Source organism: Streptomyces roseicoloratus (assembly GCF_004117935.1).
GTDB lineage: Bacteria > Actinomycetota > Actinomycetes > Streptomycetales > Streptomycetaceae > Streptomyces > Streptomyces roseicoloratus.
The window spans coordinates 1-55,916 of record NZ_SDOY01000143.1; the positions used below are offsets into that span (position 1 = coordinate 1).

Sequence of the window (55,916 nt, forward strand, 5' to 3'; positions counted from 1 at the left end):
GGCGGTTTCTAGGGGTCGTCGCAACACGTGGTCGTGTTGGTCAGGCCGCGAGTAGTTTATGCAGGCGCTCGGCCGGGGTTTCCCAGCCGAGCGTTTTGCGTGGGCGGCGGTTGAGCTGGTCGGCGACGGCGGCCAGGTGCTCGGGGTCGTGGACGGACAGGTCGGTGCCTTTGGGGAAGTACTGCCGCAGCAGGCCGTTGGTGTTCTCGTTCGAGCCGCGCTGCCAGGGGCTGGCGGGGTCGCAGAAGTAGACCGGGATGTCGGTGGCGAGGGTGAACTGCGCGTGGCGGGCCATCTCGCTGCCCTGGTCCCAGGTCAGGGACCGCATCAGCTGGGCGGGCAGGGTCTGGACGGTGGCGGTCAGGGCAGTCAGGACGGCCTCGGCTCCGTGGTCGCCGGGCAGGTGCAGGAGCATGACGTAGCGGGTGGCGCGTTCGACCAGGGTGCCGATCGCGGACCTGCCGTCCTTGCCGATGATCAGGTCGCCCTCCCAGTGGCCGGGAACGGCCCGGTCCTCCACCTCGGCGGGCCGTTCGCTGATCATCACCATCGGGGTGGTGAAACGCGGCTGGCGGCAGTTCGCCTGCCGCTGGGGTCTGCGGCGGGCCCGCCCGGAGCGCAGGGCGCCGGCCAGCTCGCGCCGCAGCTGACCCCTGCCCTGGACATAAAGTGCCTGATAGACGGTCTCGTGGACCACGTGCATCTCCGGCCGCTGGGGGAACTGTGTCCGCAGAGCGTGGCATATCTGCTCCGGGCTCCACTTCTCGTCCAGCATCGTCTGGACGGCGTCCCGCAGCTCGGGGTTCCGGAGGATCTTGCGGGGCTTGGGGCGGGGACGGCGGGCGTCGGCGCGGGCCTGGGCGGCGTGCGGGCGGTAGTGCCACTGGCCGCGTGTGCCGTCGGTGCGGTTGCGGCGGATCTCCCGGCTGACCGTGGACGGACTTCGGCCCAGCTCCGCGGCGATCGCCCGTACCGTGGCCTTCTCCCGCAGCCGGTCCGCGATGTGGATCCGCTCGTCCTCGCTCAGGTATCGGGACGGACCGGAAGCCGGCACCACCAGATTGATCGGTGGTACCGGCTTCCGGTTGCGTTCCCCGGAGCGGCCGTTGCGCCACTTCCGACCGGTCCGCTCATCGATGCCGACAATCCGGCACGCTTCGGTGTTGCTGTATCCCTGCCGCACGAGCCGGGAGTATGCCTCCCGCTCCCGGGACAACTTCTTACGCCCCTGCGGTGTCCGGTCCGCTCGGATCTGGAAGTCCATCGCACCCCTTGAACTGGGGTGTTGCGACAACCACTAGAACCAACGCGAGCGGGGCGGCCCTTGCGCGTGCGTCCGCGCGGACGCGGTCGGACGCGGGGGAAACGGCTCCGGCATGACGCTTACGGCATGACCGGTTACGCCATGACCGGCTACGGCTACGCCAGCGGGCCGGTGACCGGCTCGACGGCGGCGACCAGCCGGCCCTCGCGGACGAAGGCGTCGGCAGCGGCCAGGTCGGGCGCGAGGAAACGATCCGGCCCGGGACCCTCGACACCGGCCGCGCGCAGCGCCTCGATGGCGGCGGCGGAGGCGGGCGCCGGGCTGAGGCCGTGGCGCAGCTCGATGGCGCGGGTGGCGGCGTAGAGCTCGACGGCGATGATCCGGTTGAGGTTGCCGATCGCGGTGCGCAGCTTGCGGGCGGCGGACCAGCCCATGGAGACGTGGTCCTCCTGCATCGCCGAGGACGGGATGGAGTCGGCGGAGGCCGGGACGGCGAGCCGCTTCATCTCGCTGACCAGGGCGGCCTGCGTGTACTGGGCGATCATCAGGCCGGAGTCGACGCCGGCGTCGTCGGCGAGGAACGGCGGCAGGCCGTGCGAGCGGTTCTTGTCGAGGAGCCGGTCGGTGCGGCGCTCGGCGATGGAGCCGAGGTCGGCGGCGGCGATCGCGAGGAAGTCGAGGACGTACGCGACGGGGGCGCCGTGGAAGTTGCCGTTGGAGCGGACCTGGCCGTCGGCGAGGACGACCGGGTTGTCGACGGCGGCGGCCAGCTCGCGCTCGGCGACGAGCCGGGCGTGGGCCATGGTGTCGCGGCCGGCGCCGGCGACCTGGGGGGCGCAGCGGACGGAGTAGGCGTCCTGGACCCGGGGGGCCTCGCCGCTCTGGTAGTGGCCGGTGAGCTCGGAGCCCTTGAGCACGGCCAGCATGTTGGCGGCGGAGGCGGCCTGGCCGGGGTGCGGGCGGATGGCGTGCAGCTCGGGCTCGAGGACCTTCTCGGTGCCGAGGAGGGCTTCGAGGGAGAGCGCGGCGGTGACGTCGGCCGACTTGTAGAGGGTGTCGAGGTCGGCGAGGGCCATGATCAGCATGCCGAGCATGCCGTCGGTGCCGTTGAGGAGGGCGAGGCCCTCCTTCTCGCGCAGCTCGACGGGCTCGATGCCGGCGGCGGCGAGCAGCTCGCCGGCGGGCTTCACCTCGCCGTCGGGCCCCTCGGCGTCCCCCTCCCCCATCAGCGTGAGGGCGCAGTGGGAGAGCGGTGCGAGGTCGCCGGAGCAGCCGAGCGAGCCGTACTCGTGGACGACGGGCGTGATGCCCGCGTTGAGCAGGTCGGCCATGGTCCGGGCGACCTCGGGCCGGACGCCGGTGTGGCCGGAGGCGACGGTCTTGAGCCGCAGGAACATCAGCGCGCGGACGACCTCGCGCTCGACCCGCGGGCCCATGCCGGCGGCGTGCGAGCGCACGATGTTCCGCTGGAGCTGGGTGCGCAGGTCGTGGCCGATGTGGCGGGTGGCGAGCGCGCCGAAGCCGGTGGAGACGCCGTACACCGGCTCGGGCTTGGCGGCGAGCGCGTCCACGGTGGCGCGGGCGGCGGCGAGCGCCTGGACGGCTTCGGACGACAGCTCGACGCGGGCGCCGTGGCGGGCTACGTCGATGACGTCCTGCGGGGTGGTGCCGGACGTCCCAAGGACGACAGTCTGCATATCCATATTCAGCACCCTACGGACTGAAGAGCGACCTGTCACTAGACGGCAGGCGTGAGGCTCCCGTTCCCGGCCGAACGGGCCGGCCCGAGCAGCCCCGCCCAGTCCTGCCCCGCCGCCCAGTCGGCGAAGGAGTGCCAGCCGACCTCGGGGTACGCGCGGCGCAGCCCGGCCACGTCGACGGCGAGGCCGGGGCCGGCGAAGTACGCGAACATGGCCGCCAGGTCTGCGGAGTGGCGCCGGACCACGCCGAGCGGCACCTCGTGGTGGGCGACCGGCCGGCCGGCGGCGGAGGCGAGGACGGCCGCCATCTCGCCGGAGGTGCGCTCGTCGGAGGCGATGTCGACGCGGCGGCCGGTGAACCCGTCGCGGCGCCGGAGGGCGAGCGCGGCGAAGGCGCCGATGTCGGCGGCGGGAATGAGCGTGAGCGGCGTGCCGGCCGGCAGGGGCCAGGCGAAGGAGCCCTCGCGCAGCCCTTCCAGGGTCCAGCCGTGGGCGAAGTTGTCCATGAAGGCGGCCGGCCCGATCACCGTCCACGGCAGGCCGGAGGCGTACAGGTGCTGCTCGACGGCCCACTTGCTCTCGTAGTGCGGCACGCCGGTGGCACGGTCCGCGTGGGCGGCGGAGGTGAACACGACGTGCCCGACGCGGGCGGCCGCGGCGGCGTCGACGAGCCGCCTGCCCTGGCGCGCCTCGGTGGCGACGTCGGCACCGAAGGGCGTGGTGACGGCGAAGAGCGAGTCCGCGCCGGCGAGGGCCGCGTCCAGCGAGACGCGGTCGTCGAAGTCGGCGCGGCGGACGTCGGCGCCGAGGGCGGCCAGGGCGCGGGCGGCGGGCGAACCGGGGTCACGGGTGAGGGCGCGGACGCGGCACCCGGCGGAGAGCAGGGCACGGGCGGTGGCCCCGCCCTGGGCGCCGGTGGCACCGGTGACGGCGACGGTGAGCATGCATCCTCCAGGGAGTATTCTTCTGCGTGACGCAATCTTTGCGCCACGCAGAGGTTAACCCATTCGTCTGCGTCGCACAGATCTTTTCGGGCGGCAGCCATCGGCGGCCCTGTCGGGTGGGCTGTCGGGTTGCCTGTCGGATGGCCTGCCGGATGGCCTGCCGGGTGGCCTGAAATCGATCGACTCGCGCGTGCCCCCTCGCGCATCCTCACGGGATGGAATTCCTCGTCTATCACCGCGACCGGCCCGGCTCCCTGCCGCTGCGCCGGGACCTGCTGGAAGCGCACTGGTCGTACATGGACCGGTTCGAGAAGGAGATGATCGCCCGCGGGCCGGCGTTCGACGTGGCCGACGGCGAACGGCTCGTGGGCAGCGTGCACATCGTCGACCTGCCGGGCCCCGAGGCGGCGCGGGCGTTCGCGTTCGGCGAGCCGGCCTACCAGGCCGGCGCCATCCGGGACGTGCTGATCCGCCGGTGGCGCAACGCGCTGGGGCGCACGATGGGGGACTTCCCGGGCGGCCGGTCCGGAGGCGACCGCTTCCTGGTGCTCGGGCTCGGCCAGGGCGAGCCGGTCGACCTGGAGGTGCCGCGGGACCGGGACGAGCTCATCGCGTACGGCCCTCTGCTGTCCGACGACGGCTCCGCCTGGCTCGGCACCGCGGCGCTGGTCCGCGCGCCGGACGCGGAGTCGGCGCGTGCGCTGCTGACGGTGGAGCGGTACGCCGATGTCGAGGTGTACGCCTGGGAGTTCGGCGGACGCCGTTAGCGGACGGACGGCCCACGGCCTCGACGCCGGTGCCGGTGCCGGTGCTGACGTCGGTGCCGGTGCTGGCGTCGGTGCCGGCCCCGGCGTCGGTCCCGGTCCCAGCGTCGGTGCTGGTGCCAGCGTCGAGGCCGGTCCCGCCCTACTGCGGCGGTGCGTCGCGGAAGCGGCGCCTGTCCCTGGCTCCCGGTGGGGCGTCGGCCAGGCGGATGACGGCGCCGTCGCGGCCCGCGACCACCGGCTTCGCCGAGCGGGCCGCCTTGGCCTGGTACTGGGCCGCGTCGGCCAGGCGGAAGAGGCGGCGGGCCGACTTCAGCGGGCCGATCGGGTCGCCGGTCGAGGCGACCCCGCACGCGACGCCCTCGCCCAGCTCCAGCTCCGCCGCCCTGACGCACAGCTCCTCGGCGACCGCCACCACCTCGTCCGCCGTGGGCCCCACCGTCAGCAGGCAGAACTCGTCGCCGCCGAGCCGCGCGGCCAGCGCGCCCGGAAGCATCGCCCCGCACCGTGACAGAACGGAGCCGAACCGTTCCAGCAGACGGTCGCCGACGGCGTGGCCGTGGGTGTCGTTGACCCGCTTGAGCCCGTTGAGGTCGCAGACCAGCAGGCTCACCACCGACCCGTCCACCCGATAGCGCTCGATCGCCTGGTCGAGCCGGGTGTCGACGGCCCGGCGGTTGGCGAGGCCCGTCAGCGGATCCGTGAAGGCGAGCTTGCGGACCTCTTCCAGGCGCTCGGCCTGGGCGATCCCGGACGCCACCACCGCCGCGAGCACGGTCGCGAAGTCGGAGTCGTCCCGGTCGAACGGCACCGCCCCGGCCGGCCTCGCCACGTACAGCTCGCCCCAGGCCCGCCCGTGCAGCACGATCGGCGCGACCACGCAGCAGCCGCGGCCGCGCCGGCGCAGGCCGGTGACCCGGCCGGTCGGCACGCGGTCGTCGGCGGTCTCCACCCACGCGTCGGGCTCGCCGCCGCCCGCCCACTGCTCGTGCAGGAACTCCGTGATCTCCGGGAACTGGTAGACCGGATAGGTCTCGGCGTCCGGGAACTCCTCCTCGCCCACCGCCCGCTCCCCGGCGTTCACCAGGACCTTCAGCCGGCCGTGGTCCCGCTCCCAGACGGAGAGCGCGGCGAAACTGCCGCCGAGCGCGTCCCGTGCGCCCAGCGCGGCCGCCCGCCAGAACTCGCGCGGAGTGTGCGCCGCCGCCATCGCCTGAGCCAGCGCCACCACGGCCCGCAGCCGAACGTCCTCTCCCATTCCTCCAGCTTAGGGACGTTTGATCCGTTTTCCCTTCCGAGACGTCACGGAAAGTGACATTTAGTGCAAATCGCGACCACTCGCCGTCCGGGCGGGCTGCCGCCGGCTCACTCGCCCGGCCACTCCGGGCGGCGCTTCTCGTTGAACGCCGCCACGCCCTCCGCCCGGTCCCCGGAGAAGGCCACCGAACGCCAGGCCGCGTCCTCGACCTCCAGGCCCGCCCGCAGGTCGAGGCCCTGACCGAGGCGCATGGCCTTCTTGGCCGCGCGCAGGCCGACCGGCGAGTTCGCCGCGATGCGCCCGGCGAGCTCGAGGGCGGCGGTACGGGCGTCCTCCGCCAGGACGTCCACCAGACCCAGTTCGCGCGCCTCGGCCGCCTCGACCCGGCGCGCCGTGAAGACCAGCTCGGCGGCGCGGGCGGCGCCCACCCGGCGCGGCAGGAGCTGCGTGCCGCCGCCGCCGGGGATCACGCCCACCGACACTTCCGGCAGTCCGACCACGGTGGTCGCGTCGGCCACGATCAGGTCGCAGGACAGCGCGAGCTCGAAACCGCCGCCGAGGGCGAAGCCGTGCACGGCGGCCACGGTCGGCATCGGCAGCTCCAGGACACCGGTGTACGCGGCGCGGGCGACGGGCCGCTGGCGGACCAGGTCGGCGTCGCTGAAGGAGTTGCGCTCCTTGAGGTCGGCTCCCACGCAGAAGGCCCGGTCGTGGGAGGAGGTCAGGACGGTGACGCGGACCGCGGGGTCGTCGGCGAGCGCGGCGCAGGCGGCGCCGATGGAGCGGGCCATCTCGGAGGAGACGGCGTTCATCGCCTTGGGCCGGTCGAGGACGAGCTCGGCGACGTGCCCGGGCCCGTCCTTCCGTACGGCGACGAACTCACCGAAACGCTGCTCGGACTGCACCGAGCCCTGCTCGGAACGCTGCTCGGACTGCTGGGACATCCTCGGCCCTCCCGGTCACGCGGTCAACGGGTGTTAACGGCTGTTCACCGGGAGATCCTAGGGCCTGGCCCTGACGGCTCCCAGGGCCAGGGCCCCGGGGCAAGGTCCGGAGGGGGCGCCGCCGGCCGGCCGGGGCCCGGAAGGACGCGGCTCAGGTCGGACGGCGGCTCAGGTCGGACGGCGGCTCAGGTCGGACGGCGGCTCAGCAGCCAGGGCTCCACGACGCCCAGTCCGCGGACCGGCCGCTGCCACATCGGCTGGAGCGCGAAGCGGTACGCGGGCGGGTGGTCGCCCTCCTTCTCGGCGCGGGCCGTCTCCTCCGCCGCCTGGGTCTCGGAGACGGGTGCGTCGCCGGTCCTGGTGAGCTCCTCGGCGAGGGCGCTGTCGACCAGGACGGCGTCCTTCGGGGCTATCGAGGTGAGGCGGCTGGCGAGGTTCACGGTGGTGCCGAAGACGTCGCCCATCCGGGTCGTCACGGTGCCGAAGGCGAGGCCGACCCGCAGGGCGGGCATGGTCTCGTCGTGGCCCAGGGTCTCGATCAGCCGCAGGCCGATCTCGGCGGCCGTGCCGGCGTCGTCGGCCGCGTACAGGACCTCGTCGCCGAGCGTCTTGATGAGCCGGCCGCCGTGCGCGGCGACCAGGTCGGCGCAGGTGGTCTCGAAGGCCTCGACGAGCTCGCCGAGCTCCTCCTCCTCCAGGCGCCGGGTGAGCCGGGTGAAGCCGACGAGGTCGGCGAAGCCGACGGCGAGCCGGCGGTCGACCATCTCCTCGTCGTCGGCCGCCTGCACGACCCGGCCGGTGGCGGCGGCGAGCTGGCGCCGCCACACGTAGATCAGGAACTCCTCCAGCTCGGGCAGGAGCAGTTCGACCAGCGGGTACGTGACCTCGGTGCGGGTCATGCCGGGCTCGGGCGGCTCGGTGAGGCCCTCCAGGAAGGAGTCGATCTGCCATTCGGCGAGCCGGGCCGTGGTCTGGCCGGTGGAACGGGCGACCTGCACGGCCATCGGCTCGCTGAGCAGTCCGGCCTCGACGAGACCGGCGAGGCGGCGCAGCGCGAGGACGTCGGCCTCGGTGAGCGCCTTGGCCTGGCCGATGTCGGCGAAGCCCATGGCGCGCCAGAAGCGGGAGGCGAGCTCCATGGAGACGCCGGCGGTGCGGGCGGCCTGGAACGGCGTGTAACGGCGGTCGGCGCCGAGGATGAGCTGTTCGAGGCGGATCGCCAGGGGGTCGTCGGTCGGCTCGGCCGTGTGGTCGACGACATGGTGGGGCGTGGGATAGGTCGGAGGTTCAGCTGGTTCGGCCGCGCCGCCGTTGTTCGCGTCGTCGACGGTCACCGGCCGCCTCCTGCCCGTTCCCTGCCCACTGTCCTGCCGTTCTGTCGCGTGGATGACGCGTCACGCGTCGCGGTCCACGAATCGCGCTCCACGATACGACAGGTGTGTGCTGGCTCACGCCCGAACCGGCCGCGCACCGCCCGCGGCGGGCGGGAACGGCCGGTCCGTACGAGTGAGATCCGGCCCCGGCGGCCCGGCGAGGACGACAGCAGCCCGGCCCAGGCGGCCCGGCGAGGACCACGGGCCGCGGCCTCCCTGCGCCGCGGTCCGGCCTCCCGGCGCCGCGCCCCCGCGCCGCCCGCCACCGGACGACGTCGCCCGCCGCCCGGCGCCGCCGGTCCGGCCCGTCAGTCCGTCGCCCGCAGGTGGACGATGTCGCCCGCCGCCACCGCCTCGGTGCCGCCGCCCTCCGTGGCGACGACGAGGCGGCCGTCGCCGTCGACGGCGACGGCGTCGCCCTCGAGCATGCGCTCGCCGGGCAGGTCGGCGCGGACGCGGCGGCCGAGGGTGGCGCAGGCGGTCGCGTAGGCCTCCTGGAGGCCGGAGGCGGCCGGGTCGCCGTCCGCGCGGACCCAGTCGCCGTACCACTGCTCCACGGAGCGCAGCACGGCGCGCAGCAGGGTGTCGCGGTCCGTGGAGACGGCGTCGGCGAGGAGCAGGGAGCCGGCGGCCGGCACGGGGAGCTCGTCCTCGCGGAGGCCGACGTTGATGCCGAGGCCGATGACGACGCCGTCGGCGCCGGCCCGCTCGGCGAGGATGCCGCCCGTCTTGCGCTCCTCGCCCCGCACGCGGACGAGGAGGTCGTTGGGCCACTTGAGGGAAAGTTCGGCGCCGGCGGCCTTGGCGAGGCCGCTCGCGGCGGCCACGCCGGTGAGCAGCGGCAGCCAGCCCCAGCGGTGCACGGGCACGGCCGGCTTGAGCAGGACGGAGAGGAAGAGGCCGGAGCGCGCGGGGGCGGTCCAGCTGCGGTCGAGCCGGCCTCGCCCCGAGGTCTGCTCCTCGGCGACGAGCACCGCGCCCTCGGCGAGTTCGTCGGCGCGGGCGGCGAGGTCGGAGTTGGTGGAGCCGGTGGACTCGACCACGTCGAGGGAGGTCCACAGGCCGTCGGGGAGCACGAGCGCGCGGCGCAGGGCGGGGGCGTTGAGGGGGGGCCGGTCGAGGTCGGACCAGCGTCCCGCTGAGCCTTGGGAGGACGTCATGCAAGCCAGCGTAGGTGTGGCAAACGCCGCACTGCCGAACCGTATCGACGCCGATACGCTACGGGTCAGTAGCAGGGCAGTAGCCCATTCGTAGTCAACGAACCCCCCGTGACCAGGCAGGGAGCCGCATCCCGATGTCCGAGCCGGCAGAGCACGACGAGATCGACATTCACACGACCGCGGGCAAGATCGCGGATCTGCAGCGCCGGATCGGCGAGGCCACGCACGCCGGTTCCGAACGGGCCGTCGAGAAGCAGCACGCGAAGGGGAAGCTGACCGCGCGCGAGCGCATCGCACTCCTGCTCGACGAGGATTCGTTCGTGGAGCTGGACGAGCTGGCCCGGCACCGCTCGACCAACTTCGGCCTGGAGAAGAACCGCCCGTACGGCGACGGCGTGGTGACCGGCTACGGCACCGTCGACGGCCGCCCGGTCGCCGTGTTCTCGCAGGACTTCACCGTCTTCGGCGGCGCGCTGGGCGAGACGTTCGGCCAGAAGATCATCAAGGTGATGGACTTCGCCCTGAAGACCGGCTGCCCGGTCATCGGCATCAACGACTCCGGCGGCGCCCGCATCCAGGAGGGTGTGAGCGCGCTCGGCATGTACGGCGAGATCTTCCGCCGCAACACCCACGCCTCCGGTGTGATCCCGCAGATCTCGCTGGTCGTCGGTCCCTGCGCGGGCGGCGCGGTGTACTCGCCCGCGATCACCGACTTCACGGTGATGGTCGACCAGACCTCGCACATGTTCATCACCGGCCCCGACGTCATCAAGACGGTCACCGGCGAGGACGTCGGCTTCGAGGAGCTGGGCGGCGCCCGCACCCACAACACCACGTCGGGCGTGGCCCACCACATGGCGGGCGACGAGAAGGACGCGATCGAGTACGTCAAGTCCCTTCTGTCGTACCTGCCGTCGAACAACCTCTCCGAGCCGCCGGCCTTCCCCGAGGTCGCCGAGACCGAGACGACGGACGAGGACCGCGAGCTCGACACGCTGATCCCGGACTCCGCGAACCAGCCGTACGACATGCACACCGTGCTCGAGCACGTCCTCGACGACGGCGAGTTCCTGGAGACCCAGGCGCTGTTCGCGCCGAACATCGTCACCGGCTTCGGCCGCGTGGAGGGCTTCCCGGTCGGCATCGTCGCCAACCAGCCGATGCAGTTCGCCGGTTGCCTCGACATCAACGCGAGCGAGAAGGCGGCGCGCTTCGTCCGCACCTGCGACGCCTTCAACGTCCCGGTGCTGACCTTCGTCGACGTCCCCGGCTTCCTGCCGGGCGTGGACCAGGAGTACGGCGGCATCATCCGCCGCGGCGCGAAGCTGATCTACGCGTACGCCGAGGCGACGGTCCCGCTGATCACGGTCATCACCCGCAAGGCCTTCGGCGGCGCGTACGACGTCATGGGCTCCAAGCACCTGGGCGCCGACATCAACCTGGCCTGGCCGACCGCGCAGATCGCCGTCATGGGCGCGCAGGGCGCGGTCAACATCCTGCACCGGCGCACGCTCGCCGAGGCGGAGGCGAACGGCGAGGACGTCGAGGCGGTGCGCACCCGGCTCATCCAGGAGTACGAGGACACCCTGCTCAACCCGTACGTCGCGGCCGAGCGCGGTTACATCGACGGCGTGATCATGCCGTCCGACACCCGCGCGCAGATCGTGAAGGGCCTGCGTCAGCTGCGGACGAAGCGGGAATCCCTGCCTCCGAAGAAGCACGGCAACATCCCGCTCTAGGCCCCGGAAGGAGCTGCTGCTGTGATCAAGGTCGTACGAGGAAACCCGACCCCGGAGGAGCTGGCCGCCGCACTGGCGGTGGTCCAGGCCCGGGCCGCCGCGACGGCGGCGGCTGCCGCCGCGGGCGGCGGCCCGAGGGTGCCGGAGGGCTGGTCGGACCCGGCCCGCATCGCCCGCGGCGTCCGCCCCAGCCCGGGGCCGCGCTCCTGGGCGCGGTCGTTCTGGCCGGCGTAGCACCGGTCCCGCGGACCAGGCCCCAGGGGCCTGCCGCCGTCGACACGCTCGTCCGCCGGAGGCCGGGCCCCTTGTGCGGGGGGTCCGGCCTTCGGCGTGCCCGGGTGCGGGCGGCGGGGAGGTCCTCCCCGATCCCGCCTATCGCGCGTCCTGCCGACGCGTCCGGCCGCGCGGCCGGCGCAGGAAGAGTGCCGAGGCCGCGGCGGCCGCCACGACCACGGCCGCGTTGACGGCGACGGCGCGGGCGATGCCGCCGGGGAGCGTGGCGGCGGTGACGACGACGGCGCTCATCACCGGGGTGCCGAGGGTGATGCCGACCTGCTGGGTCATGGTGGCGATGCCGGTGGCCATGCCCTGCTCGGCGTCGGGCAGCCCCGAGGTCGCGGTGACCATGAACCCGACGATGGCGAGCATGTTGCCGACGCCGCCCGCGAAGGTGGCGGCGAGCAGCAGTCCGTACATGCTCCGCTCGTCCCCGAGCGCGACGAGCGGGAGCGTGGCCGCGGCCTGGAGCAGCCCGCCGGCGACGAGCGCGGTACGGGCGGAGAAGCGGCCGATGAAGCGGGGCGCGAGCAGGCCGCCGAGTACGGTGCCGGCGCCCAGGACGCCGAAGGAGAGTCCGGCGGCGAGCGGGGAGAAGCCGAGCACGTCCTGGAGGTGCAGCGTCATCAGGAAGACCAGCGAGGTCTCGGTGGCGAAGGCGACGAGCCCGGCCAGATTGCCCCAGACGACGGTGCGGCGCCGCAGGACGCGGACGGGGACGAGGGGCGCGGCGGAGCGCCGTTCGACCAGCGGGAAGACGGCGAGCAGCGCGGCGGCCGCGGCGAGGGGGACGAGGACGGCGGGGTGGCTCCAGCCGTGCTCGCCCGCGGCGGTGAGGCCGTAGACCAGGGCGAGCAGGCCGCCGGTGACGGTGACGGCGCCGGGCACGTCGAGGCGGGGCCGCTCGGCGGGCCGGCTCTCCTTGATGACGGCGGGGGCGACGAGGAGGACGGCGAGGGCGACGGGCACGTTGACGAAGAAGGCCCAGCGCCAGGACAGCAGGTCGGTGAGGACGCCGCCGAGCACGGCCCCGGTGGTGAAGCCCGCCGACATGAGGGCGCCGTTGAGACCGAGCGCCCGGTCGCGCAGCGGGCCCTCGGGGAACGCGGAGGTCAGCAGCGAGAGCCCGGCGGGCGTGACGGCGGCGGTGGCGAGTCCCTGGGCGACGCGCGCGGCCATGAGGACCTCGGGACCGGTGGCGAGCCCGCCGGCGAGGGAGGCGGCGCCGAGGACGGCCATGCCGCCGAGGAAGATCCGGCGGCGGCCGACGAGGTCCGCGATCCGCCCGAAGAGCAGGGTGAAGCCGGCGGCGGCGAGGGCGAAGGAGGTGGCGATCCACTGGAGGCCGCCGAGGCTGAAGCCGAGTCCCTGGCCGATGACGGGCAGGGCCACGTTCAGGATGGAGAAGTCGACGGCGAGCATGAACTGGGCGACGAGGAGGACGACGAGGACGAGCCGCATCCGTCCGTCCATCCGCGGTCCCGCCGCCGGGACGGCCGAAGCGGAAGCCGAAGCGGAAGCCGGAACGGAAGCGGGCGCTGGAGCGGGGGCGGGGGCGGGGGCATCGAGAGCAACCATGACGGGACCCCTTAATGGGAGGCTGATTCCGTTAAGATGAACGAGACGGTAGCAGAGTGGACCGCCTTAACGGAACAGGAGACCCATTTGAGCGAGAGCCCGTCGGCCGTGCCCGGCACCCAGCGCCCCGGAGGCCGCACCGCCAAGGTGCGCCGGGCGGTCCTCGACGCCACCGAGGACGCCCTCGCGGCCTCCGGCTTCCACACCCTGAACATGGATCAGATCGCCGCGGCGGCCGGAGTCGGCAAGACCACCGTCTACCGCCGCTGGGGCTCCCCCGTCGGCCTGGTCGCCGACCTCCTCCACGACATGGCCGAGCAGTCCCTTCCGGCCGCCGACACCGGCAGCCTCGCGGGCGACCTGCGCGCCAACGCCGCGCTCGTCCACCGCACCCTCACCGACCCGCGCATGGGCGCCGTCTTCCGCGCCGTGATCGCGGCGGCGGCCTGCGACGAGCAGTGCGCGCGGGCCCTCCACGGCTTCTACCGCACCCGCCTGGAGGAATGGGCCCCGGTCGCCGCCCGCGCACAGGCCCGCGGCGAACTCCCCGCCGGCACCGACGGCCTCGAACTCCTGCGGGCGGTCTCGGCCCCGCTCTACTACCGATTCGCCGTCACCCGCGAGGAGTTCACCGCCGCCGACGCCGAACGCGCCGTCACCGCGGCCCTCGCCGCCGCGGCGGCCGGCGCGTTCCGCACGGACAGGGCGCGCGACGCGACGGACGGGCGAGGGACGGCGTGACGGACAGGGCGGACGACGCGACGGACGGGGCGGCGGACGACGTGCCGGCAGGAGCAACGGACGGGGCGGACGACGTGCCGGACGGGGCCGCGGACGACGCTCCGGTCAGCGCGCCGGACCGGCCCTCCGCCACCGACTAGTTCTTTGTCACCGGGGCGGTTGAGTACCCGTACTCAGGCGTCCCGGCGGCCGGCGCCGCACGATCGGGAGCATGCTGTGGTCCGACCCCGAGAACGAGCCGCCGAAGGACATGCGCGAGATGCAGGTGATGCTGCAGCGCGCGGGCGTCCTCATCGGTCTGGCGTTAACGGTGTGGATGGTCGTGGCCGGAGCGCGGTGACCGGCGGCCGGGGCACGCCGACGGGCTGAGGACCCGGCCCGGGCTCGCTACGCTGCCCCCATGACTGCTGATCGCCGCCGCCTCGTGCTCGCCTCCGCCTCCCCCGCCCGGCTCGGACTGCTCCGGCAGGCCGGACTCGCGCCGGAGGTCATCGTGAGCGGCGTCGACGAGGACAAGGTGCACGCCCCGACCCCGGCCGAGCTGGCGCTCGCGCTCGCCGAGGCCAAGGCCGCGCACGTCGCCGCCCGGCCGGAGGCGTCCGGCGCCCTGGTCATCGGCTGCGACTCGGTCCTGGAGCTGGACAAGCAGGCCCTCGGCAAGCCCGCCGACGCCGAGGAGGCGACCGCCCGCTGGAAGTCGATGCGCGGGCGGGTCGGCATCCTCCAGACAGGCCACTGCGTGTACGACACGACGGCCAAGCGGTACGAGTCCGCCACCGCCTCCACCGTGGTCCGCTTCGGCGAGCCCACGGACGCCGAGATCGCCGCCTACGTCGCCAGCGGCGAACCCCTCCACGTGGCGGGGGCCTTCACCCTCGACGGCCGCTCGGCCCCGTTCATCGAGGGCATCGACGGCGACCACGGCAACGTGATCGGCCTGTCCCTGCCGCTGCTGCGCACGCTGCTGGGCAAGCTGGGCGTCTCGATCACCGACCTCTGGGTCTGACGGGACCCGCCGCACGCGGCGACCGCCGCCGCTCGCCCGTACGGCCGCGCCGCGCGGGGTCAGGCGGCGGCCGGCGCCTCCTCGCCGTCGGCGGCCCGGACCTCGTCGCGGGGCTCGCCGTACGCCACGAGCGTGAGCACGATCAGGCCCACCACGACCATCAGGAAGGCGAACGCCCCCCAGCCCAGCAGCCCGACCGCGACGGCGCCGAGGACTCCGTGGACGACCGCGCAGCCGATGAGCAGGACGCGGCCCGCGCGGCCGGGGCGGCGGTCCCGGATCGCCGCGATCAGCGGGACGAGCGCGCACAGCACGAGCAGGGCCCCGGAGCCGATGCCCAGGGCCCAGGTGCCGGTGTACATGACCTCGGGGTCGAGTCCGTCGAGGGACATCGACTGGGCCTTCACGAACCGGGCCATGACGGCGTTGATCGCCACGATGCCGGGCGCTTCGAGCAGGAGCACCGCCGCCGTCACGAGTGCTATCGGTCTGCGGGCCACCTCGGCCACCCCCTGATACGGCTGTTACCTCCGGTACGAACGACAGGGCGAAGGCTACTGGCCGGTAAATCCCCGGACAAGAGTTCGCACCGGGAAGCGGGAGGGCCGCGCGAGCGGGACGGGAACGCGCGCGGAACGGGAGCGGAACGGCCGCGGGGGGACGGCGCGCGGGCGGCGCGGGGTCGGCGTACGGGCGGCGTGCGGGCAAAGAATCATTGAGCCATTCGTAGGGACTCCACAAAGAAACCCGTTTGGCCACTGGTCCCGGGAACAGAGACCTGCGCCACACCTCGGAGCTACTGTGCCGTAAAGAATCCCTGCGTACCGTGGTGCGACAAGGGATTTCACGACCCGAGCGAGCCTCGATTCACGCTCCGTGTGGGCAAGCTCACCATTGGGGACGGGTCGAAGTGCCGTGTCGGCAGTCCCTAAACTCAGCTTGTTTCAAGGAGGGAGCCATCGTGCGCAAGGTGCTCATCGCCAACCGTGGCGAAATCGCTGTCCGCGTCGCCCGGGCCTGCCGGGACGCCGGGATCGCCAGCGTAGCCGTCTACGCCGATCCGGACCGGGACGCTCTGCACGTCCGCGCGGCCGACGAGGCGTTCGCCCTGGGCGGTGACACTCCGGCCACCAGTTACCTGGACATGGCCAAGGTGCTCCAGGCCGCCGCCGACTCCGGCGCGGACGCGGTCCACCCGGGCTACGGCTTCCTTTCCGAGAACGCCGAGTTCGCCCAGGCCGTGCTCGACGCCGGTCTCATCTGGATCGGCCCGCCGCCGCAGGCCATCCGTGACCTCGGTGACAAGGTCGCCGCCCGTCACATCGCGCAGCGCGCCGGCGCGCCGCTGGTCGCCGGCACCCCGGACCCGGTCTCCGGGGCCGACGAGGTCGTCGCGTTCGCCGAGGAGCACGGCCTGCCGATCGCGATCAAGGCCGCCTTCGGCGGCGGTGGTCGCGGCCTGAAGGTCGCCCGCACCCTCGAAGAGGTGCCCGAGCTCTACGACTCCGCGGTCCGCGAGGCCGTCGCCGCCTTCGGCCGCGGCGAGTGCTTCGTCGAGCGCTACCTCGACAAGCCGCGTCACGTCGAGACCCAGTGCCTCGCCGACCAGCACGGCAACGTGGTCGTCGTCTCCACCCGTGACTGCTCGCTCCAGCGCCGCCACCAGAAGCTGGTCGAGGAGGCCCCGGCGCCGTTCCTGACGGACGAGCAGAACGCGGAGCTGTACCGCGCGTCGAAGGCCATCCTGAAGGAGGCCGGCTACGTCGGCGCCGGCACCGTCGAGTTCCTCGTCGGCACCGACGGCACGATCTCCTTCCTGGAGGTCAACACCCGTCTCCAGGTCGAGCACCCGGTCACCGAGGAGGTCACCGGCATCGACCTGGTCCGCGAGATGTTCCGCATCGCCGACGGCGAGGAGCTCGGTTACGGCGACCCGGAGATCCGGGGTCACTCGTTCGAGTTCCGCATCAACGGCGAGGACCCGGGCCGCAACTTCCTCCCGGCGCCCGGCACCGTCACCACCTTCGCACCGCCGACCGGCCCCGGTGTCCGCCTGGACGCGGGCGTCGAGTCCGGCTCGGTCATCGGCCCGGCCTGGGACTCGCTGCTCGCGAAGCTGATCGTCACCGGCGCGACCCGTGAGCAGGCGCTGCAGCGCGCCGCCCGCGCGCTGGCGGAGTTCAAGGTCGAGGGCATGGCCACCGCCATCCCGTTCCACCAGGCCGTCGTGGTCGACCCGGCGTTCACCGCCGACCCGTTCCGGGTCCACACCCGGTGGATCGAGACCGAGTTCGTCAACGAGATCAAGCCCTTCGCCCCGGCGGGCGCCGAGGCCGAGGAGGACGAGTCCGGTCGCGAGACCATCGTCGTCGAGGTCGGCGGCAAGCGCCTGGAGGTCTCGCTCCCGTCCTCGCTGGGCATGACCCTCGCCCGTACGGGTCTGGCGGCCGGCGCCAAGCCGAAGCGCCGCGCCGCCAAGAAGTCCGGCCCGACCGCCTCCGGCGACACGCTCGCCTCCCCGATGCAGGGCACCATCGTCAAGGTGGCCGTCGAGGAGGGCGCGGAGGTCAAGGAGGGCGATCTGATCGTCGTCCTGGAGGCCATGAAGATGGAGCAGCCGCTCAACGCGCACAAGGCCGGCACCATCAAGGGCCTGTCCGCCGAGGTCGGCGCCTCCGTCACCTCGGGCGCCGCGATCTGCGAGATCAAGGACTGAACCGGCCCCCGGCCACCGGGGTACGGTACGAAGGGTCCGCGGACAACCGTCCGCGGGCCCTTCGCCCGTCCGGGAGACGTCCGCGCGACCCAGATCCGCACGGGCCGGGCCTCGCTCCCCCCACAGGCGGCTCTCGCCCCCGTACGGGCGGGACGGAATCCACGCAGGAAGGACCGCGCATGCGTGCCGACGCGCGCCGCAACCGTGAGCGGCTGCTCGCCGAGGCCCGCGCCGCCTTCGCCGCGCAGGGCACCGACGCGTCACTGGAGGACATCGCCCGCCGCGCCGGCGTCGGGATCGGCACCCTCTACCGCCACTTCCCGACCCGGGAGGAACTGCTCGGCGCCGTCTTCCGCGAAGGACTCGCGGAACTGCTCGACCACTCGGCGGAACTCGCCGGGGCGAGCGACCCGTGCGCCGCGCTTGCCGGCTGGCTGCGCACCCTGATCGCCCACGCGGGCGAGTACCGCGGGCTGTCGGTGGCGCTCATGTCCGCGTCGTACGGCCGGAGTTCGGCACTCACCGAGTGCAGCGAGCCGCTGCGGGCGGCGGGCGAACGCCTGCTCGCCCGCGCCCGTGAGGCGGGCACGGTGCGGGCCGACGTGTCGATCGGCGACCTGATGAAGCTCACCAACGCCATCGCCCTGGCCGCCGAACGCTCCCCGGAGGACCCGGAGTTGGCGGACCGCCTGCTCGACCTGACGCTACGGGGCCTGCGGGCGTGAGGAGTTGCCCCCGGGGCTCGGGGGCCCGACGGCGCGACCGGGGAGGGCTCGCGGAGCCCGCCGCCCGCAGCGGCTCGCCGCACTCGGCGAGCGCCGGTGCGGCGGCCCGGTGCGGGGAGGGTCGCCGGGGCCGTGGCGGTCAGCGGCGGCGCATGTCCGCCACGCGTACCGCCGGGCGGTCGGGCGCCAGCACGTCGTTCGCGAGCGGGCCGCCCGGGCCGCCGGGGCCGCCGCGGAACTGCCCGCCCGGGAGCCGGCCGCGCTGGCCCGGCAGCGGCAGCTCACGACGCGGGCGGGCGCCCGGAGGGTGCTGCTCGCTCCCGTGGCCCGGGGCGCCGGTGCCCGCCACCGCGATCTGCACGCCCTGGTCGGCCAGGGCCTGCAACTCGGTGGCGGCCCGCTCGTCGTGGACCGGCGGCTCGTCCGTGACCAGGCGGGTGATGACGTCGGTCGGCACCGTCTGGAACATGGTGTCGGTGCCGAGTTTGGTGTGGTCCGCGAGGACCACGACCTCCGCCGCCGCCTGCACGAGGGCCCGGTCCACGCTCGCGGAGAGCATGTTGGAGGTGGACAGACCGCGCTCGGCGGTCAGTCCGCTGCCGGACAGGAAGGCCCGGGAGACCCGCAGGCCCTGGAGCGACTGCTCGGCCCCGCTGCCCACCAGCGCGTAGTTGGAGCCGCGCAGGGTGCCTCCGGTCATGACGACCTCGACCCGGTTGGCGTGGGCGAGGGCCTGGGCGACGAGCAGCGAGTTGGTGACGACCGTGAGCCCGGGCACCCGGGCGAGCCGGCGGGCCAGCTCCTGCGTGGTGGTGCCCGCGCCGACGACGATGGCCTCGCCCTCTTCGACGAGGCTCGCGGCGGCGTCGGCGATGGCGGTCTTCTCGGCGGTCGCGAGATGGGATTTCTGGGGGAAGCCGGACTCTCTCGTGAATCCGCCCGGCAGTACCGCACCGCCGTGCCGGCGGTCGAGGAGTCCTTCTGCCTCCAGGGCCCGCACGTCTCGCCGTACGGTCACTTCTGAGGTCTGGACGACGCGGGCGAGCTCGCGGAGCGACACGGCTCCATTGGCGCGCACCATTTCGAGGATCAACTGGCGACGTTCTGCAGCGAACACGAAACTGACAGTAACGTGACCGGACGATGCTTTTCAGCACTATGGGCCGAATTGCAGAAGATGCACACAGGCGGGGCCCCCAAGTGATATGGGAGTCCCCGCCGTTGATCGGACGACCGTCAGGGCTATGCCCCGCCTTGCCGGGGGTTGTCCGGGTCGGCGAACCGTTCCCGCAGGCCGGGACGGCCGCCGGCCCGCGCCGGCCGGGCGACTAGGCCTCGGCCGCGGTCTTTCGGGTGTGCAACTGCCGTGCCACTTCCGCGATCGAGCCCGACAGGGAGGGGTACACGGTGAAAGCATTTGCGATCTGTTCGACCGTCAGATTGTTGTCGACCGCGATCGAGATCGGATGGATGAGCTCGCTCGCGCGCGGCGCGACGACCACGCCGCCGACCACGATGCCGGTGCCGGGGCGGCAGAAGATCTTGACGAAGCCGTCCCGGATGCCCTGCATCTTGGCGCGCGGGTTGCGCAGCAGCGGCAGCTTGACGACCCGGGCCTCGATCTTGCCGCCGTCCACGTCGGCCTGGGTGTAGCCGACGGTGGCGATCTCCGGGTCCGTGAAGACGTTGGAGGAGACGGTCTTCAGGTTGAGCGGGGTCACCGCGTCGCCGAGGAAGTGGTACATGGCGATGCGGCCCTGCATGGCCGCCACCGAGGCGAGCGCGAACACGCCGGTGACGTCGCCGGCCGCGTAGACGCCGGGCGCGGAGGTGCGGGAGACCTTGTCGGTCCAGATGTGCCCGGAGTCCTTGAGCCGTACGCCGGCCTCCTCCAGCCCCATGCCCGCGGTGTTCGGGATGGCGCCGACGGCCATCAGGCAGTGGGTGCCGGAGATGACCCGGCCGTCGGAGAGGGTGACCTCGACGCGGTCGCCGACCCGCTTGGCGGACTCGGCGCGGGAGCGGGCCATGACGTTCATGCCGCGGCGCCGGAAGACGTCCTCGAGGACGGCGGCGGCGTCCGGGTCCTCGCCGGGCAGCACGCGGTCGCGGGAGGAGACGAGGGTGACGCGCGAGCCGAGTGCCTGGTAGGCGCCGGCGAACTCGGCACCGGTGACACCGGAACCGACCACGATGAGCTCCTCGGGGAGCTCCTTGAGGTCGTAGACCTGGGTCCAGTTGAGGATCCGCTCGCCGTCCGGCTTGGCGTCCGGCAGCTCGCGCGGGTGACCGCCGGTGGCGATGAGGACCGCGTCGGCGGTGATGGTCTCCTCGCTGCCGTCGACGGCGGTGACGACCACCTGGCGGGAGCCGTCGAGTGCCTGCCGCCCGGAGAGCCGGCCGCGGCCGCGCAGCACGCGGGCGCCCGCGCGGGTGACGGAGGCGGTGATGTCGTGGGACTGGGCCAGGGCGAGCCGCTTCACACGGCGGTTGACCTTGCCGAGGTCCACGCCGACGACGCGGGCCGCCTGCTCGAGGTGCGGGGTGTCGTCCGCGACGATGATGCCCAGTTCCTCGTAGGACGAGTCGAAGGTGGTCATCACCTCCGCGGTGGCGATGAGGGTCTTGGAGGGAACACAGTCCGTCAGGACCGACGCGCCGCCGAGGCCGTCGCAGTCGACGACGGTCACCTCCGCGCCGAGTTGGGCGCCCACCAGGGCCGCCTCGTATCCGCCGGGTCCGCCGCCGATGATCACGATCCGGGTCACTGGGATCTACGCCTCGCGCTCTCGTTCTGCCGGGGGGTGCGGCCCCCGCTGGGCTGCAGTGCGTACGCCATTGTCCCGCACGCTTCAAAGTGCGTACCCCATTGTCCCGCACGGACGAACGACCCACGCGCCGGGGCCGCCCGGTGGGGTGGAGAGGGGCGGGCGGGCCGGTGGCGAGGCCGGGTCGAGGTCGCGCCCGGGTGCTACCGGCGGGTCACCTCCCCCCGCCGTACGGGCGTCACCGCGGGCCCCGTCACGCACCCCGTGCCCTCCCGTACCCTCGACCCCATGTCGCTCTACGCCGCGTACGCCGGCAACCTCGACGCGCGGCTCATGACCCGCCGCGCACCGCACTCGCCGCTGCGCGGCACCGGCTGGCTGAACGGCTGGCGGCTGACCTTCGGCGGCGAGCAGATGGGCTGGGAGGGGGCGCTGGCCACGATCGTGGAGGCCCCACGGTCCCAGGTGTTCGTCGCCCTGTACGACATCGCGCCGATGGACGAGGAGTCCATGGACCGCTGGGAGGGCGTCGGCCTCGACATCTACCGCCGGATGCGGGTCCGGGTGCACACGCTGGAGGGCGACGAGCCGGCGTGGGTGTACGTGCTGAACGCGTACGAGGGCGGGCTGCCCTCCGCCCGCTACCTGGGCGAGGTCGCGGACGCGGCCGAGTCGGCGGGCGCCCCGCACGACTACGTGATGGAACTCCGCAAACGCCCCTGCTGAGCCCGGGCCGGAGGCGGTCCGGGAGGGGTGGGAAGGACGGGCCGAAGGCGGTTCCGGGAGGGTGGGGAAGGACGGGGCCGGAGGCGGGTCCGGGAGGGTGGGGAAGGACGGGGCCGGAGGCGGTCCGGACACGGTCCGGAGGCCGTCCGGAGGCGGAACCGCCGCTTTCGTCGGAAACGACAAGACAACGATCGCAGCTCCGTGCGCAGCGTCATCTACGCGCGTAGGGTTTCTCGGGCTAGGCTGCTGGGCGTATCAAATCCGTCCGGGGCTCCCCTCGGACCCCCCCTCCCCGAGGCGAGAGAGTCAGTGAACGCTACTGCCACCCCGTACGAGGCCGCCGAGGCCGCCGCCGCGCGTCTCCGCGAGCTGACCGGCGTCGAGAACCACGACGTCGCCCTGGTCATGGGCTCCGGCTGGGCCCCTGCCGTCGACGCCCTTGGCGCTCCGGAGGCCGAGTTCCCGGTCACCGAGCTGCCCGGCTTCCCGCCGCCGGCCGTGGAGGGCCACGGCGGCAAGATCCGCTCGTACAAGATCGGCGACAAGCGCGCCCTGGTCTTCCTCGGCCGCACCCACTACTACGAGGGCCGCGGCGTCGCCGCCGTCGCCCACGGCGTGCGCACCGCCGTCGCCGCCGGCTGCAAGACGATCGTCCTGACGAACGGCTGCGGCGGCCTGCGCGAGGGCATGCGCCCCGGCCAGCCGGTCCTGATCAGCGACCACCTCAACCTGACGGGCGCGTCGCCGATCGTCGGCGCGAACTTCGTGGACCTCACCGACCTGTACTCGCCGCGGCTGCGCGCGCTGTGCAAGGAGGTCGACGAGACGCTGGAGGAGGGCGTGTACGTCCAGTTCCCCGGCCCGCACTACGAGACCCCGGCCGAGATCAACATGGTCCGCGTCATGGGCGGCGACCTGGTCGGCATGTCCACGGTCCTGGAGGCCATCGCGGCCCGTGAGGCCGGCGCCGAGGTCCTGGGCATCTCGCTGGTCACGAACCTCGCCGCCGGTCTCTCGGGCGAGCCGCTGAACCACGAGGAGGTCCTGCAGGCGGGCCGCGACTCGGCGGCCCGCATGGGCGAGCTCCTCACCCGGGTGCTGGACCGCATCTGACGCACCCGGCCGGGACCGCGCCCCGGAGATCCCGCCCCGCCCCGTCGGTGAGGCGGGGCTTCCGTCGGCGGGGGCCCGCGCCGAACGCGCGGGGGCCGGGGTACGGCCGCGGGCCGTACCCGTACGGGGGCCGGGGGCCCGGCCCCGGTTCGGGAAGGGGCGGGACGGGGAAGGGCTCCGCGCAGCGGCACCCGGCACCCCACGCGTCCGCACGCACCCCACGGCACCGCACGCGACCCCCGCACCACGGGCGGCCCCGCACGCGACCCCCGCACCACCGCGACACCACCGCACGCACCGCGGCGGCCACCGCGCGGCACCGCGTCCCGCCCCCGCTCCCACCCGCCCGCACCACCCCGAAAGGCACACCACCGTGACGCAGGACGACCTCCTCGCCCGGGCCCAGGCGTGGCTCGCCGAGGACCCCGATCCGGAGACCCGTGAGGAGCTCGGCGCGCTCCTCGACCGCGGCGAGGCCGCGCGTGACGAGCTCGCCGACCGCTTCGCCGGCACCCTGCAGTTCGGCACCGCCGGACTCCGCGGCGAGCTGGGCGCGGGTCCGATGCGGATGAACCGCGCCGTGGTCATCCGCGCGGCCGCCGGCCTCGCCGCGTACCTGAAGGCGAAGGGCCACGACGGCGGCCTCGTCGTCATCGGCTACGACGCCCGCTACAAGTCCGCCGACTTCGCCCGCGACACCGCCGCCGTGATGACCGGCGCCGGCCTGCGCGCCGCGCTGCTGCCGCGCCCGCTGCCGACGCCCGTCCTGGCGTACGCCATAAGGCACCTGGGCGCCGTCGCCGGCGTCGAGGTGACCGCGAGCCACAACCCGCCGCGGGACAACGGCTACAAGGTGTACCTGGGCGACGGCTCGCAGATCGTCCCGCCCGCCGACGCGGAGATCGCCGCCGAGATCGCCGCGGTCCGCTCGCTGAACGACGTGCCGCGCCGCGACTCCGGCTGGGAGACCCTCGGCGACGAGGTCCTGGAGGCCTACCTGACCCGTACGGACGCCGTCCTGACGCCCGGGTCCCCGCGCACCGTGCGGACCGTCTACACGGCCATGCACGGCGTCGGCAAGGAGGTCCTGACGGCCGCCTTCGCCCGGCACGGCTTCCCTCCCCCGGCGCTCGTCGCCGAGCAGGCGGACCCGGACCCGGCGTTCCCGACCGTCGCGTTCCCCAACCCGGAGGAGCCCGGCGCCATGGACCTCGCCTTCGAGGCGGCCCGCGCCGTGGACCCGGACATCGTGATCGCCAACGACCCGGACGCCGACCGCTGCGCGGTGGCCGTGCCGGACGCCTCCGCCGACGGCGGCTGGCGGATGCTGCGCGGTGACGAGGTCGGCGCGCTGCTGGCCGCGCACCTGGTGCACAAGGGCGCGCGGGGCGTGTTCGCGGAGTCGATCGTGTCGTCGTCCCTCCTCGGCCGGATCGCCGAGGCGGCGGGCGTCGGCTACGAGGAGACGCTGACCGGCTTCAAGTGGATCGCCCGGGTCGAGGGCCTGCGTTACGGCTACGAGGAGGCGCTCGGCTACTGCGTCGACCCCGAGGGCGTCCGCGACAAGGACGGCATCACGGCGGCGCTGCTCGTCGCCGAGCTGGCCTCCGAGCTCAAGGAGCAGGACCGCACGCTGACGGACCTGCTGGACGACCTGGCGGTGGCGCACGGTCTGCACGCCACGGACCAGCTGTCGGTGCGCGTGGAGGACCTGGGCGTCATCGCGAACGCGATGGCCGCGCTGCGCGAGAAGCCGCCGGTGCGCCTCGCGGGCCTCACGGTCGTCTCGGCCGAGGACCTGGCGAAGGGCACGGAGTCGCTGCCGCCGACCGACGGCCTGCGCTACCACCTGGAGGGCGACTACAAGGCCCGGGTGATCGTCCGCCCGTCCGGCACCGAGCCCAAGCTCAAGTGCTACCTGGAGGTCGTGGTCCCGGTCGCCGACGCGAGCGGGCTGGGGACGGCGCGCGCGAAGGGCACCGAGGTGCTGAACGCGATCAAGAAGGACCTGGCCGAGGCCGCCGGCCTCTGAGCACCGCACGGCGTCGCCGTCGGCGCCGCCCGTGCGGTGCCGACGGCGACGCGGTGCGGCCGAGGCGGAGGCGGAGGGCCCGTACGGAATCGTTTCCGTTCGGGCCCTCGCCCTTTCGGGTGATTCGGGCGCGACAGGGCGTGCGACGCGCTGGCCGCGTCCGGGCGGCCGGGGCAGGGTGGCCCGGTGCCTCCCGTGCCGTCGCAGCCGACCCGCCGCCGCCCCGCACCCGGGGCCGACGGGGCCGTCCTCGTCGCCCCCGCCGGGACGGACCCCGAGCGGCCCCCTGCGGGCGCCGCCCCGCGGCCGGGCCGCGCGGCCCCGGTGCGGGCCGCCCTGCGCCACGCCGCGCCCGCCCTGCTCGGCTATCTCGCCGTACGGCTGCTCGGCCTCGTCGTCCTCGCCCAGTGGGCGCACGTCCAGGGGCACGGCGTGTGGCCGGTGCTCGCGCGGTCGTGGGACTCCAACTGGTACCTGGACGTCGCCGATCACGGCTACACCCACGAGCACCGTGACCGCCTCACCGACCCGCCGCGCAGCCTGGCCTTCTTCCCGCTCTATCCGGCGCTGGTGAAGGCGTTCGCGGCCGTCACGCCCGGGTCCCGGGCGTCCGTGGGCCTGGTGCTGGCCGTGCTGTGCTCGTTCGCCGCCGCCTGGGGCGTCTTCGCGGTCGGCGACCGGCTGCGCGGGCGCCGCACGGGCACGCTGCTCGCCGTGCTGTGGGGCGCGACGCCGGTCGCGGTCGTGCAGTGGATGGGCTACACGGAGTCGCTGTTCACGGCGCTCACGGCCTGGGCGCTGTACGCGGTCCTGACGGGGCGCTGGGCCTGGGCGGCGGGGCTCACGGTGGCGGCGGGGCTGACCCGGCCGACCGGGATCGCGCTGGTGGCGGCCGTCAGCGTGGCGGGGCTGCTCGCCGCGCGCCGTCGCGGGGGCGCCGCGCCCCTGCTGGCCGCCCTCGCGGCGCCGCTGGGCTGGCTGGCGTACGTGGGCTGGGTGGGCGTACGGGTGGGCCGCTGGGACGGCTACTTCGCGGTGCAGCGGGTGTGGGGCAACGTCTGGGACGGCGGCAGGGTGACGGCCGTCCGGCTGCGCGGCCACCTGGCGTACGACGCCGACCCGCAGCTCTTCCTGGTCGTGGTGTCGGTGGTCCTGATCGTGTCGGCGGGCCTGTACCTGCTGTGCCTGGCCGACCGCCAGCCGCTGCCGCTGCTGGTCTTCTGCGGGGTGCTGCTCCTGGTCGTCATCGGCAGCGGCGGCGTCTACTTCCCGCGCGCCCGCTTCCTGGTCCCCGGTTTCCCGCTGCTGCTCCCGCCGGCGACGGCCCTGGCCCGCGCCCGGGTCCCGGCGAGGGTCCTGGCCCTGACCGGCGCGGCCCTCTCCTCGGCGTGGCTGGGCGCGTACATGCTCCTGGTCTGGCAGGGCCCGCCGTGACCGGGCCGGTGGCGGCGCGTCAGCCGGTCGCCGAGAGGATCACCAGGAGCACCAGGCCCGCGACCGCCGGTGCGATGACCTCGTAGGCCCAGCGGACCCGCGGCTCGCCCTGGCACTCCGGCAGGCCGCCGCGGCGCTCGGCGAGCTCGCGCAGTTCGGCCACGGCCTGGTCGGCGGGCGCGGTGCGGGCCTTGGAGTCGCGGACGTCGGCGGTCACCGACGTACGGCGGTGCGGGTCGTCCTGGGAGGCCCGGGCGGCCTGGCGGGCGGCGCGCTTGCGCTGGCGCAGCGAGACCGGGATCGCCCACAGCTGGTAGGTGCGGCCCTCCTGCGTGAGGGCCTCGCTGGAGTAGCCGGCCCGGACGTCGGCGACGGCGCCCCAGGGCAGCGTGACGGTGCGGAACGGGTTGCGGATGCGCAGCCGCTCGGTGCCCGCGAAGACGGCGGGCCGGATGGTGAACGCGACGACGACCGGGATCACCATGAGCAGCGCGGCCAGCGCCAGCCAGGGCGTGCGGCCGTGGCCGCGCAGGATCGAGTCGCCGCCGATGACCACGGCGAGGGCGAGCAGGAACACGCCGCCCGCGATGCCCATGGGCGAGCGGAAGGCACGGTCCTGGACGGGCTCGGAGGGCTGCGGGGCGGGCGGCTCGGGGGTCGTCATGGCCCGATTCTGCCTCAGCCGTCACGCGGCCGCGGCGACGAGGTCGGCGTACACGACGATGTTGTCGGGCCGGTGGCCGCCGACGAGCTCGCCGCCGCAGGTGATCAGCCGGAGCTCGGGCCGCGCGGTGTCGCCGTACACCTTCTTCGTCGGGAACGCCTTCTTGTCGACCTGCTCCAGCTCCCGCACCCGGAACACGGCGTCGGTGCCGTCGGCGCGGGTCACGGTGATCCGGTCGCCGACGTGGATCCGGCCGACGTTCCGCAGGACGGCGGGGCCCTCGGCCGTGTCGTAGTGGCCGATCAGCACGGCGGGCCCGGTCTCGCCGGGCGTGACGCCCTTGTCGTACCAGCCGATCTTCCCGGCCTGCGCGACGCTCGGCACCCGCACGGTGCCGTCGCCGTTGAGTCCCAGCCGGAGCACCGGTCCGGTGTCGACCCCGGCCGCCGGGATCCGTACCCGTACGGGCTCCGAGCGGGCCAGCGGCGTGGTGGCGAGCTGCTCGGCGGGCGCGGGCGCGGCGGTCACGGTGACCTTCGGCGCGGGGACGGCGGCCGCGGGCCGGGGAGCGGACGCGGACTCGGGCGCGGGCGCGGCGCAGCCCGTGAGGGCGAGGGCGAGCGCGGCTCCGGCCAGGGCCGGCAGCGGCAGGCGGGGGCGGGGGCGGGTCATGGGCGTGCTCCGGGAAAGGCTGCGGCGGGCCGCCGAGGAGAGGCGGCCCGCCGGGTGGACTGCGGCGCGAGAGGGGTGTTCGCCGCGTGGAGGGATCTCGGGTCGGAGGGTCAGCCGCGGGCGGTGGGGGCGGCGGCGCGGCGGCGCAGCACCGTGAAGCCGAGCCCGGCGGCCACGACCGCGGCGGCGCCCCCGGCGGAGGCGTACAGGGCCGTGTCGTTGGCCTGCTCCGTGCTGCCGAACTCCGCACCGGCGGCGACGCCGCCCTTGGGCACGACGCTCGTCTGCCCGCCCTGGGTGCGGGTGCCGGTGCCGGCCGCCGAGCCGGTGGCCGTGCCGGTGCCCGTGGCCGGCGTGGAGGTGGGAGCGGTGGTGGGCGCCGTGGTGCAGCTCTTGGGCAGCTTCGGGAAGTCGGTCCAGCGGTACGGCGCGGTGTCGCCGCCGTTGGTGTGGTGCCCGTAGCGCGGGGTGGCGGTGTCCGCGCCCACGATCTTCTGGCCGAGACCGGTCGGGCCGGGGTGGGCGCGGTCGACCGTCTCCCGGACCGTGCCCTTCTCGTCCTTGAGGACGGCCTTCGGGCCCTTCTTCACGTCGTTGGTGAGCGTGACCGTCCAGTACGGGTAGACGGAGGCGATCTTCTCGGTGACGGTGCAGCCGTTCGCCGTGGGACCGGAGAGCACGGTGCCGGGGCGGGGCGCGGGCTTCTGGTCGTCACGGGGGCCGAGGTAGAGCGGTGCGGCCTGCCGGGCGGCTCCCTCGACGTAGGCGGCGAACCCACCGTCGTGCTCCAGGACGACGACGGCCTTGCCGTACCGGAGGACCCGGCGGTTCTCGACGCCGTTGACCGCGTAGGTGAAGCCGCGGCCCGCGCCGTTCTCGACGAGCTGGAGGCCGGCCTTGGTGGCCTGCCGGTCCAGCTCGAGGACCGTGCCGTCGACCAGGCGGTAGAGGCCGGAGGTGCCGGTCTGGGCGGCGTTGCCGCGCCAGGCGAGGGTGCGGCCGTCCTCGAAGAGGACGAGGTAGTCGCCGTTGTCGTTGCCCGCCGCGGGGCGGCCGTTGGCCTCGACGGAGCCGATCGGCTGGGTGCCGTGCTTGAAGCTGTCGGCGCGGTACCAGGTGGGGCCGAGCTTGTAGACCTTGACGACGGTGCCGTGGGAGAGCGTCTCGGTACGGACGAGAGTGCCGGTGGCGGGGTTCTCCGCGGTCGCGGCCGGGCCGTCGGCCGCGAAGGCGGTGCCCGCGGCGAGGGCCGCCGGGGCCGTCGCGAGGCCCGCGAGGAGGGCGGTGACGACGGCGGTGCGAAGGGCGGTGCGCATAACGACTCCTGGGCAATCAGGTGGTGGTCGGAGGAAGTCGCATGCCGCTGACATCTCGTTCGGTTGGGGCCGGTGAGTTCTGGCTGGCTTGCGGAAGAAACGTTACGGATCTTGAGTTCTGGAGCTGTCCACTCCGTGTCACGGGCGTGTGACAGGACTCACCCGCCCCTCCCGTCCCGCCCCGCCACCTGCGCTTTCGCCCGCTCGGACGAGCAGCCCCCTGTACACGCCGCTACGCGCGTAGATATGCTCGACTGGTGACCATGCCCACCACTGCATCCGCAGCACACGCTTTCGCCGACGTGACCACGTCCGAGAGCACGCTGCGCCGCTTCCTCCACGGGCTGCCCGGCGTCGACGCCGTCGGCCTGGAGGCGCGCGCCGCGTCCCTCGGCACCCGCTCGATCAAGACCACGGCCAAGGCCTACGCCATCGACCTGGCCATCTCCATGATCGACCTGACGACGCTCGAAGGCGCGGACACCCCGGGCAAGGTCCGGGCGCTCGCCGCCAAGGCCGTCAACCCCGATCCGACCGACCGCACCACCCCGACGACCGCCGCCGTGTGCGTCTACCCCGACATGGTGACCACCGCCAAGGCCGCCCTGGCGGGCTCCGGCGTCAAGGTCGCCTCGGTCGCCACGGCCTTCCCGGCGGGCCGCGCCGCCCTCCCCGTCAAGCTCGCCGACACGGCCGACGCCATCGCCGCCGGCGCCGACGAGATCGACATGGTCATCGACCGTGGCGCCTTCCTCGCCGGCCGCTACCTGGAGGTCTACGAGCAGATCGCCGCGATCAAGGCCGAGTGCGGCGACCGCGCCCGGCTCAAGGTGATCTTCGAGACCGGCGAGCTGTCCACGTACGACAACATCCGCCGCGCCTCCTGGCTCGGCATGATCGCCGGCGCGGACTTCATCAAGACCTCGACCGGCAAGGTCGCGGTCAACGCCACCCCCGCCAACACCCTCCTGATGCTGGAGGCCGTTCGCGACTTCCGCGCGCAGACCGGCATCCAGATCGGCGTGAAGCCCGCGGGCGGCATCCGCAACACCAAGGAAGCCATCAAGTTCCTGGTCCTGGTCAACGAGACCGCCGGCGCGGACTGGCTGGACAACCACTGGTTCCGCTTCGGTGCCTCCAGCCTGCTCAACGACCTGCTCATGCAGCGTCAGAAGCTGGCGACCGGCCACTACTCCGGCCCCGACTACGTGACGGTGGACTGATCGACATGACCTCCCCCTTCGAGTACGCCCCCGCGCCCGAGTCGCGCTCGGTCGTCGACATCGCACCGAGCTACGGCCTGTTCATCGACGGCGAGTTCACCGACGCGGCCGACGGCAAGGTCTTCAAGACCGTCTCCCCCTCCACCGAGGAGGTGCTCTCCGAGGTCGCCCAGGCGGGCGCCGAGGACGTGGACCGCGCGGTGAAGGCCGCCCGCAAGGCCTTCGAGAAGTGGTCGGCGCTGCCCGGCTCCGAGCGCGCCAAGTACCTCTTCCGCATCGCCCGGATCATCCAGGAGCGCAGCCGCGAGCTGGCCGTCCTGGAGACCCTGGACAACGGCAAGCCGATCAAGGAGACCCGCGACGCGGACCTCCCGCTGGTCGCCGCGCACTTCTTCTACTACGCGGGCTGGGCCGACAAGCTCGACCACGCCGGCTTCGGCGCGAACCCGCGCCCGCTGGGCGTGGCCGGCCAGGTCATCCCGTGGAACTTCCCGCTGCTGATGCTGGCGTGGAAGATCGCCCCGGCGCTCGCGACCGGCAACACGGTCGTCCTGAAGCCGGCCGAGACGACCCCGCTCTCCGCCCTGTTCTTCGCGGACATCTGCCGCCAGGCCGGGCTGCCCAAGGGCGTCGTCAACATCCTCCCCGGCTACGGCGACACCGGCGCCGCGCTCGTCGCGCACCCCGACGTGAACAAGGTCGCCTTCACCGGCTCGACCGCCGTCGGCCGCGCCATCGCCAAGACCGTGGCCGGCACGGACAAGAAGCTCACCCTGGAGCTCGGTGGCAAGGGCGCCAACATCGTCTTCGACGACGCGCCGATCGACCAGGCCGTCGAGGGCATCGTCAACGGCATCTTCTTCAACCAGGGCCAGGTCTGCTGCGCGGGCTCCCGCCTGCTGGTCCAGGAGTCGGTCCACGACGAGCTGCTCGACTCCCTCAAGCGCCGCCTGTCGACGCTGCGCCTCGGCGACCCGCTCGACAAGAACACCGACATCGGCGCCATCAACTCCGAGGAGCAGCTGACCCGGATCACCTCGCTCGTCGAGCAGGGCGAGGCCGAGGGCGCCGAGCGCTGGTCCGCCGCCTGCGAGATCCCGGCCGCCGGCTACTGGTTCGCCCCGACGCTCTTCACGAACGTCACCCAGGCGCACACCGTCGCCCGCGACGAGATCTTCGGCCCCGTCCTGTCGGTGCTGACCTTCCGCACGCCGGACGAGGCCGTCGCGAAGGCCAACAACAGCCAGTACGGCCTGTCGGCGGGCATCTGGACGGAGAAGGGCTCCCGCATCCTCGCGGTCGCCGACAAGCTCCGCGCGGGCGTCGTCTGGGCCAACACCTTCAACAAGTTCGACCCGACCTCGCCGTTCGGCGGCTACAAGGAGTCGGGCTTCGGCCGCGAGGGCGGCCGCCACGGTCTGGAGGCCTACCTCGATGTCTGAGAAGTCCGAGCAGAACCGCCTGAGCGTCTTCAAGACCTACAAGCTGTACGTCGGGGGCAAGTTCCCCCGCTCCGAGAGCGGCCGGGTGTACGAAGTGACGGACTCGAAGGGCAAGTGGCTGGCCAACGCGCCCCTCTCCTCCCGCAAGGACGCGCGTGACGCCGTCGTGGCCGCCCGCAAGGCCTTCGGCGGCTGGTCGGGCGCGACCGCGTACAACCGCGGCCAGATCCTCTACCGCGTCGCCGAGATGCTGGAGGGCCGCAAGGGCCAGTTCGTGCACGAGGTCGCGGACGCCGAGGGCCTGTCGAAGAACAAGGCGGCCGCGGTCGTCGAGGCCGCGATCGACCGCTGGGTCTGGTACGCGGGCTGGACCGACAAGATCGCCCAGGTCGTCGGCGGCGCCAACCCGGTGGCGGGCCCGTACTTCAACCTCTCCACCCCGGAGCCGACCGGTGTCGTCACCGTCGTCGCGCCCCAGGAGTCGTCCTTCCTGGGCCTGGTGTCGGTGATCGCCCCGGTCATCGCGACCGGCAACACGGCGGTCGTCATCGCCTCCGAGAAGGCCCCGCTGCCGGCCCTGTCCCTGGGCGAGGTCCTCGCCACCTCGGACCTCCCGGGCGGCGTGGTCAACATCCTGTCCGGCAAGGCGTCCGAGATGGGCCCGCACCTCGCGGCCCACCTCGACGTCAACGCGATCGACCTCACGGGCGCGGACGCCGACCTGGCCCGCGAGCTGGAGATCGCCGCGGCGGACAACCTCAAGCGCGTGCTGCGCCCGCGCACCGAGGACTTCGCCGGGGCCCCCGGCACGGACCGCATGACCGCGTTCCTGGAGACCAAGACGGTCTGGCACCCCACGGGCAGCCTGGGCGCCTCCGGCTCCTCGTACTGACCGCCGCTCCTCCGAGCGGCCCGTCACAGCGACCGTACGGGCGTCCCGTCCGGCGCCCGTACGGCGAAACGGCCCCCGGCCACCGGAACGCGAGTCCCGGTGGCCGGGGGCCGTTCGACGCGCCCCGCGAAGGCGCCCCGCGCCGCCCTACGGCAGCAGCGACTGGGCCAGCGGCCCCGCCACCGGCAGGTCGGCCAGGGCGCCGCCCTTCGTGACGTGGTCGGTGACCAGGTTCGTGCCGACCGGCTTGAAGTCGGCGACCTGCGTGCCGAGCCCGTTGTCGAGCGGGTCGACGCCCGTGTTGGCCAGCGGGTCGAGCTGGAGCCGGGTCAGCGGCGCCACGCCGTGGCCGAGCCCCTCCAGGGCCGCGGCGCCGTCCACCCGGGTCAGGGAGTCCGGCGGCAGCGGCACGCCGACGCCCTCGGCGGCCTGGGCGCCGGCTCCGGCGCCGAACACGGCGGCTCCCGCCGCGGTGACGGTGAGTCCGGCCTTCAGCAGGGCACTGCGACGGGAGGTTCGGGGAGCGGCGTGACTCGCCATGGGGAGAAGTCCTTCCAGAGGGTGCTCGAGCGGGCACCGACAGTAGTGGAGGTGTGACGCTCGATACCAACGGGCCGCCTCGGGGGTCCCCTGCACGGGGGAATGCCTCACACTGGTGTCCCGTGAGTTCCCAACCGATCCCGACCCGGGTCGTCCTGATCGCGGGCCCCTCCGGCTCCGGCAAGTCGTCCCTCGCCGCCCGCACCGGTCTGCCGGTCCTGCGCCTCGACGACTTCTACAAGGAGGGCGACGACCCCTCCCTGCCCCTCGTCGACGGCAGCACGGACATCGACTGGGACTCCCCGCTGTCGTGGGACGCGGACACCGCCGTCACCGCGATCACCGAGCTGTGCCGTACGGGCCGGACCGACGTCCCCGTGTACGACATCGCCACCAGCTCCCGCACCGGCCACGAGGTCCTCGACATCGGGCGGACGCCGCTGTTCGTGGCGGAGGGCATCTTCGCCGCCGACATCGTGGCGCGCTGCCGTGAGCTCGGCGTGCTCGCCGACGCGCTGTGCCTGCGCGGCCGGCCCTCCACGACCTTCCGCCGCCGGCTGCTGCGGGACCTCAAGGAGGGCCGCAAGTCGGTGCCGTTCCTGCTGCGCCGCGGCTGGCGCCTGATGCGGGCCGAGCGGTCGATCGTCGCCCGCCAGACCGCGCTCGGCGCCCACCCGTGCGCCAGGGACGAGGCCCTGAGCCGCCTCACCGCCGCCGCGGCGGCCCGCGCCCGCGTCCCCGCGACGCCCGCGTAGGCGCCCGCGTAGGCGCCCGCCCCTTCGACCCGCCCGGAGAACGCCCGCATCCCGGACACGCCGAGGGCCGGGCAGGATCCCCCGATCCTGTCCGGCCCTCGCCTGTTACCCGTACCCCCGTACGGTCCCCCGTGTCTTCCCCCGTGCCCCCGTGTTCCCCCGTATCCCTCAGGCGACGAGCTCGCCGAAGGACTCCTCCTCGTCACGGCCGAAGCTCAGCACCTCGTCCTCGCGCAGTCGCCGCAGCGAGCGCCAGATGCTCGACTTCACCGTGCCGACACTGATGTCCAGGATCTCCGCGATCTCCGGGTCGGTCCGGCCCTCGTAGTAGCGCAGCACCAGCATCGTGCGCTGGAGCTCGGGCAGACGGGCCAGCGCCTGCCAGAGGACCGCGCGCAGTTCGGTGCCGCGCATCGCGTCCGTCTCGCCCACCGTCTCCGGGAGCTCCTCGGTCGGGTACTCGTTGAGCTTGCGCCGCCGCCAGGCGCTGATGTGCAGGTTCGTCATCGTGCGGCGCAGGTAGCCGCCGACCGCGGCCTTGTCGCTGATCCGGTCCCAGGCGCGGTACGTGGAGAACAGCGCGCTCTGGAGCAGGTCCTCGGCCTCGAAACGGTCACCGGTCAGGTGGTAGGCGGTGGCGTACAGGGAGGCCCGGCGCTCCTGGACGTAAGCGGTGAACTCCGCTTCCGACCGGCTGGAGCGCTCCCCCGTGGCCTCCCCGTACACCGCTCCCCCGTCAGCCACGGCGACCATGTACGGCGCCTTGTGCTGACGCCCGACGCCGCGAACGCACCCCCGTCCGTTCAATGCCGCGCCGGACTTCTCGGTGCTCCGCGTGACGTCGTGGAGACGCGTGACAACTGCGCTGGAGGTGGTGCTGTGCAGTGCGTTCATCTCGCGCCCCCCGTCGGTTGGAGTCCGTAGGTCCTTGATGTCGAAAAGCCTGCCCGGCCGACTTCATGGCGGTGTCCGCCGACTGTCACAGGCGTGTCACAGGCGGGGGCGGCACGGAGACGTGACCGGACGGTCGAACTCGGACGGCCGCATGGGACAGAATGAGGCCGTGCCTTTCCTGTTGCTGATCGAGGACGACGACGCCATCCGCACGGCCCTCGAGCTGTCCCTGTCACGCCAGGGCCACCGTGTGGCCACCGCGGCGACGGGCGAGGACGGCCTGAAGCTGCTCAAGGAACAGCGGCCCGACCTGGTCGTCCTCGACGTCATGCTGCCCGGCATCGACGGCTTCGAGGTGTGCCGCCGGATCCGGCGTACGGACCAGCTGCCGATCATCCTGCTCACCGCGCGCAGCGACGACATCGACGTCGTGGTGGGCCTGGAGTCCGGCGCCGACGACTACGTGGTGAAGCCGGTGCAGGGCCGGGTGCTCGACGCCCGGATCCGCGCGGTGCTGCGCCGCGGCGAGCGGGAGTCCACCGACTCCGCCACCTTCGGCTCCCTCGTCATCGACCGCTCCGCGATGACGGTGACGAAGAACGGGGAGGACCTGCAGCTCACGCCGACCGAGCTGCGGCTGCTCCTGGAGCTGAGCCGGCGGCCCGGACAGGCGCTGTCGCGCCAGCAGTTGCTGCGGCTCGTGTGGGAGCACGACTACCTGGGCGACTCGCGCCTGGTCGACGCCTGTGTGCAGCGGCTGCGCGCCAAGGTCGAGGACGTGCCCTCCTCGCCGACCCTGATCCGCACCGTACGGGGCGTGGGCTACCGGCTGGACGTTCCTGCGTGAGCAGAGGGATCGTCTCGATGCTGAGGTTCACCAGCCTCCGGCTCCGCCTCGTCGTCGTCTTCGCCCTGGTCGCGCTCACCGCGGCGGTCTCGGCCTCCGGCATCGCGTACTGGCTCAACCGCGAGGCCGTGCTCAAGCGCACCCAGGACAGCGCGCTCAACGACTTCCGGCAGGAGATGCAGAACCGGGCGGCGACGCTGCCGGCGCGGCCCACCGAGGAGGAGCTGCGGCACACCGCCGAGCAGATGGCGGGCGGCAGCGCCGGCTACAGCGTGCTGCTCATCGGCGAGCGGGCCGCGGGCAAGCCGATCGTGGGCGCCTCGAACCCGGACGTGTTCACGCTCGCGGACGTGCCGCGTTCGCTGCAGACCGCCGTGACCACCGAGCGTCCGGTGTCGGAGGCCAACCCGTACCCGTACCACCTGTTCTGGCAGCGCACCCAGCGCGGCTCGACGCCGTACCTGGTGGGCGGCACGAAGATCGACGGCGGCGGGCCGACCGGCTACATGTTCAAGTCGCTCGCCGCGGAGAAGGCCGACCTCAACTCGCTGTCCTGGTCGCTGGGCATCGCCACCGGCCTCGCCGTGATCGGTTCGGTGCTGCTCGCGCAGGTCGCGGCGACGACCGTGCTGCGCCCGGTGCACCGGCTCGGCGAGGCGGCCCGGCGGCTCGGCGAGGGCAAGCTGGACACCCGGCTGCGGGTCTCCGGCAACGACGAACTGGCCGACCTCTCCCGTACGTTCAACAGCGCCGCCGAGTCGCTGCAGAAGAAGGTCGCGGACATGAGCGCGCGGGAGGAGGCCAGCGCCCGCTTCGTCGCCGACATGTCGCACGAACTGCGCACGCCGCTGACCGCGCTGACCGCCGTGACGGAGGTCCTGGAGGACGAGCAGGACGCGCTCGACCCGATGATCGCGCCCGCCGTCGCCCTCGTGGTCAGCGAGACCCGCCGGCTCAACGACCTGGTGGAGAACCTGATGGAGGTGACCCGTTTCGACGCGGGCACCGCGCGGCTCGTCCTGGACGACGTCGACATCGCCGACCAGATCACCGCCTGCATCGACGCGCGGGCCTGGCTGGACGCCGTGGACCTGGACGCCGAGCGCGGGATCGTCGCGCGGCTCGACCCGCGCCGGCTCGACGTGGTCCTGGCCAACCTGATCGGCAACGCGCTCAAGCACGGCGGCTCGCCGGTGCGGGTGTCGGTGCGGACGGAGGAGACGGAGGACGGCGAGGAGCTGGTGATCGCGGTGCGCGACCACGGGCCCGGCATCCCGGTGGAGGTCCTGCCGCACGTCTTCGACCGCTTCTACAAGGCGAGCGCGTCCCGCCCGCGTTCGGACGGCAGCGGTCTGGGTCTGTCGATCGCGATGGAGAACGCCCTGATCCACGGCGGTTCGATCACCGCCTCCAACTCCACCGACGACGACGGCCGGGTGGACGGCGCGGTGTTCGTGCTGCGGCTGCCCCGGGACGCCTCGGGGATCGCGCGCGAGCTGCGGACCCGCAGCAGCCAGGGCGAGGTGGAGGAGAGTTGAGACTGCGCCGTACGCCGGGGCGGGGCCCCGCGCGGGGACTTCGCCCGGCCCGGGCCCTTCGCCGTACGGGGCTCGCCGCCCTGGGGGCCGCCCTCGTCCTGTCGGGCTGCGGCATCCGTACGACCTCGGTTCCGGTCGACGCCGGCGCGGCGCCCACCCGGGTGCCGTGCAGCGTGCCGGGTGACCGGGTCGTGACGGGCGCGCCGAGCCGGGCGCCGCTGCGCGTGTACCTGGTGTGCGGTGCCCAGCTGGAGGCCGTCGAGCGCAGGTCGCCGCTGCCGGAGGAGAAGGCGGCCGGCGCCCCGGTGCGCACGGCCTCGGCGCTGCTGGCCCAGCTGGAGGGCGAGCCGTCGGAGGAGGAGCGCCGGGCCGGTTTCGCCACGGCGGTGAAGGGCCCGCTGGTGGTGAGCGCGGCCCGGGCGGGCGATCCGAAGGGCACGCTGCGGCTCAGCCGCCAGCCGGAGGACCTGCCGCCGACGGCCCTTGCGCAGATCGTCTGCACCTTCGCGGAGAGCACGGCCGGTGAGCCGGGCGGCTCCGGCACCACGGCCGACTCCGTCGTCCTCGGCGGCCCCGGCCCCTACGGGCCGCGCCGCTACACCTGCACGACCGAGCTGAAGGAACGCCCGGAGTCGGCGGTCCCGTCGTCCCCGGCCAAGTCCTGAGGGACGCCGCGGGCGTCGCCGGGCGGCAGGGCGTCGGGTGCGTCGGGCCACAGAGCCGGGACGCCGGGCGGCGGGACGCCGGGCGGCGGGACGCCGGGCGGCGGGACGCCGGGCGGCGGGACGCCGGGCGGCGGGACGCCGGGCGGCGGGGCGCGGGGGTGACGGGGCGCGGGGTGACGGGCTCCGGGGCTCGGGGGCGCCGGAGCGGGTGGTCGTCGCGGTGGTCGCGTGCGTGACGCTGTCGCTGTTCCACGCTTGTGACGGTCCCGGCGGAACCGATTCCGCCGGGGGGGACGTCTTGGGGGGCGTGCAACGTCAAGGTTCGGATGGGTCGGGCAGTGCAGGCGACTCTGTCGCCGTGGTCGTACGCGTGGCGGGGTTCGCCCTCCTCCTCGCCCATCTGCTGCTCGTGGCCTGGGTGACGCTCCGCCCGCGCGACGTGGCGTGGGTGACCGCGCCGAATCTCACCCCGCTGGCCGGCATCGAGGGCGATCTGGCGCTCGGTCCGGCCGAGGCCGCGCGGCGGATCGTCTGCGGACTGCTGCTCCTGGCCCCGCTCGGGGTGCTCCTTCCGATGGCCGACGGGCGGCTCACGGTGTCGCCGTGGGCGTCCCTGGCCCGTACGACGGCGGCCGGTGCGCTGGTCTCGCTGGCGGTGGAGCTGCTGCAGACGGCGGTGCCCGGACAGGTCGTGGACGTCGACTCGGTGCTCCTGAACACGGCCGGGGTGGCGCTCGCGCACGTGCTGTTCGTCCCGGCGGGACGGGCGCGGCTGCGCCGCGGTCCGCGCGGGACCCGGTCCTCCTCCCGGCCCGGCGGGCCCTCCTCCTCCGGGAGGACGGCGGAGCGGGCTTCCCAGCGGACTTCTCAGGGGCCGACCCCGACGATTCCCAGGGTCGGGATCGCCCCGTAGAGGGACGCTTTGTCCGCGGTCCGGCGGCACGATGGAGTCATCGGACATTCCGAGCACCCGGACTGAAGGAGCCCACCATGGCCGCACTTTCCCGCCCCCGTGACGGACGCGTGATCGGCGGAGTGTGCGCTGCGCTGGCACGGCGCTTCGGCATCTCCGCCTGGACGATGCGCACGATATTCCTGGTCTCGTGCCTGCTGCCGGGTCCGCAGTTCCTGCTGTACCTGGCGCTGTGGGTGCTGCTGCCCGCGGAGAAGACGACGAGCACGGCCTGGTAGGTCCCGGGCCCGCCGCGCCCGGCGCGGCCGCTCGCCGACACGCCGAAGGGGCGCTCACCCGGTGGTCCGGGTGGGCGCCCCTTCGGCGTACGGGAGGCGTACGGGGAACGTACGGAGGGCCGACCGCACGGGGGGCGTGCGGCAGGCGGGCGCGGGGCGTCAGACGCCGAGGCCGCCCAGCGGCAGACCGTTCACCGGCAGGCCGCCGAGGAGGCCGGTGGCCGCGCCGAGCGGGGTGGAGCCGAGGCCGGCCGTGGCGCCGTCCAGCGGCAGGTTCTGCGCCTGCTTCTGCACCTCGCCCGGGAGGTTCTGGGCCTGGTCGACCGCGCCCGGCAGGGTCTTGGCGGCCTCCTGGGCACCGGTCCCGAGGGCACCCTGGCCGCCGGACAGGGCCTCGGCCGCACCCGCCGGGAGCTCCGTGAGGTCCTCGCCGAGCGGCACGGCGCTGGTGACCGTGCCGAGCGCGTCGGAGCCGACGACCGGCAGCGCGGCGGCGGAGGCCGTTCCGGCGGCGGCAGCGGCGAAGGCGGCACCGAGGGCGGCGACACCGAGCGTCTTGGCGGCAGACTGCTTCATCAGAAAATCTTCCTCAGGATTCTCGGGTGCGTCTCGGGGCGGCGGGGAAGAAGGCCCTGAGAGCAGGGGGAATTTCGGGGAATGCGGAGTGGCTACGCAAACTAACCATCGAAAGTCCCGGCCGCAAACACCGGACGGCGGCCGGGCGTGGTGTGCCCGGCCGCCGTCCGCTCCGTCCCGAGGGCGGCGATCAGTCCGCCTGGAGGGAAGATTCGCTGGTCGCGGCGGTCTGCTGGAACAGCCATTCGGATTTCAGCTCGGCGTAACCGGGCTTGATCACGTCATTGATCATGGCGAGTCGTTCATCGAAAGGAATGAACGCTGATTTCATCGCATTGACCGTGAACCACTGCATGTCGTCGAGCGTGTAACCGAAGGCGTCGACCAGGAATTCGAATTCCCGGCTCATGCTGGTGCCGCTCATCAGCCGGTTGTCGGTGTTGACCGTCGCGCGGAAGTGCAGCTTGCGCAGCAGCCCGATGGGGTGCTGCTGGTACGACTCGGCGGCGCCGGTCTGCAGGTTGGAGGTGGGGCACATCTCCAGCGGGATGCGCTTGTCGCGCACGTACGCGGCGAGCCGGCCGAGGGTCACCGTGCCGTCGTCGGCGACCTCGATGTCGTCGATGATCCGCACGCCGTGGCCGAGCCGGTCGGCGCCGCACCACTGGAGGGCCTGCCAGATCGACGGCAGGCCGAAGGCCTCGCCCGCGTGGATCGTGAAGTGGTTGTTCTCCCGCTTCAGGTACTCGAAGGCGTCGAGGTGCCGGGTGGGCGGGAAGCCGGCCTCGGCGCCCGCGATGTCGAAGCCGACGACGCCGGAATCGCGGTAGCGGTTGGCGAGTTCGGCGATCTCCAGGGCGCGGGCCGCGTGCCGCATCGCGGTGAGCAGCGCGCCCACCCGGATCCGGTGGCCGTTGGCCCTGGCCTGCCGTTCGCCTTCGCGGAAGCCCTCGTTGACCGCCTCGACGACCTCTTCGAGGGTGAGGCCGCCCTCCAGGTGCTGCTCGGGCGCGTAGCGGACCTCCGCGTAGACGACGCCGTCCTCGGCGAGGTCGACGGCGCACTCGGCGGCGACCCGGACCAGGGCCTCGCGGGTCTGCATGACGGCGCAGGTGTGCGCGAAGGTCTCGAGGTAGCGCTCCAGGGAGCCGGAGTCCGCGGCCTCCCGGAACCAGATGCCGAGCTTGTCGGGCTCGGTCTCGGGGAGGCTGGTGTAGCCCTGGGCCCGGGCGAGTTCGATGATCGTGCCGGGGCGCAGGCCGCCGTCGAGGTGGTCGTGCAGCAGGACCTTCGGGGCACGGCGGATCTGATCCGCCGAGGGGGTGCTGGGGATCTGGCTCGTCATTGCCGCACTCTAGCGCCTACGCGCGTAGAGCGCGCCTGTTCGGCACCGTCTCGTTCCGCCCGTTTCCCCGGACGCCGCTCCGCCCGCAACTCCGGTGCGGCCGTGTCCGGCGACGCCTAACCTGCCGGTATGACGACCACCGCCGCCCACGCTGCCGAACTGCGCCGGATCCACGGCTTCCTGGCCTCCACCGGCCGTCGGCAGGCCGAGCGGACGATCGACTTCCCCGGCGGGTTCGCCGCGCTCGACGACACGTACGCGCTGTCCCATGGCGACAACTACGTGCTGGTGGACGGGCCCACCGACCCCGAGGCCCTGCCGGGCCGGGTCGACGAGCTGATGGCGCACCTGCCGTTCCGCAACGTGTACGTCCCCGACGCGGCCGTCGCGGAGGCCTGCGCCGGGCCCCTGGCGAGGGCCGGCTACACGTGCTCCGAGGTCGTCACGATGCTGCACACCGGGCCCGTGCCGGAGCTCGGCGGGGCCCGCGAGGTCGACCTGCCCGCACTGCGCGGCCCCGTCGCCGAGAGCTGGCGGCGTTTCCTGCCGGACGCCGGGGACGACGTCGTCCACACCCTGGTGGAGCGCCGCGCGGTCCGGCGCCGGCGCGCCGACGACGTCCGTTTCCTCGCCTCGCACGACGAGTTCGGCGAGGTCGCGTCCTGGGCCGACCTGTACCTCGACACGGACTCGGGCATCGCCCAGATCGAGGACCTGGTCACCGCCGGGACGCACCTCCGGCAGGGCCACGCCGGGGTCGTCGTCGACACCGCCCTGCGGATGGCCCACGCCGCCGGCTGCACCACCGTCTTCCTGACGGCCCTCGCCACCGACTGGCCCCGCCACTGGTACGGGCGCCGCGGCTTCGTCCCGGTGGGCGCTCTGGCCTGCTTCGAGCGGGAATGAGCCACAAGGGCGTTCGCTCAGCGGACGGTTCGTAACAGAGACCGCGCGTACCCCTCGCGTACGCCCCGGCTTCTGAGACCGTGCCGTCATGGCGCACAACGCACTCGTGGGAACGGCCGGCTCCCGGGCACCCCGGCTCGGCCGTCCCGTCGCGGCGCCGGCCGCGGTCACCGAAGCGGGCGGGGTCGTGCTGCTGCTGCCGGACGGCGAGGTCACGTCCGGGCGGCGGCACTCCGTACGGGCCCATGCCGCCGTCCTGCCGCTGGGACGGCGGCTCGTGCGGGCCGGGCGGGCCGACGGGCTCGTCGCGCACGTGGTCCGCTACCGGGGACGGGGCTGGAACGGGACGGAGGCCCGGCAGGCGGCGGACGCCCGGTGGGCGGTGTCGGAGGCGGTACGGCGCTACGGCGACGTGCCGGTCTGCCTGGTCGGGCGCGGCATGGGCGCGCGGGCGGCGCTGGCCGCCGGAGGGCACTCGGCGGTGACGGCCGTCCTGGCACTCGCCCCCTGGCTGCCGGAGGACGACCGTGCGGCCGAGCCGGAGCCGGTGCGGCAGCTCGTGGGGCGGCGGGTGCTGATCGTGCACGGCACCAACGACGCCCGTACGGACCCGGAGTTGAGCTACCGGCTGGCCGAGCGGGCGAAGAAGTCCAACCGGGACACCTGCCGCTTCGAGGTCCACACGGACGGGCACGCCCTGCGTCAGTACCGCGACGAAGTGCACGCCCTGGCCGCCGACTTCGTCCTGTCCGCGCTCTTCGCCCGCCCGCAGAGCCGCCCGCTCGCGGACGCGATGGCGGCACCGCCGCCGCTGGGCCTCCGGATGCCGTTGGCTGCGGGGTTCGGGCGGTCGTCCGGCTGACGGCCGGCGAAGGTCCGGCGCGGGGGCCACGGCTCCGGCCGCCGCCTCCGCTCACTCCGGCAGCAGGCTGCCCCGCTTGCTCAGCAGGAACTTCTTGAACGCGGCCACCGGTGGGGTGTCCGGGTGACCGTCCAGCCAGGCCACGCCGATCTCGCGGACCGCGCGCGGCGAGGTCACGCCGAGTTCGACGACGCCGGGGCGGGCGACGGCCGGGGGCGGGAGCAGGGCGACGCCGAGGCCCGCGGCGACCAGGCCGCGCAGGGTCTCGGCCTCCTCGCCCTCGAAGGCGACGCGGGGCGTGAAGCCGGCCTGCGCGCACAGGTCGTCGGTGATGCGGCGCAGCCCGTAGCCCGGCTCCAGGGTCACGAAGGTCTCGTCGGCGGCCTCCGCGAGGCGGATCCGCTTGCGGGTGGCGAGCCGGTGGTCGTCGGGCACGACGAGCCGCAGCCGCTGTTCGTCGAGGCGGCGGCCGACCAGGTCGGGCGCGTCCGGCACGGGCGAGGTGAGGCACAGGTCGAGCTCGCCGGACCTGAGCCGTTCGATCATCGCCTCGCCGTAGTTCTGGACCAGGGTGAAGCGGACCCTCGGGTGGTCGACGCGGAAGGCGCGGATCAGCCCGGGCACGGTCTCGGAGCCCATGGTGTGGAGGAAGCCGAAGGCGACCCGGCCGGCCGTGGGATCGGCGTCGGCCCGTACCGTGTCGGCGGCCCGCTCGACCTCGGCGAGGGCCCGCTCCGCGGCGGTGAGGAAGCGGCGGCCGGCCGGGGTGAGCGAGACGGTGCGGCCGCGGCGGGCGAACAGGGCGACGCCGAGGTCCTCCTCGAGCCTGACCATGGCCCGCGACAGGGTCGACTGCGGGACGCCCATCTCGGCCGCCGCGCGGGTCACGTGCTCGTGCCGGGCGACCGCGGCGAAGTACGCGAGCCGCGGCGCGAGCAGCATTCCCATGTCTTCTTCGTTACTGTTCGGTGACAGGCGAGGCTGTGACCTGTATTCATGCACCACGGGAACGATTACAGCAGATCCGTGCATTGGACGCATGAAGCGGACCGTCCTACGTTCGAGGCATGCCTTCCGCCAGTACCAAGGCGGCCGCCACCGGCGCGGTCGCCGAACCCGGTCGTGACTCCGCCGACACCCGCCTCGCTCCCGGCCGCCCCGGCTACCGCCGGATGAGCCTCGCGCTCTTCGCCGCCGGAGTGGCCGCCTTCGCCCTCCTCTACTCCACCCAGGCCCTTCTCCCCGCCGTCTCCGCCGAGTTCGGCGCGAGCGCCTCGGCCGCCTCCTGGACGGTGTCCGCCGCGACCGGCGCGCTGGCCCTGTGCGTGCTCCCGCTGAGCGCGCTGTCCGAGCGCTTCGGACGCCGCTCGATGATGACGGTCTCGCTCGTGGTCGCCGTGGCGGTGGGTCTGCTCGTGCCGCTCGCCCCGAACCTGGAGAGCCTGGTCGCGCTGCGCGCGGTGCAGGGCGCGGCGCTGGCCGGAGTGCCGGCCTCGGCGATGGCCTTCCTGGCCGAGGAGGTGCGGCCGAGGGCGCTGGTCGCGGCGATCGGTCTGTTCGTCGCGGGCAACTCCATCGGCGGCATGAGCGGGCGGATCGTCACCGGCTGGGTGGCGCAGCTGTGGGGCTGGCGCGCGGCGCTGGCGGCGGTCGGCCTGATGGCCGTGGTGTGCGTGCTCGCGTTCCGGGCGCTGCTGCCGAAGGCGCGGCACTTCACGCCGGGCACGCTGAACCCGAAGGCGCTGGCGCGGACGGTGCGCGGGCACCTCGCGGATCCGCTGCTGCTGCGGCTGTACGCGATCGGCGCGCTGTTCATGACGGTGTTCGGCGCCGTGTACACGGTGATCGGCTACCGCCTGGTCGAGGCCCCGTTCTCGCTGCCGCAGGGCGTCGTCGGCTCGGTCTTCCTCGTGTACCTGGTCGGCACGGCCTCCTCGGCGGCGGCGGGCCGGCTGGTCGGCCGGCTCGGCCGGCGCGGCGCGCTCTACCTGGCGGTCTCCACGACGGCGGCGGGTCTGCTGCTGTCGCTCGCGGACGCGCTGGCGGCCGTCCTCGCGGGCCTGGTGCTGATCACGGCGGGCTTCTTCGCGGGGCACGCGGTGGCGTCCTCCTCGGTGAGCCGTACGGCGCGGACGGGTCGCGCCCAGGCATCGGCGCTCTACCAGTCGGCGTACTACCTCGGCAGCAGCGCGGGCGGCACGCTCGGCGCGGTCGCCTTCCACGCGGGCGGCTGGGCCGGGACGGTCCTGATCGGCCTGGTGGCGGTGCTCGGCGTCGTGTCGCTCACGCTGTACGGGACGCACGCCGCGCGGGTCGAGGCGCGGCGGACGCGGGCGCTTCGTCACGAAGTGGCCACGGCGGCCTGAACCGCTGCAACTGTCGGGCTCCCCCGAGCGTCAAACGGGTCAGGACTCTAGGGGGAGTTGACGATCATGATCGGGATACGCGGACGCGCGGGCATCGGGCTCGCGGTCACGTCTCTGGTGGTACCCATGTCGGTGGCGCTCGGCGCCGCCCCGGCCCAGGCCGCGTCGTGCAACGTGACGACCGGCCCGTACCAGAAGCAGGTGGAGAAGTTCCTCGGCCGGCCGGTCGACGGCAAGCAGTCGTCCGCCGACTGCAAGGCCGTCAAGGCCTTCCAGGCCAAGCACGGCATCACCCCGACGCAGGGCTACGCCGGGCCGCTGACCTGGCGGACCATGTCGACGATGCAGGCGCAGAAGGCGGCCGGGAAGAATCCCAACAAGGACCGCAAATGCCCGACCAACAAGGGCCGGATCGCCTGTGTCGACCTGACCCGCCAGCTCAGCTGGATCCAGGACGGCGCCAAGCTCAAGTACGGCCCGGTGCCGGTGCGGACGGGCCGGGACGGCGCGGAGACGCGGACGGGCGCCAAGAAGATCTACTGGCGCAACATCAACCACTGGTCGACGCTCTACCACGTGTCGATGCCGTACGCGCAGTTCTTCGACGGCGGGCAGGCCTTCCACTCGGTCACCAAGTCGATGTGGAACCCGCCGGGTTCGGCCGGCTGCGTCAACATGACGCAGAAGGACGCGAAGGCGTACTGGAGCCTGCTCAGGAACGGTGACGACGTGTACGTGTACGGGCGCAAGCCCGGCACCTGAGCCGAACCGGCCCCGGTTGTCGGTGGCCTGCGATAGCTTCCCCTCATCGGCGTCGACCGGGCGCCGCTGAGGGGCGAGCGAGACGGACCACATGGCTGTGCAGACGACCGAGGACCTCACGACGGACGACCTGGAGAAGTACCGCAGGGAGCTGACCGGTTACTGCTACCGGATGCTGGGTTCCGCCTTCGAGGCGGAGGACGCCGTGCAGGACACCATGGTGCGCGCCTGGCGCTCCCTCGACTCCTTCGAGGGCCGTTCGTCGCTCCGCTCGTGGCTGTACCGGATCGCCACCAACGTGTGCCTGGACTCGCTCAGCGCGGGCAACCGGCGGGCCCGCCCGATGGACCTCACGGATCCGACGCCGGTCGCGCAGGCCCGGCTCAACGAGCGTCCCGAGATCACCTGGCTGGAGCCGGTGCCGGACGGGCGGGTGCTGCCGTCGGTGGCGGACCCGGCGGAGACGGCCGTCTCCCGGGAGACGGTGCGGCTGGCGTTCGTGGCGGCTCTGCAGCACCTGCCGCCGAAGCAGCGGGCGGTGCTGATCCTGCGCGAGGTGCTCGCGTGGAAGGCGAGCGAGGTGGCCGAGCTGCTCGGTCTGACCGTCGCCTCGGTCAACAGCGCGCTGCAGCGTGCCAGGGCCACCATCGCCGAGCAGGCACCGGCCACGTCGGACGCGGCGGACCCCCTGGACGAGGAGCAGAAGGCCCTGCTCGACCGCTACGTGGCCGCCTTCGAGGGCTACGACATGCAGGCCCTCACGGCGCTGCTCCACGAGGACGCGACGATGTCCATGCCGCCGTACGACCTGTGGCTGCGCGGCCACGAGGACATCGTGGGCTGGATGCTGGGCGTCGGCGAGGTGTGCCGCGGCTCGAAGCTGCTGCCGACCGTGGCGAACGGCCAGCCGGCCTTCGCGCACTACCACCCGGACCCGGAGGGCGGCTACGCGCCGTGGGCGTTGATCGTCCTCCAGGTGCACGACGGGAGGATCGGCGGCATGGACTTCTTCCTGGACACCAAGCGCTGGTTCCCGCTGTTCGACCTGCCGGAGCGGCTGCCCGCCTGACGCTTCCGGGGTTCACAGCAGGTCCCCGAGCCCGACGAGCCCCAACACATCCCTCAGCTCGGGCCCGGCCCCCCGAAACTCCAGCCGGTGCCCGCACCGCCGCGCGGTCAGCCGCAGCCGCGCGAGGGCGTCGACGGCGCCAAGCCCGACGCGGCCGAGCCCGCCGATGTCGCATATGACAAGGCTCGGCTCCGCCGCTTCGAGCAGCGCGCAGAGCCGCCCGACGTCGTCCGGGGCGGGCTGCCCGGTGAGCCGTACCTCGATGGTCGGAGAGGCCGGAGAGGTGTCCACACCAGGGAGACCGCGGGCGGGCCCGGAACTCATCGCTGGGGGGAGGCGGGGCCCGGGAGGCGCTCAACCGAACGGAAACACGCTGGTGTCGATCGTGAGGTCGAAGGGGGCGGGGAGGTGGATCTCCTCTCCGAACCTCACCTTCTGGAGCTCCTGATAGACGTCGCTCGGCTCGCCGTAGAGCGTGACGGTCGGGCCCCCGGGTCCGAAGCGGTCGATGAGGAGGTAGAGCGGCACCTTCGCCTCCGCGTATGCGGCCGCCTTGTTCAGCCTGTCGTAGCTCGCGTTGGACGGCGACGTGACCTCGACGACCAGTTCGGCCGCGGTGAGCGGTGCGGATTCGCCGCCTTCCAACTCGGCCATGACCCGTTCCGGGATGACGACGAGGTCGGGGACATAGAGGCGGCCCCGCGCAGGATGGGCGACCCCCTGTGTCTCGTAGACGCACCAGTCCTCCGGGACCACGGTGTACAGCCGGCGATGGACCTTCTCGACGATACGGTTGTGCGGCGCGCCGGGCGGTGGTGTCACGACAATGATCCCATCGATGATCTCCACCTTGCTGCCCTCGGGCCAGTCCGACTCCTCCCAGAAGCGGACGAGCTCGTCCCAGTGCGGGCCCGGAGCGGGATCGACGGGGAGTGCACTCATGGCGGTCTCCTTTTCGGTGTGGCACCGATCCCAGCATGCCGAACGGGACCGGTGGGGGTCCACCGGTCCCGTTCACCCGAAGGTGTCACTGGCACATGCCAGAGGCGATCGCGATCTCAGGCGATACGGTCCAGCACGATCGGGTTCGGCGTGAAGGCCGTGCCCTGCGCCGCGATGTCCCAGGCGCCCGTGAGGGACTTCAGGGCGTAGTCGAACTTCTCCGGGGTGTCCGTGTGGAGGGTCAGCAGGGGCTGGCCCGCGGTCACCGTGTCGCCCGGCTTGGCGTGGAGCTCGACGCCCGCGCCGGCCTGCACCGGGTCCTCCTTGCGGGCGCGGCCGGCGCCCAGGCGCCAGGCGGCGATGCCGATGTCGTAGGCGTCCAGGCGGGTGAGGACGCCGGAGGAGGGGGCCGTCACGACGTGCTGCTCGCGGGCGACCGGGAGGGTCGCGTCCGGGTCGCCGCCCTGCGCGGCGATCATGCGGCGCCAGACGTCCATCGCGGAGCCGTCCTTGAGGGCCTTCGCCGGGTCGGCGTCCTTGATGCCGGCCGCGTCGAGCATCTCCTTCGCCAGGGCCACCGTCAGCTCGACGACGTCCGCCGGGCCGCCGCCCGCGAGGACCTCGACCGACTCGCGGACCTCCAGCGCGTTGCCCGCCGTGAGGCCGAGCGGGGTCGACATGTCGGTGAGCAGGGCGACCGTCTTCACGCCGCTGTCCGTGCCGAGCGCGACCATCGTGGAGGCCAGCTCGCGGGCGTCCACGATGGTCTTCATGAACGCGCCGGTGCCGACCTTCACGTCCAGGACCAGCGAGCCGGTGCCCTCGGCGATCTTCTTCGACATGATCGAGGAGGCGATCAGCGGGATGGCCTCGACGGTACCGGTGACGTCACGCAGGGCGTAGAGCTTCTTGTCGGCCGGGGCCAGGCCGTCGCCCGCCGCGCAGATGACCGCGCCGGTGGTGTCGAGGACGTGCAGCATCTCCTCGTTGGAGAGCAGGGCGCGCCAGCCGGGGATGGACTCCAGCTTGTCGAGGGTGCCGCCGGTGTGGCCGAGGCCGCGGCCGGAGAGCTGCGGCACGGCCGCGCCGCACGCGGCGACGAGCGGGGCGAGCGGCAGGGTGATCTTGTCGCCGACGCCGCCGGTGGAGTGCTTGTCGGCGGTCGGGCGGGAGAGCGAGTCGAAGTTCATGCGCTCACCGCTGGCGATCATCGCGGCCGTCCAGCGCGCGATCTCCTCGCGGTTCATGCCGTTCAGCAGGATCGCCATGGCCAGCGCGGACATCTGCTCGTCGGCGACCACACCGCGGGTGTAGGCGTCGATGACCCAGTCGATCTGCTCGGGGCTCAGCTCGCCCTTGTCCCGCTTGGTGCGGATGACGGAGATGACGTCCATGTGAAGGTGCCTCTTTCTACGCGCATAGAGGGAGTGAAAGGAGGAGCGGCCCTTCCCATCGTGCCGGAAGGGCCGCTCCGAGGTGCTACTTCGCGAGGTGGTCCGGGCCGAAGGCCTGCGGCAGCATCTCCGCCAGGGTCACGAACCCCGCGGGCGTCTCCAGCACGAGCCCGGGCCCGCCGAACTCGTACAGCAGCTGCCGGCAGCGCCCGCACGGCACCAGCGGGCCGCCGCTGCCGTCCACGCACACGAAGTGCGTGAGCCGTCCGCCACCGGTCGACTGGAGCTGAGAGACCAGGCCGCACTCGGCGCACAGGCCGAGGCCGAACGAGGCGTTCTCCACGTTGCAGCCGGAGACCACCCGCCCGTCGTCGACGAGGGCCGCCGCGCCGACCGGGAACTTCGAGTACGGGGCGTAGGCGCGGGACATCGCCTCGCGCGCCGCCGTACGCAGCAGCTCCCAGTCCGGCTCGGTGTCGGCCGGGGTCACTTGCCCTGGCCCTTCCGGTAGGGCAGACCGTCCGCCTTCGGCATCCGCAGCCGCTGCGCCGACAGGGCGAGCACGAGCAGCGTGGTGACGTACGGGGCGGCGTCCACGAACTGGCTCGGGACCTCGTCGGTGAGGACGTACCAGAAGAAGAAGCCGACGGCGAAGACGGCGCCGATCGCGGCGACCACCCACTTCTTGCGGTACATCTGCCACAGCGCGGCGATCACCAGCAGCAGCGCGACCAGCAGCAGCAGCGCGTGGACGTTCTCGGCGCCGCCGCGCAGCTTGAGGCTGTCGGTGAAGCCGAACAGGCCGGCGCCCATGGCCATGCCGCCCGGCATCCAGTTGCCGAAGATCATCGCGGCGAGACCGATGTAACCGCGGCCGCCGGTCTGGCCCTCCTGGTAGATGCCGGTGGAGACGATCGCCAGGAACGCGCCGCCGAGACCCGCGAGGGCACCGGAGATCGCGACGGCGATGTACTTGTACTTGTAGACGTTGACGCCGAGCGACTCGGCGGCGACCGGGTTCTCACCGCAGGACCGCAGCCGCAGGCCGAAGGCCGTGCGCCACAGCGCCCACCACGTGACCGGGATCAGCAGGAGGGCGACCACGGTCAGCAGCGACAGGTTGGTGACCAGACCGCCGAGGATGCCGGCCAGGTCGGAGATCAGGAACCAGTGCTTGGCCTGGAGGTCGGCCAGCCAGTCCGAGAGCCCCGGGATGGTGATCTGGGTGATCTGGTCGATGCGCGGGGACTGCTTGGAGGAGCCGCCCTCGGCCTCGGCGAAGGTGAAGTTCGACAGGTACTGGGTGAAGCCCACCGCGAGGATGTTGATGGCGACACCGGACACGATGTGGTTCACGTTGAACGTGACGGTGATGATCGCGTGCAGCAGACCGCCCAGCGCACCACCGAGCAGACCGACGACGACGCCCGTCCACGGGCCCCACTGGTAGCCGGCCCAGGCACCGAACCAGGTGCCGAGGACCATCATGCCCTCGAGACCGATGTTGACGACGCCCGCCCGCTCGGACCACAGACCGCCGAGACCGGCGAGACCGATCGGCACCGCGAGCTGCAGCGCGCCGGAGACCTGGCCGACGGAGGTGAGGTCGTTGGCCCCGGAGACGACCCGGACCAGCGAGAACAGGACGAGAGCGGCCGCGACGATCAGCAGGATCCAGGGCCAGGTCAGCTTGCGGCGGCCGCCCGCCTTCTTGGGCGCGGCGCTCGGCTTGGTGACGGTACCCGTGCTCATGCCGCAACCTCCTTGTCGGTCTTGAGGGCGCCGCCGGCGGCGAGTTCCTCGCCGACCTTCTGCTGCTGGCGGCGGAGGCCGTAACGGCGGACGAGTTCGTAGGAGACGACCACGGCGATCACGATGATGCCCTGCATGATCTTGGTGATCTCCTTCGGGTAGCCCGCGACGTCGAGCGACGACGACGTCTTCTCCAGGAAGGCGAAGAGCAGGGCGGCGAAGAAGATGCCGACCGGGTGGTTGCGGCCGAGCAGGGCGATGGTGATGGCGGTGAAGCCGACGCCGACGGGGAAGTCGAGGCTGTACGTGTGGGTCTCACCGAGCAGCGTCGGCATGCCGGACAGACCGGCGAGCGCGCCGGAGAGCAGCATCGAGGTGAGGATCATCCTCTTGGCGTCGACACCGCTCGCCTGGGCGGCCGACTCGCTGGCGCCGGTGGCGCGCAGGTCGAAGCCGAAGCGGGTGCGGTTGAGGACGAACCAGTAGACGACGCCGAGCGCGAGCGCCACGAAGGTGAAGCCGTAGATGACGCCGTTGCCCTCGCCCATGTCGATGCCCGGGAACCAGCCGGACTCGGCGATCTCACCGGTGGTGAGGTTGTTGGAGCCCTCGGGCTGGACGCCGAAGTTCTTGGGCAGGATCAGCCAGGCCACCAGCGAGGTCGCGATGGCGTTGAGCATGATCGTCGAGACGACCTCGGAGACGCCTCGGGTGGTCTTCAGGATGCCGGCGATACCGGCCCAGAAGGCTCCGGTGAGCATGGCGGTGAGCACGATCACGAGGATGTGCAGCGGGCCGGGCAGTTCGATCGAGGCGCCGACCAGGGCGGAGACCATGGCCGCGAGGCGGTACTGGCCGTCGACGCCGATGTTGAAGAGGTTCATCCGGAAGCCGATGGCCACCGCGAGCGCCGCCAGGTAGTAGATCCCCGTCTGGTTGACGATCAGGACCTGGATGTCGGAGAACCCGGCGTTGTCGATCATCAGCCGGATCGGCTCGATCGGGTCGAGGCCCGTGGCGAGCAGCACCAGCATGGTGAGCACGAACGAGGAGACCAGCGCGAGCACCGGGCCCGCGGCCCCGATGATCAGCTTGTCCTTGTCGAATTTCATCATCGGGCGTCACCGTCTTCGGGGTGCTCTGCGGAGGGCGCGTCGGTGCCTTCGAGCCGGCCGGTGGCCGCGCCGGTCATGGCGGAGCCCAGCTGCTCGGGCGTGATGGTGGCGGGGTCGGCGTCCGCGACGAACCGGCCGCGGTACATGACCTTGAGGGTGTCGGACAGGCCGATCAGCTCGTCGAGGTCGGCGGAGATCAGCAGCACCGCGAGGCCCTCGCGGCGGGCGTCGCGGATCGCGTCCCAGATCTGCGCCTGCGCGCCGACGTCCACTCCGCGGGTGGGGTGGGCGGCGATCAGGAACTTGGGGGCGTGGCTCATCTCGCGGCCGACGATCAGCTTCTGCTGGTTGCCGCCGGAGAGCGAGGCCGCGGTGACGTCGATGCCCGGCGTGCGCACGTCGTACTCGCGCACGATCCGCTCGGTGTCCTTGCGGGCGGCCTTCGGGTCGAGGACGCCGCGCCGGGAGTTGGGCGCCTCGGTGACGTGGCCGAGGATGCGGTTCTCCCAGAGCGGGGCCTCGAGGAGCAGACCGTGGCGGTGGCGGTCCTCGGGGATGTAGCCGATGCCGCCTTCGCGGCGCTTGCGCACGGGGGTGGTGGAGATGTCCTTGCCGTCGAGGGTGATGACGCCCGCGTCGGGGCTGTTCATGCCCATGAGGGCCTCGATGAGCTCGGTCTGGCCGTTGCCCTCGACGCCGGCGATGCCCAGGATCTCGCCCTTGTGGATGGTCAGCGAGATGTCGTCGAGCAGCTTGCGGCCGGCGCCGATCTCCTGGAGGGCGACCGCGCCGGACGGGTCCGGCGGGGCGGCGGTGGTCAGCGGGGCGGCGGCAGCGGCGCCGGCCTCGGTCAGGGTGAGGCCCGTGACCTGGAGCATGGGCACGTCCGTGACCGTGGACTCGCGGGTCTCCGGCGACGGCAGCTCGGTGCCGACCATCAGCTCGGCGAGCTGCTTGGTGGTGGCGGTCTTCGGGTCGGCGGTGCCGACGGTCGTGCCGCGGCGGATGACCGTGATGTCGTCGGCGACCTTGAGGACCTCGCCCAGCTTGTGCGAGATGAAGATGACCGTGAGGCCCTCGGACTTGAGCTCGCGCAGGTTGTCGAAGAGCGCGTCGACCTCCTGCGGGACGAGCACGGCGGTCGGCTCGTCGAGGATGAGGATCCTGGCGCCGCGGTAGAGCACCTTGAGGATCTCCACGCGCTGCCGGTCGGCGACGCCGAGGTCCTCGACGAGCGCGTCGGGGCGGACGCCGAGGCCGTACGCGTCGGAGATCTCCTGGATCTTCCGGCGGGCCTTGGCACCGATGCCGTAGAGCTTCTCGCCGCCGAGGACGACGTTCTCCAGGACGGTGAGGTTGTCGGCGAGCATGAAGTGCTGGTGCACCATGCCGATGCCGCGCGCGATGGCGTCACCGGGGCTGGAGAAGGTGACCTGCTCGCCGTCGATGGCGATGGTGCCCTCGTCCGGCTTCTGCATGCCGTACAGGATCTTCATCAGGGTCGACTTGCCGGCACCGTTCTCACCGATCAGGGCGTGCACGGTGCCCTTGCGAACGGTGATCGCGATGTCCTTGTTGGCGACGACGCCGGGGAAGCGCTTGGTGATGCCGTGGAGTTCTACGGCAGGGGGGCTGGACGCGTTGATGGCGCACTCTCCTTGGCCGGAAGGAGTGGGAGCGGAGGGGCAGGGCGGGGCGAAGTTATCGTGCCGCTGGGACATCTACACGCGTAGCACTGCCGGAAATTGAAAACCCGTACGGGATTGGGTCCCGTTCCGGGGGAATGGGGCCGGGGCCCGGCTCCGGTGGGGTGCCACCGGATCCGGGCCCGCAGGCTCAGGTCAGGACCTGGATGCCGTTACGGCGTGGTCTTGACGGTGATCTTGCCGTCGACGATGTCCTTCTTCGCCTTGTCCACGGCGGCGACCATCTCGGTCATGCTCGAGTACGCCGGGTTGGACGTGGCCAGGCCGACGCCGTCCGTCGCGAGGCCGTAGCGGACCTCACCGCTCTGCGGCTTGCCGTCCTTGACCGACTTGATCAGGTTGTAGACGGAGTCGGACACGTCCTTGGTGACCGAGGTCAGGATGTGGTCCTTGTAGGCCGCGAGGCCCTTCTGGTTGTACTGGTCGGAGTCCACGCCGATGGCCCACTTGCCGGCCTTGGCGGTGGCCTCGATCGCGCCGGAGCCGGCGAGACCGGCGGCCGCGTAGATCACGTCGGCGCCCTTGTCGAGCTGGCCCTGCGCGGCGGCCTTGCCGAGGTCCGGCTTCGAGAAGCCGTCGAAGTTCGGCGGCTGGGTCAGGTACTGGGTGAGCACCTTGGCCTTGGGGTTGGTGTCCTTGACGCCCTGGACGAAGCCCGCCTCGAACTTCTTGATCAGCGGAACCTCGACACCGCCGATGAAGCCGACCGTGCCGGTCTTGGAGGCCTTGGCGGCGGCGACGCCGGCCAGGTAGGAGCCCTGCTCCTCGTTGAAGACGAGGTTGGCGATGTTCGGGCCGGTCTTCGACGTGTCGTCGATCAGGCCGAAGGTGGTCTTCGGGTAGGCCTTGGCGACCTTCTCGATGGCCGGGGCGTAGGCGAAGCCGACGCCGATGACCGGGTTGTTCCCGGCGCGGGCGAGGGCGGTGAGGCGCTGCACCTTGTCGGCGTCGCCCTCACCCTCCGAGGGCTCGGCCTCGGAACCCTTGACGTCGAGCTCGTCCTCGGCCTTCTTCAGACCGGCGTAGGCGGCGTCGTTGAAGGACTGGTCGCCGCGGCCGCCGATGTCGTAGGCGATGGCGGCCTTGACGGCACCGGCGCTCGAGGTGGAGCTGGAGCCCGAGTCCGTCGACGACTTGCCACACGCGGTGGCGGACAGGGCAAGCGCCGCAGAGGCGATGCCCACGGTCGTGATCCTGGTGATCCGGCGCAAGAGGAGGGTCCCTTCAAGACTGACCGAAAGCGCCTCTTCCGGCGCTGGTTTCGCGGCGATCGTAACGCGCGTAGATGTCAGTTAAAGACCCGTTCATGAGTCGTTATCGGATCGACGCGAACCGGCCAGGCCACACACCGGGGGCGTCCGGCCCGATACCGCCCGTCATACACGCTGGTACGGGTGTACGGGCCGCGCCCCGAAGCGACACGCCGGGCACTGGGCCAGGCGGATGAACGGCTTCCGGTCCCTCATTAAGTCGTACTTAAACGTCCGGATTTCGCGGTTCGCGCGGCGCCCGGATCACGGCCTCGGGCGGGCCGGCCCCGTGCTCTCGGGCGGGCCGGCCCCGCGACCTGCGGCGGACCGGCCCCGTGACCTCCGGCGGACCGGCCCGCAGCCTTCGGCGGACCGGTCCGTGACGGATCGGCGGCGGCTCCGGATCAGCGCGTCGCGGCCTTCGGCATGCCGTCGAGGAGCGCCGCGGCCGTGAACAGCTCCACGCCCACCCCGATGGCCCGCTCGTCGACGTCGAAGTCGCCGGCGTGGAGGTCGCGCACCCGGGTGTCGCCCGGAGTGCGGACGCCGAGCCTGGCCATGGCGCCCGGGACGTGCTCCAGGTACCAGGAGAAGTCCTCGCCGCCGAGCGACTGCTCGGTGTCCTCGACCGCGAGCGGGCCGCGGCGGGCGGTCATCGCGTCGCGGAGCAGCTCGGTGACGACCGGGTCGTTGACGACCGGCGGGACGCCGCGGACGTAGTCGACGGTCGACTTGGCGCGGTGCAGCGTGGCGATCTCGTCGACCGCGGCGTGCACCAGGTCGGGGGCCTCGCGCCAGGTCGGCAGGTCGAGGCAGCGGACGGTGCCGGAGAGCTCGGCGTGCTGCGGGATGACGTTGGGCGCGTGGCCGGACTCGATGCGGCCCCAGGTGACCGAGAGCCCGGAGCGGGCGTCCGCCCGGCGGGCCAGGACGGCGGGCACGTCGACCGCGACGCGGGCGGCGGCGGTGAC

At 73.0% G+C, this 55,916-nt stretch carries 55 protein-coding genes (1 of these 55 running past the window's edge); 27 read left to right on the forward strand and 28 right to left on the reverse strand.

Translation table 11 applies throughout. The features are described from left to right. Positions 1-40 precede the first annotated feature (40 nt). From ESG85_RS23110 to ESG85_RS23120, 3 genes are all read right to left on the reverse strand, one after another. Positions 41-1,264 carry an IS30 family transposase gene (locus ESG85_RS23110; protein ID WP_128977433.1) on the reverse strand — a complete coding sequence of 408 codons (1,224 nt, stop codon included), beginning with the start codon at positions 1,262-1,264 and terminating at the stop codon, positions 41-43. A gap of 155 nt (positions 1,265-1,419) precedes the next feature. Next, on the reverse strand, positions 1,420-2,961 hold the full coding sequence (hutH, locus tag ESG85_RS23115; protein ID WP_128982481.1) for a histidine ammonia-lyase: 1,542 nt from the start codon (positions 2,959-2,961) through the stop codon (positions 1,420-1,422). 41 nt (positions 2,962-3,002) lie between these two features. Beyond that, positions 3,003-3,908, reverse strand: coding sequence for an NmrA/HSCARG family protein (locus ESG85_RS23120; protein ID WP_128982301.1), 906 nt, complete (start codon positions 3,906-3,908; stop codon positions 3,003-3,005). Positions 3,909-4,123: 215 nt separating this feature from the next. On the opposite strand from ESG85_RS23120, the gene ESG85_RS23125 reads away from it, so the two are divergent. Further along, entirely contained in the window at positions 4,124-4,675 is a 552-nt protein-coding gene (locus tag ESG85_RS23125; protein WP_128982302.1) for a YciI family protein, read from the forward strand. Between the two features lie 139 nt (positions 4,676-4,814). Here ESG85_RS23125 and ESG85_RS23130 read toward each other — a convergent pair whose 3' ends face one another. The 4 genes from ESG85_RS23130 to ESG85_RS23145 all read right to left on the reverse strand — a co-directional run bounded on the left by ESG85_RS23130 (position 4,815) and on the right by ESG85_RS23145 (position 9,407). Further along, positions 4,815-5,930, reverse strand: coding sequence for a GGDEF domain-containing protein (locus ESG85_RS23130; protein WP_128982304.1), 1,116 nt, complete (start codon positions 5,928-5,930; stop codon positions 4,815-4,817). Positions 5,931-6,037: 107 nt separating this feature from the next. After that, entirely contained in the window at positions 6,038-6,874 is an 837-nt protein-coding gene (locus ESG85_RS23135) for an enoyl-CoA hydratase/isomerase family protein (protein WP_128982306.1), read from the reverse strand. A 185-nt stretch (positions 6,875-7,059) separates the two neighbouring features. Next, positions 7,060-8,208: an adenylate/guanylate cyclase domain-containing protein gene (locus ESG85_RS23140; RefSeq protein ID WP_128982309.1), complete on the reverse strand. Its 1,149-nt coding sequence runs from the start codon at positions 8,206-8,208 to the stop codon at positions 7,060-7,062. Positions 8,209-8,555: 347 nt separating this feature from the next. Then, complete coding sequence (locus ESG85_RS23145) at positions 8,556-9,407, reverse strand: biotin--[acetyl-CoA-carboxylase] ligase (RefSeq protein ID WP_128982311.1); 852 nt, start codon at positions 9,405-9,407, stop codon at positions 8,556-8,558. 134 nt (positions 9,408-9,541) lie between these two features. On the opposite strand from ESG85_RS23145, the gene ESG85_RS23150 reads away from it, so the two are divergent. Both ESG85_RS23150 and ESG85_RS23155 read left to right on the forward strand, forming a co-directional pair. Continuing rightward, a complete protein-coding gene (locus ESG85_RS23150) occupies positions 9,542-11,146 on the forward strand; it encodes an acyl-CoA carboxylase subunit beta (protein WP_128982312.1) in 1,605 nt (534 codons plus the stop codon). Positions 11,147-11,167: 21 nt separating this feature from the next. Further along, entirely contained in the window at positions 11,168-11,380 is a 213-nt protein-coding gene (locus ESG85_RS23155) for an acyl-CoA carboxylase epsilon subunit (protein ID WP_128982314.1), read from the forward strand. Positions 11,381-11,518: 138 nt separating this feature from the next. Here the strand turns inward: ESG85_RS23155 and ESG85_RS23160 are convergent, their stop codons facing one another. Then, positions 11,519-13,000, reverse strand: a complete 1,482-nt coding sequence (locus tag ESG85_RS23160; protein WP_128982316.1) for an MFS transporter — start codon at positions 12,998-13,000, stop codon at positions 11,519-11,521. A gap of 36 nt (positions 13,001-13,036) precedes the next feature. Between ESG85_RS23160 and ESG85_RS23165 the strand changes: the two genes are divergently transcribed. From ESG85_RS23165 to ESG85_RS23170, 4 genes are all read left to right on the forward strand, one after another. Further along, on the forward strand, positions 13,037-13,741 hold the full coding sequence (locus ESG85_RS23165; protein WP_128982318.1) for a TetR/AcrR family transcriptional regulator: 705 nt from the start codon (positions 13,037-13,039) through the stop codon (positions 13,739-13,741). Then, the gene (locus ESG85_RS35105) at positions 13,738-13,881 is read left to right on the forward strand and encodes a hypothetical protein (protein WP_164986303.1); all 144 of its coding nucleotides are present in this window, start codon (positions 13,738-13,740) and stop codon (positions 13,879-13,881) included. The genes ESG85_RS23165 and ESG85_RS35105 overlap by 4 nt, the downstream gene beginning before the upstream one ends. A 71-nt stretch (positions 13,882-13,952) precedes the next feature. Continuing rightward, positions 13,953-14,081: a morphogenic membrane protein MmpB gene (mmpB, locus tag ESG85_RS36685; protein ID WP_281288073.1), complete on the forward strand. Its 129-nt coding sequence runs from the start codon at positions 13,953-13,955 to the stop codon at positions 14,079-14,081. A gap of 60 nt (positions 14,082-14,141) precedes the next feature. Continuing rightward, positions 14,142-14,747 carry a nucleoside triphosphate pyrophosphatase gene (locus ESG85_RS23170; RefSeq protein ID WP_128982320.1) on the forward strand — a complete coding sequence of 202 codons (606 nt, stop codon included), beginning with the start codon at positions 14,142-14,144 and terminating at the stop codon, positions 14,745-14,747. A 59-nt stretch (positions 14,748-14,806) separates the two neighbouring features. Here ESG85_RS23170 and ESG85_RS23175 read toward each other — a convergent pair whose 3' ends face one another. After that, on the reverse strand, positions 14,807-15,247 hold the full coding sequence (locus tag ESG85_RS23175) for a hypothetical protein (RefSeq protein ID WP_128982483.1): 441 nt from the start codon (positions 15,245-15,247) through the stop codon (positions 14,807-14,809). Positions 15,248-15,708: 461 nt separating this feature from the next. Between ESG85_RS23175 and ESG85_RS23180 the strand changes: the two genes are divergently transcribed. Together ESG85_RS23180 and ESG85_RS23185 are read left to right on the forward strand one after the other, a co-directional pair. Next, complete coding sequence (locus tag ESG85_RS23180; RefSeq protein ID WP_128982322.1) at positions 15,709-17,463, forward strand: acetyl/propionyl/methylcrotonyl-CoA carboxylase subunit alpha; 1,755 nt, start codon at positions 15,709-15,711, stop codon at positions 17,461-17,463. A 179-nt stretch (positions 17,464-17,642) separates the two neighbouring features. Beyond that, the gene (locus ESG85_RS23185; protein ID WP_128982324.1) at positions 17,643-18,188 is read left to right on the forward strand and encodes a TetR/AcrR family transcriptional regulator; all 546 of its coding nucleotides are present in this window, start codon (positions 17,643-17,645) and stop codon (positions 18,186-18,188) included. A 139-nt stretch (positions 18,189-18,327) separates the two neighbouring features. Here the strand turns inward: ESG85_RS23185 and ESG85_RS23190 are convergent, their stop codons facing one another. After that, positions 18,328-19,269 (reverse strand): DeoR/GlpR family DNA-binding transcription regulator, encoded by a 942-nt coding sequence (locus ESG85_RS23190; RefSeq protein ID WP_246095238.1) that lies wholly within the window; start codon positions 19,267-19,269, stop codon positions 18,328-18,330. Between the two features lie 247 nt (positions 19,270-19,516). Further along, positions 19,517-20,956 carry an NAD(P)H-quinone dehydrogenase gene (locus ESG85_RS23195; protein ID WP_128982328.1) on the reverse strand — a complete coding sequence of 480 codons (1,440 nt, stop codon included), beginning with the start codon at positions 20,954-20,956 and terminating at the stop codon, positions 19,517-19,519. 288 nt (positions 20,957-21,244) lie between these two features. On the opposite strand from ESG85_RS23195, the gene ESG85_RS23200 reads away from it, so the two are divergent. The 4 genes from ESG85_RS23200 to ESG85_RS23215 all read left to right on the forward strand — a co-directional run bounded on the left by ESG85_RS23200 (position 21,245) and on the right by ESG85_RS23215 (position 26,261). Next, positions 21,245-21,682 carry a gamma-glutamylcyclotransferase family protein gene (locus ESG85_RS23200; RefSeq protein WP_128982330.1) on the forward strand — a complete coding sequence of 146 codons (438 nt, stop codon included), beginning with the start codon at positions 21,245-21,247 and terminating at the stop codon, positions 21,680-21,682. A gap of 309 nt (positions 21,683-21,991) precedes the next feature. Beyond that, positions 21,992-22,795: a purine-nucleoside phosphorylase gene (locus ESG85_RS23205; RefSeq protein ID WP_128982332.1), complete on the forward strand. Its 804-nt coding sequence runs from the start codon at positions 21,992-21,994 to the stop codon at positions 22,793-22,795. 373 nt (positions 22,796-23,168) lie between these two features. Continuing rightward, positions 23,169-24,827 (forward strand): phospho-sugar mutase, encoded by a 1,659-nt coding sequence (locus ESG85_RS23210; RefSeq protein WP_128982334.1) that lies wholly within the window; start codon positions 23,169-23,171, stop codon positions 24,825-24,827. 324 nt (positions 24,828-25,151) lie between these two features. Continuing rightward, a complete protein-coding gene (locus ESG85_RS23215) occupies positions 25,152-26,261 on the forward strand; it encodes a glycosyltransferase family 39 protein (RefSeq protein WP_246095239.1) in 1,110 nt (369 codons plus the stop codon). Between the two features lie 19 nt (positions 26,262-26,280). Here the strand turns inward: ESG85_RS23215 and ESG85_RS23220 are convergent, their stop codons facing one another. The 3 genes from ESG85_RS23220 to ESG85_RS23230 form a co-directional block, all read right to left on the reverse strand. After that, positions 26,281-26,925, reverse strand: coding sequence for a PH domain-containing protein (locus ESG85_RS23220; protein WP_128982338.1), 645 nt, complete (start codon positions 26,923-26,925; stop codon positions 26,281-26,283). 21 nt (positions 26,926-26,946) lie between these two features. Then, on the reverse strand, positions 26,947-27,597 hold the full coding sequence (locus ESG85_RS23225) for a class F sortase (RefSeq protein ID WP_128982340.1): 651 nt from the start codon (positions 27,595-27,597) through the stop codon (positions 26,947-26,949). A gap of 110 nt (positions 27,598-27,707) precedes the next feature. Then, positions 27,708-28,913 (reverse strand): hypothetical protein, encoded by a 1,206-nt coding sequence (locus ESG85_RS23230; protein ID WP_128982342.1) that lies wholly within the window; start codon positions 28,911-28,913, stop codon positions 27,708-27,710. Between the two features lie 263 nt (positions 28,914-29,176). Here ESG85_RS23230 and deoC point away from each other — a divergent pair, with 263 nt between their 5' ends. The 3 genes from deoC to ESG85_RS23245 are packed head-to-tail and all read left to right on the forward strand — an operon-like array spanning position 29,177 to position 32,470. Continuing rightward, a complete protein-coding gene (deoC, locus tag ESG85_RS23235; RefSeq protein WP_128982485.1) occupies positions 29,177-30,136 on the forward strand; it encodes a deoxyribose-phosphate aldolase in 960 nt (319 codons plus the stop codon). Positions 30,137-30,141: 5 nt separating this feature from the next. Then, positions 30,142-31,578 (forward strand): aldehyde dehydrogenase family protein, encoded by a 1,437-nt coding sequence (locus tag ESG85_RS23240; RefSeq protein ID WP_128982344.1) that lies wholly within the window; start codon positions 30,142-30,144, stop codon positions 31,576-31,578. Beyond that, the gene (locus ESG85_RS23245; RefSeq protein ID WP_128982346.1) at positions 31,571-32,470 is read left to right on the forward strand and encodes an aldehyde dehydrogenase family protein; all 900 of its coding nucleotides are present in this window, start codon (positions 31,571-31,573) and stop codon (positions 32,468-32,470) included. The genes ESG85_RS23240 and ESG85_RS23245 overlap by 8 nt, the downstream gene beginning before the upstream one ends. Before the next feature lie 147 nt (positions 32,471-32,617). Here the strand turns inward: ESG85_RS23245 and ESG85_RS23250 are convergent, their stop codons facing one another. Beyond that, complete coding sequence (locus ESG85_RS23250; RefSeq protein WP_128982348.1) at positions 32,618-33,010, reverse strand: hypothetical protein; 393 nt, start codon at positions 33,008-33,010, stop codon at positions 32,618-32,620. Between the two features lie 53 nt (positions 33,011-33,063). On the opposite strand from ESG85_RS23250, the gene ESG85_RS23255 reads away from it, so the two are divergent. After that, positions 33,064-33,765 (forward strand): uridine kinase family protein, encoded by a 702-nt coding sequence (locus ESG85_RS23255; RefSeq protein ID WP_128982350.1) that lies wholly within the window; start codon positions 33,064-33,066, stop codon positions 33,763-33,765. A 168-nt stretch (positions 33,766-33,933) separates the two neighbouring features. Here the strand turns inward: ESG85_RS23255 and ESG85_RS23260 are convergent, their stop codons facing one another. Then, complete coding sequence (locus ESG85_RS23260; RefSeq protein WP_128982352.1) at positions 33,934-34,659, reverse strand: SigE family RNA polymerase sigma factor; 726 nt, start codon at positions 34,657-34,659, stop codon at positions 33,934-33,936. A gap of 169 nt (positions 34,660-34,828) precedes the next feature. Between ESG85_RS23260 and afsQ1 the strand changes: the two genes are divergently transcribed. From afsQ1 to ESG85_RS23285, 5 genes are all read left to right on the forward strand, one after another. Continuing rightward, positions 34,829-35,506 (forward strand): two-component system response regulator AfsQ1, encoded by a 678-nt coding sequence (afsQ1, locus tag ESG85_RS23265; protein ID WP_181019089.1) that lies wholly within the window; start codon positions 34,829-34,831, stop codon positions 35,504-35,506. Between the two features lie 17 nt (positions 35,507-35,523). After that, the gene (locus ESG85_RS23270; protein WP_128982356.1) at positions 35,524-37,044 is read left to right on the forward strand and encodes a sensor histidine kinase; all 1,521 of its coding nucleotides are present in this window, start codon (positions 35,524-35,526) and stop codon (positions 37,042-37,044) included. Then, positions 37,041-37,709 carry a hypothetical protein gene (locus tag ESG85_RS23275; RefSeq protein WP_342781376.1) on the forward strand — a complete coding sequence of 223 codons (669 nt, stop codon included), beginning with the start codon at positions 37,041-37,043 and terminating at the stop codon, positions 37,707-37,709. The genes ESG85_RS23270 and ESG85_RS23275 overlap by 4 nt, the downstream gene beginning before the upstream one ends. 358 nt (positions 37,710-38,067) lie before the next feature. Next, the gene (locus ESG85_RS23280) at positions 38,068-38,622 is read left to right on the forward strand and encodes a VanZ family protein (protein WP_246095232.1); all 555 of its coding nucleotides are present in this window, start codon (positions 38,068-38,070) and stop codon (positions 38,620-38,622) included. 77 nt (positions 38,623-38,699) lie between these two features. Continuing rightward, entirely contained in the window at positions 38,700-38,900 is a 201-nt protein-coding gene (locus tag ESG85_RS23285) for a PspC domain-containing protein (protein WP_128982360.1), read from the forward strand. Between the two features lie 159 nt (positions 38,901-39,059). Here ESG85_RS23285 and ESG85_RS23290 read toward each other — a convergent pair whose 3' ends face one another. Both ESG85_RS23290 and ESG85_RS23295 read right to left on the reverse strand, forming a co-directional pair. After that, positions 39,060-39,476, reverse strand: a complete 417-nt coding sequence (locus ESG85_RS23290; RefSeq protein WP_128982362.1) for a hypothetical protein — start codon at positions 39,474-39,476, stop codon at positions 39,060-39,062. Between the two features lie 190 nt (positions 39,477-39,666). Further along, a complete protein-coding gene (locus ESG85_RS23295) occupies positions 39,667-40,821 on the reverse strand; it encodes an adenosine deaminase (RefSeq protein ID WP_128982364.1) in 1,155 nt (384 codons plus the stop codon). 129 nt (positions 40,822-40,950) lie between these two features. Between ESG85_RS23295 and ESG85_RS23300 the strand changes: the two genes are divergently transcribed. Beyond that, positions 40,951-41,727, forward strand: coding sequence for a GNAT family N-acetyltransferase (locus ESG85_RS23300; RefSeq protein ID WP_128982366.1), 777 nt, complete (start codon positions 40,951-40,953; stop codon positions 41,725-41,727). 88 nt (positions 41,728-41,815) lie between these two features. Further along, entirely contained in the window at positions 41,816-42,589 is a 774-nt protein-coding gene (locus tag ESG85_RS23305; protein ID WP_128982368.1) for an alpha/beta hydrolase, read from the forward strand. A 51-nt stretch (positions 42,590-42,640) separates the two neighbouring features. Here the strand turns inward: ESG85_RS23305 and ESG85_RS23310 are convergent, their stop codons facing one another. Then, complete coding sequence (locus ESG85_RS23310) at positions 42,641-43,594, reverse strand: LysR family transcriptional regulator (RefSeq protein WP_128982369.1); 954 nt, start codon at positions 43,592-43,594, stop codon at positions 42,641-42,643. 62 nt (positions 43,595-43,656) lie between these two features. Here ESG85_RS23310 and ESG85_RS23315 point away from each other — a divergent pair, with 62 nt between their 5' ends. The 3 genes from ESG85_RS23315 (at position 43,657) to ESG85_RS23325 (ending at position 46,786) form a co-directional block, all read left to right on the forward strand. Further along, positions 43,657-44,955, forward strand: coding sequence for an MFS transporter (locus ESG85_RS23315; protein WP_128982371.1), 1,299 nt, complete (start codon positions 43,657-43,659; stop codon positions 44,953-44,955). A 126-nt stretch (positions 44,956-45,081) separates the two neighbouring features. Next, entirely contained in the window at positions 45,082-45,717 is a 636-nt protein-coding gene (locus tag ESG85_RS23320) for a L,D-transpeptidase family protein (RefSeq protein WP_374050395.1), read from the forward strand. A 91-nt stretch (positions 45,718-45,808) separates the two neighbouring features. Continuing rightward, positions 45,809-46,786, forward strand: coding sequence for a sigma-70 family RNA polymerase sigma factor (locus ESG85_RS23325; protein ID WP_128982375.1), 978 nt, complete (start codon positions 45,809-45,811; stop codon positions 46,784-46,786). A gap of 12 nt (positions 46,787-46,798) precedes the next feature. Here ESG85_RS23325 and ESG85_RS23330 read toward each other — a convergent pair whose 3' ends face one another. The 9 genes from ESG85_RS23330 to ESG85_RS23370 all read right to left on the reverse strand — a co-directional run. After that, on the reverse strand, positions 46,799-47,077 hold the full coding sequence (locus ESG85_RS23330) for an STAS domain-containing protein (protein WP_246095233.1): 279 nt from the start codon (positions 47,075-47,077) through the stop codon (positions 46,799-46,801). Positions 47,078-47,140: 63 nt separating this feature from the next. Then, positions 47,141-47,728 (reverse strand): Uma2 family endonuclease, encoded by a 588-nt coding sequence (locus ESG85_RS23335; RefSeq protein ID WP_128982379.1) that lies wholly within the window; start codon positions 47,726-47,728, stop codon positions 47,141-47,143. A 116-nt stretch (positions 47,729-47,844) separates the two neighbouring features. Further along, positions 47,845-49,122, reverse strand: coding sequence for a thymidine phosphorylase (locus ESG85_RS23340; protein WP_128982381.1), 1,278 nt, complete (start codon positions 49,120-49,122; stop codon positions 47,845-47,847). A gap of 85 nt (positions 49,123-49,207) precedes the next feature. Then, positions 49,208-49,612, reverse strand: coding sequence for a cytidine deaminase (locus tag ESG85_RS23345; protein ID WP_128982383.1), 405 nt, complete (start codon positions 49,610-49,612; stop codon positions 49,208-49,210). Then, on the reverse strand, positions 49,609-50,874 hold the full coding sequence (locus ESG85_RS23350; protein WP_128982385.1) for an ABC transporter permease: 1,266 nt from the start codon (positions 50,872-50,874) through the stop codon (positions 49,609-49,611). Before ESG85_RS23350 ends, ESG85_RS23345 begins: the two co-directional genes overlap by 4 nt. Then, on the reverse strand, positions 50,871-51,989 hold the full coding sequence (locus ESG85_RS23355) for an ABC transporter permease (protein WP_128982387.1): 1,119 nt from the start codon (positions 51,987-51,989) through the stop codon (positions 50,871-50,873). The genes ESG85_RS23350 and ESG85_RS23355 overlap by 4 nt, the downstream gene beginning before the upstream one ends. Further along, complete coding sequence (locus tag ESG85_RS23360; RefSeq protein ID WP_128982389.1) at positions 51,986-53,710, reverse strand: ABC transporter ATP-binding protein; 1,725 nt, start codon at positions 53,708-53,710, stop codon at positions 51,986-51,988. The genes ESG85_RS23355 and ESG85_RS23360 overlap by 4 nt, the downstream gene beginning before the upstream one ends. 137 nt (positions 53,711-53,847) lie before the next feature. Next, positions 53,848-54,906 carry a BMP family lipoprotein gene (locus tag ESG85_RS23365; RefSeq protein WP_128982391.1) on the reverse strand — a complete coding sequence of 353 codons (1,059 nt, stop codon included), beginning with the start codon at positions 54,904-54,906 and terminating at the stop codon, positions 53,848-53,850. A gap of 443 nt (positions 54,907-55,349) precedes the next feature. Beyond that, on the reverse strand, positions 55,350-55,916 hold the end of the coding sequence (locus tag ESG85_RS23370) for an amidohydrolase (protein WP_128982393.1). Its footprint extends 675 nt past the window's final position; 567 of the gene's 1,242 nt are visible here — the last part of the coding sequence; its start codon lies beyond the right edge, outside the window — the gene reads right to left on this strand; it ends in the stop codon at positions 55,350-55,352.

Coding starts and splice junctions, on each gene's coding strand:
- ESG85_RS23315 (WP_128982371.1), top strand. CDS start 43,657: ATGCCTTCCGCCAGTACCAAGGCGGCCGCCACCGGCGCGGTCGCCGAA.
- ESG85_RS23190 (WP_246095238.1), bottom strand. CDS start 19,269: ATGGTGCGCGCCAATGGAGCCGTGTCGCTCCGCGAGCTCGCCCGCGTC.
- ESG85_RS23260 (WP_128982352.1), bottom strand. CDS start 34,659: ATGAACGCACTGCACAGCACCACCTCCAGCGCAGTTGTCACGCGTCTC.
- ESG85_RS23160 (WP_128982316.1), bottom strand. CDS start 13,000: ATGGTTGCTCTCGATGCCCCCGCCCCCGCCCCCGCTCCAGCGCCCGCT.
- ESG85_RS23355 (WP_128982387.1), bottom strand. CDS start 51,989: ATGATGAAATTCGACAAGGACAAGCTGATCATCGGGGCCGCGGGCCCG.
- ESG85_RS23360 (WP_128982389.1), bottom strand. CDS start 53,710: ATGTCCCAGCGGCACGATAACTTCGCCCCGCCCTGCCCCTCCGCTCCC.
- ESG85_RS23230 (WP_128982342.1), bottom strand. CDS start 28,913: ATGCGCACCGCCCTTCGCACCGCCGTCGTCACCGCCCTCCTCGCGGGC.
- ESG85_RS23245 (WP_128982346.1), top strand. CDS start 31,571: ATGTCTGAGAAGTCCGAGCAGAACCGCCTGAGCGTCTTCAAGACCTAC.
- ESG85_RS23145 (WP_128982311.1), bottom strand. CDS start 9,407: ATGACGTCCTCCCAAGGCTCAGCGGGACGCTGGTCCGACCTCGACCGG.
- ESG85_RS23120 (WP_128982301.1), bottom strand. CDS start 3,908: ATGCTCACCGTCGCCGTCACCGGTGCCACCGGCGCCCAGGGCGGGGCC.
- ESG85_RS23240 (WP_128982344.1), top strand. CDS start 30,142: ATGACCTCCCCCTTCGAGTACGCCCCCGCGCCCGAGTCGCGCTCGGTC.
- ESG85_RS23295 (WP_128982364.1), bottom strand. CDS start 40,821: ATGACGAGCCAGATCCCCAGCACCCCCTCGGCGGATCAGATCCGCCGT.
- ESG85_RS23270 (WP_128982356.1), top strand. CDS start 35,524: ATGCTGAGGTTCACCAGCCTCCGGCTCCGCCTCGTCGTCGTCTTCGCC.
- ESG85_RS23225 (WP_128982340.1), bottom strand. CDS start 27,597: ATGACCCGCCCCCGCCCCCGCCTGCCGCTGCCGGCCCTGGCCGGAGCC.
- hutH (WP_128982481.1), bottom strand. CDS start 2,961: ATGCAGACTGTCGTCCTTGGGACGTCCGGCACCACCCCGCAGGACGTC.
- ESG85_RS23305 (WP_128982368.1), top strand. CDS start 41,816: ATGGCGCACAACGCACTCGTGGGAACGGCCGGCTCCCGGGCACCCCGG.
- ESG85_RS23125 (WP_128982302.1), top strand. CDS start 4,124: ATGGAATTCCTCGTCTATCACCGCGACCGGCCCGGCTCCCTGCCGCTG.
- ESG85_RS23335 (WP_128982379.1), bottom strand. CDS start 47,728: ATGAGTGCACTCCCCGTCGATCCCGCTCCGGGCCCGCACTGGGACGAG.
- ESG85_RS23165 (WP_128982318.1), top strand. CDS start 13,037: ATGAACGAGACGGTAGCAGAGTGGACCGCCTTAACGGAACAGGAGACC.
- ESG85_RS23220 (WP_128982338.1), bottom strand. CDS start 26,925: ATGACGACCCCCGAGCCGCCCGCCCCGCAGCCCTCCGAGCCCGTCCAG.
- ESG85_RS23350 (WP_128982385.1), bottom strand. CDS start 50,874: ATGAGCACGGGTACCGTCACCAAGCCGAGCGCCGCGCCCAAGAAGGCG.
- ESG85_RS23135 (WP_128982306.1), bottom strand. CDS start 6,874: ATGTCCCAGCAGTCCGAGCAGCGTTCCGAGCAGGGCTCGGTGCAGTCC.
- ESG85_RS23325 (WP_128982375.1), top strand. CDS start 45,809: ATGGCTGTGCAGACGACCGAGGACCTCACGACGGACGACCTGGAGAAG.
- mmpB (WP_281288073.1), top strand. CDS start 13,953: ATGCTGTGGTCCGACCCCGAGAACGAGCCGCCGAAGGACATGCGCGAG.
- ESG85_RS23340 (WP_128982381.1), bottom strand. CDS start 49,122: ATGGACGTCATCTCCGTCATCCGCACCAAGCGGGACAAGGGCGAGCTG.
- ESG85_RS23250 (WP_128982348.1), bottom strand. CDS start 33,010: ATGGCGAGTCACGCCGCTCCCCGAACCTCCCGTCGCAGTGCCCTGCTG.
- ESG85_RS23170 (WP_128982320.1), top strand. CDS start 14,142: ATGACTGCTGATCGCCGCCGCCTCGTGCTCGCCTCCGCCTCCCCCGCC.
- ESG85_RS23300 (WP_128982366.1), top strand. CDS start 40,951: ATGACGACCACCGCCGCCCACGCTGCCGAACTGCGCCGGATCCACGGC.
- ESG85_RS23130 (WP_128982304.1), bottom strand. CDS start 5,930: ATGGGAGAGGACGTTCGGCTGCGGGCCGTGGTGGCGCTGGCTCAGGCG.
- ESG85_RS23185 (WP_128982324.1), top strand. CDS start 17,643: ATGCGTGCCGACGCGCGCCGCAACCGTGAGCGGCTGCTCGCCGAGGCC.
- ESG85_RS23285 (WP_128982360.1), top strand. CDS start 38,700: ATGGCCGCACTTTCCCGCCCCCGTGACGGACGCGTGATCGGCGGAGTG.
- ESG85_RS23320 (WP_374050395.1), top strand. CDS start 45,082: ATGTCGGTGGCGCTCGGCGCCGCCCCGGCCCAGGCCGCGTCGTGCAAC.
- ESG85_RS23150 (WP_128982312.1), top strand. CDS start 9,542: ATGTCCGAGCCGGCAGAGCACGACGAGATCGACATTCACACGACCGCG.
- ESG85_RS23110 (WP_128977433.1), bottom strand. CDS start 1,264: ATGGACTTCCAGATCCGAGCGGACCGGACACCGCAGGGGCGTAAGAAG.
- ESG85_RS23200 (WP_128982330.1), top strand. CDS start 21,245: ATGTCGCTCTACGCCGCGTACGCCGGCAACCTCGACGCGCGGCTCATG.
- ESG85_RS23290 (WP_128982362.1), bottom strand. CDS start 39,476: ATGAAGCAGTCTGCCGCCAAGACGCTCGGTGTCGCCGCCCTCGGTGCC.
- deoC (WP_128982485.1), top strand. CDS start 29,177: ATGCCCACCACTGCATCCGCAGCACACGCTTTCGCCGACGTGACCACG.